Annotated in this window: 37 protein-coding genes and 1 tRNA gene; 19 read left to right on the plus strand and 19 right to left on the minus strand. The window is 38.0% G+C overall.

Annotation, left to right across the window (positions count from 1 at the left end; translation table 11 throughout):
* The first annotated feature begins 129 nt into the window (after positions 1-129).
* Both B045_RS15660 and B045_RS14425 read left to right on the plus strand, forming a co-directional pair.
* Positions 130-237, plus strand: coding sequence for a DUF6486 family protein (locus B045_RS15660; RefSeq protein WP_238312045.1), 108 nt, complete (start codon positions 130-132; stop codon positions 235-237).
* A gap of 868 nt (positions 238-1,105) precedes the next feature.
* On the plus strand, positions 1,106-1,984 hold the full coding sequence (locus B045_RS14425) for a tyrosine-type recombinase/integrase (RefSeq protein WP_018463632.1): 879 nt from the start codon (positions 1,106-1,108) through the stop codon (positions 1,982-1,984).
* Positions 1,985-2,822: 838 nt separating this feature from the next.
* Here the strand turns inward: B045_RS14425 and B045_RS0107360 are convergent.
* Positions 2,823-3,671: a lipocalin-like domain-containing protein gene (locus B045_RS0107360; protein WP_018463633.1), complete on the minus strand. Its 849-nt coding sequence runs from the start codon at positions 3,669-3,671 to the stop codon at positions 2,823-2,825.
* Positions 3,672-3,849: 178 nt separating this feature from the next.
* On the opposite strand from B045_RS0107360, the gene B045_RS0107365 reads away from it, so the two are divergent.
* The 6 genes from B045_RS0107365 to trxB all read left to right on the plus strand — a co-directional run bounded on the left by B045_RS0107365 (position 3,850) and on the right by trxB (position 11,201).
* Complete coding sequence (locus tag B045_RS0107365) at positions 3,850-5,625, plus strand: biotin/lipoyl-binding protein (RefSeq protein WP_018463634.1); 1,776 nt, start codon at positions 3,850-3,852, stop codon at positions 5,623-5,625.
* 69 nt (positions 5,626-5,694) lie between these two features.
* Positions 5,695-6,231, plus strand: coding sequence for an HDIG domain-containing metalloprotein (locus B045_RS0107370; RefSeq protein ID WP_018463635.1), 537 nt, complete (start codon positions 5,695-5,697; stop codon positions 6,229-6,231).
* A gap of 70 nt (positions 6,232-6,301) precedes the next feature.
* Entirely contained in the window at positions 6,302-9,136 is a 2,835-nt protein-coding gene (locus tag B045_RS0107375; RefSeq protein WP_018463636.1) for a putative LPS assembly protein LptD, read from the plus strand.
* A gap of 16 nt (positions 9,137-9,152) precedes the next feature.
* Complete coding sequence (locus B045_RS0107380) at positions 9,153-9,398, plus strand: hypothetical protein (protein WP_018463637.1); 246 nt, start codon at positions 9,153-9,155, stop codon at positions 9,396-9,398.
* A 303-nt stretch (positions 9,399-9,701) separates the two neighbouring features.
* Positions 9,702-10,256, plus strand: coding sequence for a glutathione peroxidase (locus tag B045_RS0107385; protein ID WP_018463638.1), 555 nt, complete (start codon positions 9,702-9,704; stop codon positions 10,254-10,256).
* A gap of 3 nt (positions 10,257-10,259) precedes the next feature.
* Entirely contained in the window at positions 10,260-11,201 is a 942-nt protein-coding gene (gene trxB / locus B045_RS0107390) for a thioredoxin-disulfide reductase (RefSeq protein ID WP_018463639.1), read from the plus strand.
* Here trxB and B045_RS0107395 read toward each other — a convergent pair.
* On the minus strand, positions 11,182-12,597 hold the full coding sequence (locus B045_RS0107395; RefSeq protein WP_018463640.1) for a sodium:solute symporter: 1,416 nt from the start codon (positions 12,595-12,597) through the stop codon (positions 11,182-11,184). The genes trxB and B045_RS0107395 overlap by 20 nt on opposite strands.
* Before the next feature lie 110 nt (positions 12,598-12,707).
* Between B045_RS0107395 and B045_RS0107400 the strand changes: the two genes are divergently transcribed.
* Positions 12,708-14,087, plus strand: coding sequence for a TrpB-like pyridoxal phosphate-dependent enzyme (locus B045_RS0107400; protein ID WP_018463641.1), 1,380 nt, complete (start codon positions 12,708-12,710; stop codon positions 14,085-14,087).
* An 807-nt stretch (positions 14,088-14,894) separates the two neighbouring features.
* Here B045_RS0107400 and mfd read toward each other — a convergent pair.
* The 9 genes from mfd to B045_RS0107445 form a co-directional block, all read right to left on the minus strand.
* Complete coding sequence (gene mfd, locus B045_RS0107405; RefSeq protein ID WP_404827972.1) at positions 14,895-18,278, minus strand: transcription-repair coupling factor; 3,384 nt, start codon at positions 18,276-18,278, stop codon at positions 14,895-14,897.
* Between the two features lie 59 nt (positions 18,279-18,337).
* Positions 18,338-19,087, minus strand: a complete 750-nt coding sequence (locus tag B045_RS0107410) for a polyprenol monophosphomannose synthase (RefSeq protein ID WP_018463643.1) — start codon at positions 19,085-19,087, stop codon at positions 18,338-18,340.
* 77 nt (positions 19,088-19,164) lie between these two features.
* Positions 19,165-19,923 (minus strand): lysophospholipid acyltransferase family protein, encoded by a 759-nt coding sequence (locus tag B045_RS0107415; protein WP_025884120.1) that lies wholly within the window; start codon positions 19,921-19,923, stop codon positions 19,165-19,167.
* A 15-nt stretch (positions 19,924-19,938) separates the two neighbouring features.
* Entirely contained in the window at positions 19,939-21,057 is a 1,119-nt protein-coding gene (locus tag B045_RS0107420) for a metallophosphoesterase (RefSeq protein WP_240470559.1), read from the minus strand.
* A 91-nt stretch (positions 21,058-21,148) separates the two neighbouring features.
* On the minus strand, positions 21,149-21,949 hold the full coding sequence (locus B045_RS0107425) for a vitamin B12 dependent-methionine synthase activation domain-containing protein (protein ID WP_018463646.1): 801 nt from the start codon (positions 21,947-21,949) through the stop codon (positions 21,149-21,151).
* 18 nt (positions 21,950-21,967) lie between these two features.
* Positions 21,968-23,299 carry a dihydroorotase gene (locus B045_RS0107430; RefSeq protein ID WP_018463647.1) on the minus strand — a complete coding sequence of 444 codons (1,332 nt, stop codon included), beginning with the start codon at positions 23,297-23,299 and terminating at the stop codon, positions 21,968-21,970.
* 27 nt (positions 23,300-23,326) lie between these two features.
* Positions 23,327-24,133 carry a DUF4369 domain-containing protein gene (locus tag B045_RS0107435; RefSeq protein ID WP_018463648.1) on the minus strand — a complete coding sequence of 269 codons (807 nt, stop codon included), beginning with the start codon at positions 24,131-24,133 and terminating at the stop codon, positions 23,327-23,329.
* 136 nt (positions 24,134-24,269) lie between these two features.
* Complete coding sequence (locus B045_RS0107440; RefSeq protein WP_025884119.1) at positions 24,270-24,695, minus strand: hypothetical protein; 426 nt, start codon at positions 24,693-24,695, stop codon at positions 24,270-24,272.
* Positions 24,679-25,017 carry an FtsB family cell division protein gene (locus B045_RS0107445; RefSeq protein WP_018463650.1) on the minus strand — a complete coding sequence of 113 codons (339 nt, stop codon included), beginning with the start codon at positions 25,015-25,017 and terminating at the stop codon, positions 24,679-24,681. Before B045_RS0107445 ends, B045_RS0107440 begins: the two co-directional genes overlap by 17 nt.
* Before the next feature lie 66 nt (positions 25,018-25,083).
* Between B045_RS0107445 and B045_RS0107450 the strand changes: the two genes are divergently transcribed.
* Positions 25,084-26,895, plus strand: a complete 1,812-nt coding sequence (locus tag B045_RS0107450) for a DNA polymerase III subunit gamma/tau (RefSeq protein ID WP_018463651.1) — start codon at positions 25,084-25,086, stop codon at positions 26,893-26,895.
* A gap of 222 nt (positions 26,896-27,117) precedes the next feature.
* On the opposite strand, the gene asnA is transcribed toward B045_RS0107450, so the two are convergent.
* The 3 genes from asnA to B045_RS0107465 all read right to left on the minus strand — a co-directional run bounded on the left by asnA (position 27,118) and on the right by B045_RS0107465 (position 30,087).
* Positions 27,118-28,155 carry an aspartate--ammonia ligase gene (asnA, locus tag B045_RS0107455; RefSeq protein ID WP_018463652.1) on the minus strand — a complete coding sequence of 346 codons (1,038 nt, stop codon included), beginning with the start codon at positions 28,153-28,155 and terminating at the stop codon, positions 27,118-27,120.
* A gap of 102 nt (positions 28,156-28,257) precedes the next feature.
* On the minus strand, positions 28,258-28,776 hold the full coding sequence (locus tag B045_RS0107460) for a low molecular weight protein-tyrosine-phosphatase (protein ID WP_018463653.1): 519 nt from the start codon (positions 28,774-28,776) through the stop codon (positions 28,258-28,260).
* Positions 28,777-29,142: 366 nt separating this feature from the next.
* Positions 29,143-30,087 carry a helix-turn-helix domain-containing protein gene (locus B045_RS0107465; RefSeq protein WP_162163163.1) on the minus strand — a complete coding sequence of 315 codons (945 nt, stop codon included), beginning with the start codon at positions 30,085-30,087 and terminating at the stop codon, positions 29,143-29,145.
* Between the two features lie 487 nt (positions 30,088-30,574).
* Between B045_RS0107465 and B045_RS0107470 the strand changes: the two genes are divergently transcribed.
* The 5 genes from B045_RS0107470 to B045_RS0107490 all read left to right on the plus strand — a co-directional run bounded on the left by B045_RS0107470 (position 30,575) and on the right by B045_RS0107490 (position 35,719).
* Positions 30,575-30,648: transfer RNA gene (locus B045_RS0107470), tRNA-Arg, on the plus strand.
* 165 nt (positions 30,649-30,813) lie between these two features.
* Positions 30,814-32,037 (plus strand): peptidase T, encoded by a 1,224-nt coding sequence (gene pepT, locus B045_RS0107475; protein WP_018463655.1) that lies wholly within the window; start codon positions 30,814-30,816, stop codon positions 32,035-32,037.
* Between the two features lie 110 nt (positions 32,038-32,147).
* Positions 32,148-34,400 (plus strand): cation:proton antiporter, encoded by a 2,253-nt coding sequence (locus B045_RS0107480; protein WP_018463656.1) that lies wholly within the window; start codon positions 32,148-32,150, stop codon positions 34,398-34,400.
* Positions 34,401-34,552: 152 nt separating this feature from the next.
* A complete protein-coding gene (locus B045_RS0107485; protein WP_025884114.1) occupies positions 34,553-35,071 on the plus strand; it encodes a hypothetical protein in 519 nt (172 codons plus the stop codon).
* A 42-nt stretch (positions 35,072-35,113) separates the two neighbouring features.
* On the plus strand, positions 35,114-35,719 hold the full coding sequence (locus tag B045_RS0107490; protein WP_018463658.1) for a hypothetical protein: 606 nt from the start codon (positions 35,114-35,116) through the stop codon (positions 35,717-35,719).
* A gap of 74 nt (positions 35,720-35,793) precedes the next feature.
* Here B045_RS0107490 and B045_RS0107495 read toward each other — a convergent pair whose 3' ends face one another.
* The 5 genes from B045_RS0107495 to B045_RS0107515 form a co-directional block, all read right to left on the minus strand.
* Positions 35,794-36,729: a DNA/RNA non-specific endonuclease gene (locus tag B045_RS0107495; RefSeq protein WP_018463659.1), complete on the minus strand. Its 936-nt coding sequence runs from the start codon at positions 36,727-36,729 to the stop codon at positions 35,794-35,796.
* 90 nt (positions 36,730-36,819) lie between these two features.
* The gene (locus tag B045_RS0107500; RefSeq protein ID WP_018463660.1) at positions 36,820-37,071 is read right to left on the minus strand and encodes a type B 50S ribosomal protein L31; all 252 of its coding nucleotides are present in this window, start codon (positions 37,069-37,071) and stop codon (positions 36,820-36,822) included.
* Between the two features lie 167 nt (positions 37,072-37,238).
* Positions 37,239-38,528, minus strand: a complete 1,290-nt coding sequence (locus tag B045_RS0107505; protein WP_018463661.1) for a single stranded DNA-binding domain-containing protein — start codon at positions 38,526-38,528, stop codon at positions 37,239-37,241.
* Positions 38,529-38,564: 36 nt separating this feature from the next.
* Positions 38,565-39,401 (minus strand): DUF5689 domain-containing protein, encoded by an 837-nt coding sequence (locus tag B045_RS0107510; protein ID WP_025884110.1) that lies wholly within the window; start codon positions 39,399-39,401, stop codon positions 38,565-38,567.
* Between the two features lie 17 nt (positions 39,402-39,418).
* A complete protein-coding gene (locus B045_RS0107515) occupies positions 39,419-41,953 on the minus strand; it encodes a TonB-dependent receptor (protein WP_018463663.1) in 2,535 nt (844 codons plus the stop codon).
* A gap of 194 nt (positions 41,954-42,147) precedes the next feature.
* On the opposite strand from B045_RS0107515, the gene B045_RS0107520 reads away from it, so the two are divergent.
* From B045_RS0107520 to B045_RS15525, 4 genes are all read left to right on the plus strand, one after another.
* On the plus strand, positions 42,148-43,191 hold the full coding sequence (locus B045_RS0107520) for an endonuclease/exonuclease/phosphatase family protein (RefSeq protein ID WP_018463664.1): 1,044 nt from the start codon (positions 42,148-42,150) through the stop codon (positions 43,189-43,191).
* 50 nt (positions 43,192-43,241) lie between these two features.
* Entirely contained in the window at positions 43,242-43,757 is a 516-nt protein-coding gene (locus B045_RS0107525; protein ID WP_238312186.1) for a uracil-DNA glycosylase family protein, read from the plus strand.
* Between the two features lie 33 nt (positions 43,758-43,790).
* Positions 43,791-44,417, plus strand: a complete 627-nt coding sequence (udk, locus tag B045_RS0107530) for a uridine kinase (RefSeq protein WP_018463666.1) — start codon at positions 43,791-43,793, stop codon at positions 44,415-44,417.
* 1,031 nt (positions 44,418-45,448) lie between these two features.
* Positions 45,449-45,699: hypothetical protein (locus B045_RS15525; RefSeq protein ID WP_026234366.1), on the plus strand; the 251-nt coding region annotated here is incomplete at its 3' end.

Below are 45,699 nucleotides of genomic sequence, written 5' to 3' on the forward strand. Positions count from 1 at the left end.
ACTGCATCAGCTGCAGGTGATCCAAACGGCGGAGTAGTAAAGCCTTAAACATCGTTCCCCTCTGATGCGCACAGGGGGGACTTTGTTTTAACAACACACACAAAAACAACGAATTAAAAACAGAACAAAATGGATAAGAACAAAGTAAACATTTCATGGATCATCAAGATAGTAATCGCTATCGCTTCAAGTCTTCTAGGGTTGCTCGGAACGCAACAGAGTGAAACACAGGAATAGCCGAATGAGCTATCACGATTTCAACGACTTAATTAAAATCATAACCAACTTAATATGGTTAATCGCAGCGCTCACAGCGCTACTTAGCTGCACGGTATGGATTGCAGGATAACGAGAGAGGGATGCGCTAACGCGCATCCCTCTTAATCGTTTATGGTTCTCGCAAATAACGCGTTGTTAGTTTTCTCGCTGATAGTTTAAGTCCTCTTGCGTGTTATTCTCTCGCAGATCACGCAGATCACGCAGAGAGGAATGCAGCAGGCTGCATTATTTCGCAGAGAAAGACAGTTTGTAGTTTGTGTTGTTTTGGGTTTTGTCTGCGTAAATCTGCGAGATCTGCGGGAGACATTGGGTTTCTTCTGTGTATATTGTTTGAGTACTCTTACGTGAATATTCTCCCGCAGATCCCGCAGATGACGCAGACGAATGCAGCAAGGCTGCATTATATCGCAGAGAAAGACAGGTCGGGATGTTGTTGTGGTTTTGGGTTTTGTCTGCGTAAATCTGCGAGATCTGCGAGAGACATTGGGTTTTCAGTTGCGCAATAACTTGAGTACTCTTGCGTGTTATTCTCTCGCAGATAACGCAGAGGTCGCAGAGAAAGCCTGTTGCGGTAAGTGCAGGAAACGATGCTGCTATTTTATAAATAATATTGGCTGCACTCAACATAGCTCAAGCTAGCTATGCTCTAACTTGCAATCCTGTATTTTGTCTACAATAATGCATCGGCTATTGACAGGAGACTGTTTTAGACTGATTTATAGCACACCTTTGTCTATGCACCTTTCATCTTTTTTAATAATCCCACCTTTGTTAATCGCCTTTAGTGTTGTAACTTTGTGTTTTATTTTTAAAATCATTATCTAATATGTCATTATCATTTTCACAGTTTGCAGTGAGATGTTCGGCTCAGCTAGAGGCTGATGGACGTTTCGCCACTGCCCGTCTTTACCGTAACGCACTGAAGTCTTTTACTAATTACATTCGCCGCAGCGAAGTTCAGTTTACTGATATAAACCGTAAGCGCCTTGTAGCCTATGAGCGTGAGCTTCGCTATCGTAACTGCTGCCCCAACACGATTTCCACCTACATGCGTATGCTCCGTGCTATTTATAACAAGGGTGTAGATGCCGGATATGCTCACTTTGTTTACCGCCTGTTCCATGATGTCTATACAGGTATTGATATTAGCCGCAGGCGTGCTCTCGATGTTAAGGATATTAAAACTCTCCTCTGTAGCAAGATAGAGAAACCAGCACTTAAGCGTACCCAAAAGATTGCGGCATCCCTATACAGTCTGTGCGGCATGCCATTCGTAGACTTTATGAATATCAATTTCGGCAGCGTCAAGAGTGGAGTCCTCACCTACAACCGCTATAAGACGGGTACGAGCATAAGCATCTCTGTGATGAAACGAACCATGAAAATAGTCAATGATTTGAAGATGCCTAGGAGTGACATGCGTACCGCAGAAGGCTATCGCCGCTACCAGTCACGTCTCCGTCACTTCAACTCATGTATATCGCGGCTTGCTGCCACTCTTGGCATCACCTGTCGTGTTTCCTCGTACACGCTTCGACATTCATGGGCAACAGCAGCCCTCCGCAACCATGTTCCTGTGGAACTTATCAGCGCAGCTCTGGGGCACCGAAGCATCAGAACCACACAGATATATTTAGGTGGTTTCAGTGCTGCTGAAATTGGTGCTGTAAACAGCAAAATATGCCGATATATAGGGGCTGTATAGTATAAAAAAGATAGGCAAAAAAATAGCCGTTACTTCACAAGTAACAGCGTTTACTATTTGACTACAAATGTATATAATTATTCACAAATACGCATATGATTTCACATAAATTAACTATAAAATAACATGGTATGTAAATAAAAAGGCACAATTTATCTTAATGCATCTTTTTTAAACACATTTTAAATCTTCACATAATTATCATTTTTTATTGCGTACTAACCGTATAAGGTGCGCAAAGGGGGGCGTTTATCCTGTTTTTCGTCTATTTTTATGCCATTGACTCAGAATTCTTTCTGTTACTTGTGAAGTAACAGAATTCTATAAAATAGAAATATTAAATGCACCCTCTGAATTAATCACTATACGATTTGGGTGAGAAAGTGATAAATACTAAATTGGCTATGTCGTCTCTGATATATAGAACAAACGACAGTTATCATAAAACACGTATGCCGTCGAATTTTCTAGATGAATATAAACACAGATGCTTAATCGCATCAAATAAAAATAACTTAAATTGAAGGCCTGTCATGATGCTGCAGCAGCGGTATCATGTCTAAATCAGATTCGTGAGAACCGCGGCCTGATCTAAATATTACTTGAATTAATAGAACATAGATTCTATCGTTCCCTGTTTATTATGAGTCGTTTAACAGGGGTATTCACACAAGAGTGTGTGTTTAGAATGCCTTTCCCTGTGAGGGGAGAGGCATTTTTAATTAGCCAATATGATATTCATTATAGAATGCTACAAAAGTGCTGATTTACTTGTTTGTGACAATGAAAAATATTCATTGAACACACACAAAACGCATATTAAAAAAGGAATAGGAAACTATTCCTGATCTTTTGCTCTTTGTAGAGCCTCTATTTTAAGTTGCGCTGCAATTTTCTTAGCCTTCACGTTTACATCTTTGATATCCTTCTTTCTGTAATAGCTTCTTGCTCCGTCACGGTCACTAAGAACGAGTGAGTCATCGCCAAGATAATCAATATTACAGGTGTTGTTTTTAGGATTTATGGTGGTAATGGTGTTATTCTTGTTGAATATAGGAGTTGCACTCACAACAACAAGTTTGCCATTCCAAATATGCCAACTGGTGAAATATCCTAACTGAGGATATACAACAGGACTCTCATCTTCAAGTGAACTCTGCGAACTAACATATCCAACGCTTTGTGCAGTCCATTGTCTTCTAAGCCAGAATCCATATTCGCGAGGCACAAGATAAGTCTGTTTCACAGAGTCTGGCATATCTTTCATTATACGCTTCTGTAATTTTTTGCTCATGTTCTCGTAGTTGCGCATCTTCGGCATGACTACGTAGCACCATATACCTTTTAATTCGTCTAGATTTACAACTTCGTCGGCAACATGCTTATCAGATTTATTCAATACAACACCAATCCAGTCTCCCACATGTATGTTTCCAAGCACACGCTTTTTGTTGTGAGCATCAATGATATCATATTTTATTGGGTCACTTCCATCGTTAGGAAGTAGTAGGATTGTAGAGTCATTGCAGCCTTCGCAAGCTAGTCCGTAGACAGTCTTGTCGCCTGTCATTTTCATTTCATCATTAGTATGTCCCGACATAGGGTCAGACTTCTTGTTATCCTTGTTGCTGCATGCTGTGACAGACAGTAAAATGGCTGATATAATGGCGAATAGTTTAAATCTCATAACATTACAAATTTTGTGCAAATATAAGGGAATAATTGTAAAAAATGGATGTAATGGTGGTGTTTTTGGAATTTTTTATCTAAATTTGCACGCTGATTAGCACCAGGGTTCTGTTTATATATGGAACAATGGCGATATATTATCTGTTTTTTTATAAAAATCAAATACAAAATATAATATGGGAAAGAAAATTCAGTTCAGTCTCGTTTATCGAGATATGTGGCAGAGTTCAGGCAAGTTCCAGCCTCGCAAGGATCAGCTTGAGCGCATAGCTCCTGTTTTTATTGAAATGGGTTGTTTCGCTCGTGTTGAGACTAATGGTGGTGCTTTCGAGCAGGTAAACCTTCTTGCTGGTGAAAACCCTAATGAAGCTGTACGTGCTTTTTGTAAACCTCTTAACGAGGCAGGCATAAAGACTCACATGCTTGACCGTGGTCTTAATGGACTCCGTATGTATCCAGTTCCAGATGATGTTCGTGCACTTATGTATAAGGTAAAGCATGCTCAGGGAACAGATATCACTCGTATATTTGACGGTTTGAATGATGTGCGCAACATTATTCCTTCAATAAAGTGGGCTAAGGAAGCAGGCATGACTGCACAGGGTACTCTGTGTATCACAACTTCTCCTGTTCACACATTGGAATACTATTCAAAAATAGCTGATCAGCTTATTGAAGCCGGTGCTGAAGAAATCTGTCTTAAGGATATGGCAGGTGTTGGTCAGCCAGCACTTCTTGGTAAACTGACAAAGGCTATCAAGGACAAGTATCCTGAGATTATCATAGAATATCATGGACATTCAGGTCCTGGTTTGTCTATGGCTTCAATTCTTGAGGTTTGTAATAATGGTTGTGATATCATTGATACAGCTATTGAGCCATTGGCATGGGGTAAAGTTCACCCAGATGTAATATCAGTAATCAGCATGTTGAAGAACGAAGGTTTTGATGTACCTGAGATCAACATGAACGCATATATGAAGGCTCGTGCCCTTACTCAGGAATTCATTGATGAATGGCTTGGATATTTCATCAACCCAGCAAACAAGATAATGTCTTCTTTGCTTCTTGGTTGTGGACTTCCTGGTGGTATGATGGGTTCTATGATGGCAGACCTTGGCGGTATTCGTCAGACTATCAACAATCTTCGTAAGAAGAAGGGGGAAGAGGAAATTTCTCTTGACGACATGCTTGTAAAGCTCTTCAATGAAGTAGAATATGTATGGCCACGTGTTGGTTATCCTCCATTGGTAACTCCTTTCAGTCAGTATACAAAGAACATCGCATTGATGAATCTTCTCACAATGGAGCAGGGTAAAGGTCGCTTCGTGATGATGGATGAGTCTATGTGGGGTATGATTCTTGGTAAGAGTGGAAAGATTCCTGGAACAATTTCTCCAGAGTTGATAGAATTGGCAAAGAAGCAGGGACGTGAGTTCACTGATGCTGATCCTCATACATTGTTGACAAATGCTCTTGACGACTTCAAGAAAGAAATGGACGAGAATGGATGGGAATATGGTAAGGACAACGAGGAACTCTTTGAACTTGCTATGCATCCAGAGCAGTATCGCAACTACAAGAGCGGTCAGGCTAAGAAAAACTTCCTTGCTGACTTGCAGAAGGCTAAGGACGCTAAACTTGGTGCAAAGACAAGCCCTGAAGAGGCTGCTGCATTCAAGCACGCTAAGGCTGATGCTATTGTTGCTCCTGTAAAGGGACAGATATTCTGGGAATTCCAGGGTGAAGGTGAAGCTGCTCCTGCAATAGAGCCATATATCGGTAAAGAATATAAAGAAGGTGATGCTTTCTGCTATATTTGTACTTCATGGGGTGAATTTGAGACAATCAATGCAGCTCTTGGTGGCAAACTAGTAGAAATCAACGCAAAGCAGGGAACAAAGGTTAATAAGGGTGATGTCATCGCTTATATCCAGCGTCCTGAAGCATAATAGAAAATATTTTCAATGTTAATACAGAGGGGATTGGGCTATGCCCTTTCCCCTTTTTATCATCTGGCTATGAACTATCAGAATATTATAGATAAATATTATACCGAGGACAACCAACTGCGCTATATATTTATGACTCACAGCAGTCTTGTAACAAAGCGTGCGCTGAAGATTTGTGACTTGCATCCAGAACTGAATCTCGACCGTAGATTTGTTGAGGAGGCTGCCATGCTTCATGATATCGGTATCATAAAATGTCATGCTCCTGGGATATATTGTTTTGGAAGTGAACCTTATCTGATACATGGAAGAATAGGTGCCGAGATGATGCGTGCTGAGGGATATCCAGCTCATGCCCGTGTTTGCGAGCGACATACCGGAGCCGGAATAGGAAAGGAAGAAATAAAAAGACTTGAGCTTCCACTTCCGTATGAGGACTTTTTGCCAGAAACGATGGAAGAGAAAGTGATATGTTATGCTGATAAATTCTTTTCAAAAACTCATCCTGAAGTAGAGAAATCTATAAACGAAGCAGAGAAAAGTCTCGCTAAATTCGGAGAAGATGGCTTAAAGCGCTTTAAGGAATGGGAAATGATGTTTGAATAAGGTTTAAAAAACAAAAAACTAAAGGCTAAGAACATAAAACTAAAAACTTATTATTATCTTTGCAGACTGAATGAGGAAAATTTCGTTTATAGCAATTCTGTTGCTCGCTGTCATGTTTGTTATGGCGGGTTCTAACTTCCAGTTATTTAAGAGGCACAAGAAATTGGCCTCTGTAGACTCAATGGCAGTAAACGATTCTGTTATAAGGGATTCACTCGGTCGTGCTATTATTGATACAACCAAGATGGACTCTCTGCAGTTGGCTATTTATCATCACAATAAATTGGTTGATGACTCTATCCATCTTGATTCGGTAAATAAGAAGAAAAAAAACGGTATTGATGCCCCTGTAAACTTCTCGGCAAACGACTCTATGGTGTATGACGCACAGAAAAAAGTGGCGCATCTCTATGGATCTTCTAATGTGAAATACGAGACGATGGACCTGAAGAGTGAGAAGATTGCTCTGAATATGGATAGTAGCATTGTGCATGCAACTGGAGTCATTAAGGATTCTACGAAAAAACTTACTGGAACTCCTACATTTGCTATGGGATCGGATAATTACGAAAGTGATACCATGGCATTCAACTTCAAAACCAAAAAGGGACTTATTCGCAGTGTATACACCCAGCAGCAGGAAGGCTTTCTGACAAGTGAACTTTCTAAGCGCAACAATAACGGTGAGATATTTATGAAGCATGGTCGCTACACGACATGTGACGAGAAGCATCCTGACTTTTATATAGCACTCTCGCGTGCAAAGGTGCGTCCTGGCAAGGATGTGGTTTTCGGACCTGCATATCTTGTCGTGGCGGATGTTCCGTTGCCATTAGCTATTCCTTATGGATTTTTTCCTTTCTCGAAGAGTTACTCTAGTGGTTTCATAATGCCTACGTATGGTGATGAAAGTACTCGAGGTTTCTATCTTCGTGACGGTGGATATTATTTTGCCATGAACGATAAGTGGGACTTAAAGTTGCTGGGCGAAGTTTATACGAAAGGTTCATGGGGTATAAGTGCTGCAAGCAATTATAGACAGCGATATAAATATAACGGCAGCTTTTATTTTAGTTATCAGGACACTCAGACTGGTGACAAGGGCATGCCAGACTATACACGTCAGGAAAGTTTCAAAATTCAATGGAGCCACAGGCAGGATGCAAAGGCTAATCCCTTTAACAGCTTGTCGGCAAGCGTGAACTTTGCAACTTCCAGTTATGAACACAACAACATGGGAAGTTTGTATAACCCGCAGACGATGACACAGTCTACACGTACATCTTCTGTAAGTTGGAGCACAATATTCTCTAATATAGGTCTGTCTTTGAGTAGCACTGCTAACTTGAGCCAGAATATGCGTGACTCAAGTATCGCAATGACACTACCTGACCTGAATATCAGTCTTAGTCGTTTCTACCCATTTAAGCGTGCTCACGCAGTAGGTAAGGAACGTTGGTATGAAAAGATTTCAATGAGTTATACCGGTCAGGTTAGTAACTCTATTACGACAAAAGAAAACAAACTGTTGAACTCTAGTCTTATCAAGGACTGGAAAAACGGTATGCAGCATCAGATTCCTGTAAGTGGTAATTTTACGTTGTTCAACTACGTTAATATTAATCCGTCTTTCAATTTCACCGACCGTATGTATACAAATAAGGTTACGCGGTCGTGGGATGCGAAGGCACAAAAGGAAGTTGCTGATACAACGTATGGATTCCATAATGTATATAACTGGAACCTTAGTGTAAGTGCCAGTACAAAACTGTATGGTTTCTGGACACCAAACCGAAAGATATTCGGTGATAAGATACAAACGATACGCCACGTACTCACACCAACAGTAAGTTTTAGTTATGCTCCTGACTTCGGTGCTTCTAGATATGGATATTATGATACCTATCAACGTACGAATTCAGATGGTTCTGTAGATTTAGTACAGTATTCTCTATATCAGAATGGATTGTATGGTACTCCTGGACAGGGAAAGACAGGTAACATTAGTTTTGGTCTTGACAATAATATTGAGATGAAAGTCAAGTCTGACAAGGATTCTACTGGGTACAGAAAGTTGAGCATCATTGATAACCTTGGTTTTAATATGTCATATAACATGGCTGCTAAGGAGAAACCTTGGAGCGACTTGTCTATGAATATAAGGTTGAAATGGTGGAAGAATTATACATTCAATATGAATGCTGTGTTTGCCTCTTATGCTTACGAGCTTGATGCAAGCGGAAAACCTTATGTTGGAAATCATACTTATTGGGGAATGGGCAAGTTTGGACGTTTCCAGGGTATGTCACAGAACCTTTCATACACATTGAATCCTGAAAAGATAAAGAAATTGTTTGGCGGTGGCGACGATACCAAAAAGGACAATGACAAAAAGAAAAAGGATAAAGACGAGGAAGGCTTAGATACAGATATAGAGTCAAATGTTGACGATACAATGATAGACGGTCAGCGCAAGGCAAAGAAGAAGAAAGATACCAGTAAGGCTGCAACAGATGATGACGGATATATGACGTTTTCTATGCCATGGTCGCTTACATTCGGATATGGTATAACAATGCGCGAGAATACTTCTGGTACATTCAATACAAGTAGTATGCGTTATCCTTATAAGTTTACGCAGACTCTTAACTTCAGTGGAAACCTTCGTATCAGTGAAGGCTGGAACATCAGCTTCTCGTCTGGTTACGACTTCGAAAATCATGGTATCAGTATGACAACAGCAAGTTTGCAGCGCGATCTTCACTGTTTCAATATGAGTTGCTCTATAGTTCTAGCTCCTTATACAAGCTATAATTTCACATTCCGTTGTAATGCAAGCACCCTTACGGATGCACTGAAATATGATAAGCGAAGTGGATATAGCAATGCTGTACAATGGTATTAACATATAATATGTCTAGATGATAACAAAAGACAGTATAGAGTCAGCCTATTGCTTTTTTCATCAGAAGTGGAATATCTATTCAAAGTCTGTAAATGAAAGTCAGAAAGACGACATTGAATATGCTATAGGTAATTATGCCAATGAAATGAATCGCGAATTATATTCAGAAATGTCTAAAGGAAAGAATGGCTTTCTGTTGGAACATTCAACATTCGCCGAGGATATTACTGATGCTATTGCCTATTTAGAACCATTGCTTTAGAATAAATGTGATGGAGTAAAGACTTGAGGAGAATACTTCCTTGTTCTTTGTTATATATACTTCTCTATGGCTTTATTCACTTGTAGACATTTCTTTATTTAGTCTTAAATAAAGAAAGATATTTTTACCTTTTTTCCTGCGTCAAACAGTAACTGAAGGTGCTGTTTTGGACGGTATTACTTTGTTCTTAGATTGGAAATCTAAATCTGTGTTAATGTAGCATGATGCATTGCGCAAATAAAATAAAATTATTATCTTTGCAAAAGAAGATAAAATAAATTATAATATAACTATAACCAGAAAATGAGAACTGTTTACGAATTCTCTGTCAAAGACAGAAAAGGTAAAGATGTATCACTAAAAGAGTATGCCAACGAAGTGCTGCTCATTGTTAATACTGCGACTAAGTGTGGATTCACTCCACAATATGAAGAGCTTGAAAAGCTTTTTGAAACATATCATGCTCAAGGATTTGAAATATTAGATTTCCCTTGCAATCAGTTCGGTCAACAAGCACCAGGAACAGACGAGAGCATTCATAATTTCTGCAAGTTAAATTACGGAACAGAATTCCCACGTTTCAAGAAATTGAAAGTGAATGGTGAAGACGCTGATCCTTTATATAAATTCATGAAGGAACAATTTGGATTTGCTGGTTGGGACGAAACTCACCCTATCTATCCTGTACTTGACAAGATGCTTTCGGAGCAAGATCCTAACTACAAGGAAAATCCAGACATCAAATGGAATTTCACAAAATTCCTTGTAAACAAGAAAGGACAGATAGTAGAAAGATTTGAACCAACAGAGAAAATAAGCAATATAGCAAAGAAAATAGAAGAACTATTAAAAGCTTAGTTTATGGAATATACAAAATGCCTTATCATCGGTAGTGGCCCTGCAGGATACACTGCGGCTATATATGCTGGACGTGCAAACTTGCAGCCAATAGAATATTGCGGAATGCAAATGGGCGGTCAGCTGACACAGACGACTATCGTTGAGAATTTCCCGGGATACCCACAAGGTGTTGACGGTAACCAAATGATGATGGACCTACGCGAACAGGCTCAGAGATTTGAAGTTGACTTGCGGGACGGTGAAATCGTAAAGGCTGACCTAAGCAAGAAACCTTATATCCTGACAGATGATCGTGGGGTGGAAATTGAAGCAGAAAGCGTAATTATCGCTACTGGTGCCATCGCAAAATATCTGGGACTTGATGACGAGCAGAAATATATGGGACAGGGCGTAAGCGCATGTGCCACATGTGATGGTTTCTTCTATCGCAAGAAAGTTGTTGCCGTTGTTGGCGGTGGCGATACTGCTTGTGAGGAGGCTACATATCTTGCTGGACTATGCTCAAAGGTTTACATGATTGTACGTAAGCCTTTTCTGCGTGCTTCTGACGTTATGAAGAAACGTGTAGCAGAAAACGAAAAAATAGAAATACTCTACGAGACTAACACTCTCGGATTGTTTGGCGAAAATGGTGTGGAAGGCGCTCACATCGTGTTCAGAGAAGGCTTGGCTGATGAAAAAAAACACGATATAGCTATAGACGGATTCTTCCTAGCAATAGGTCACAAGCCACAGACTGATCTTGTAAAGGACTATATAAACCTTGATGAACAGGGATTTATTAAGCTTGATGGCAGCAGAAACCAGAGGACAAACAAGGAAGGCGTATTTGCTGCAGGTGACGTATGCGATCCACATTATCAGCAAGCGATAACCGCTGCAGGAACAGGTGCTAGCGCAGCCCTTGACGCACAGGAATATCTTAACGAGATCGGAAAATAAACATTCCTGCAAATGTCAATGCACCATTGACCATTAGCAACTCGTAACCAAACTTATACCCGGTTGTATGTTGTGTTATCGTATCGATAGCAAAACATATAATCGGGCTTATTATTGCTATATATGGTACCATGTGGTCGTTGGTCTTGCGCTTAGTAAGCAAGCCAAACGCAAACAGTCCTAATAGGGGTCCATAGGTGTATGAACATAGTATGTAAATGGCATCAATCACACTGGTAGAATTGATTACCTTGAAAGCCAAGATAAAGAGGACAAACAACAATGCGACCCCAAAGTGAGTGATTTTGCGCAGGCGCTCGTCTTTATCACGTTCCATAATATCTACACACCAACTTGTAGTTAGCGCAGTCATGGCACTGTCTGCACTTGAAAAACTAGCGGCAACAATTCCTATCGTAAACAAGATTAGGACTACCGTTCCCAGATTTCCTGAAGCGGCAAACATTGGTAACAGATTATCACTCATTGCTGGTAGGGGAATACCTTGCTTACTTGCAAGCATCATCAATAGTATACCAAGTGAAAGAAATAAAAGGTTTGCTGGCAGAAAGGCAAAACCGTAACTGCACATGTCTTTCTGAGCATCACGCAGAGACTTGCACGTAAGGTTTTTCTGCATCATGTCTTGATCAAGACCAGTCATAACGATAACAACAAAGATACCACTGAAAAATTGTTTCCAGAAATTCTGACGTGATATGAAATCGTCGAATACAAACACTCGGCTATGAACATTCGACGCAATAGCGCTGATAGCTTCGCCAACATTCATATTCAGCGATGTTATGACATTATATATAATGAGGATTAAAGCCACAAACATGCACAATGTCTGAAAAGAGTCTGTCCATACCAATGTTTTTATACCGCCTTTGCGAGTATAAAGCCATATCAAACCAACCATAACCAAAACAGTTATAGGAAAAGGTATGCCCATAGAATCGAATACAAACTTCTGTAGAATTATGCACACGACATAAAATCTGACAGCAGCACCAATGAGTTTTGAAAGTAAAAAGAATGATGCTCCTGTCTTATATGAACGTTGTCCAAGACGAGTCTTAAGATAACTATATATCGTGGTAAGATTGAGTCGATAGTAGACTGGCAGAAGGATGAAAGCGACGGCAAAGTAACCGAATATAAATCCGATACACATCTGCAAATAAGTCATATCGTTGGTTACAGCCATACCAGGAACACTAACAAACGTGATTCCAGATATAGAGGCTCCAATCATGCCGAAAGCAACCATATACCAAGGTGAACGTCTGTTGGCACGATAGAAAGTCTCATTATTCGCCTTTCTGCTCGTTATTCTACTAAATAAAAGTAATATGCAAAAATATGCAAGTATGGTGAATATAATTATCATAATGGTTGCAAAATTACTAAAAAAGCATGTAAACATACAAAATAGCAATTTCTTTTTTGTATCTTTGTAAATAGAATAGAGACAAAAATAGTAACAACAAATACTTTATCATGAGACAAAAAAGATTCATCCTTCAAGAGAATGAAATTCCAACACATTGGTATAACATTCAGGCAGATATGCCTAACAAGCCTCTGCCACCACTTAATCCGGCAACACATAAACCTTTGGATGCCGATGACCTGAGCCATATCTTTAATAAGGAGTGTTCAAAACAAGAACTGGATATTGAACACGCATGGATAGAAATTCCAGAGGAAGTGCGCGAGAAGTATACTTATTACAGATCTACTCCTTTAGTAAGAGCTTATGCGCTTGAAGAGGCTCTTGGAACTCCCGCACATATTTATTTTAAGAATGAAAGTACAAACCCACTTGGTTCACATAAGATAAACTCTGCGATTCCGCAATGCTATTACTGCAAGCAGGAAGGTGATACAAATGTAACAACTGAAACTGGAGCAGGGCAGTGGGGAGCAGCGTTAAGCTACGCTGCAAAACTATACGGACTTGAAGCTGCTGTATATCAAGTAAAGATAAGTATGCAGCAGAAGCCTTACCGTTCTGCAATTATGCGTACGTTTGGTGCTACGGTAGAAGGTTCGCCATCTATGAGTACACGTGCAGGAAAAGATATCATAACTCGTGACCCTAATCATCCTGGTTCTTTAGGAACAGCAATAAGCGAGGCTATAGAACTTGCTACCACTACACCTAATTGCAAATACACTCTTGGTTCTGTACTGAATCATGTAGCATTGCATCAGACTGTTATAGGTCTTGAGGCTGAGAAACAAATGGAAATGGCGGGTGAATATCCAGATACTGTGATAGCATGTTTTGGTGGAGGAAGCAATTTTGGCGGTATCGCATTTCCTTTCATGCGACACAATATTAAAGACGGCAAGAAAACAGAGTTTATTGCTGCTGAACCAGAAAGTTGTCCAAAGCTTACACGTGGAAAGTTTGAATATGATTTCGGTGACGAGGCAGGTTATACGCCATTGTTGCCTATGTTCACTCTAGGACATGATTTTAAGCCTGCTAACATACATGCTGGTGGTTTGAGGTATCATGGAGCTGGCATGATAATTAGTCAGCTTATACGCGATAATTATATGTATGGTGTAGATATTCCTCAATTGGAGAGTTTCGAGGCAAGTATGATCTTTGCACGTGCCGAAGGTATAATTCCTGCACCAGAAAGCGGCCACGCTATTGCTGCGGCAATAAGAGAGGCGAAGAAAGCTACGGAGAAAGGTGAGGAGAAGGTTATTCTTTTCTGTCTTTCAGGTCATGGATTAATAGATATGACCGCGTATGAAAGCTATATTAATGGTGATCTTCAGAACTATAGTATTACCGACAGTGAGATTGCAAAGAATCTTGAAGATGTTCCGCAATTTGATATCAATGAAATTAAGAAATAATAGAAAGTAACATATACGAGACAAGCCCAGTCATATAATTTGGCTGGGCTTGTCAGTTCTAAGTTAATAATTAAAATCTAATTAGTCGTATGAGTCACTTTCTTTTATTTGTCGTTTGAGTCACATTATATTAGTCGAAAAAATTGATACTAAACAAGACTTAATGCCATGTTCTGGCAAATAACTTGCTCTTGTAAATAGCATTTATTTACTTGAGATCTAATTAAATAGGGGGAGTAAATAGATAGCTTTTAAAATGACATGGGCAAAAAATAAAGCGTTCACACGTTCTACATGTTTGCCCTTAATATGTCATTTTACCTGTCTTCGATTGACAGGATTTAAAATCAAACAATGACTTTTAAGAAATTGTATGATTTTAAACGAGTTAATCTATTCGCATTAAACATTTCTCTTCTTATGTTATATTTCCTGATGTGATTTCGATATTTAAAAAACATCTTTATCATACATTTTTTAGCTTGATTAATTGAGTTGCAAATGATACAATATATCATTATTAATTATAATGTTGCAAAGGTAAAATATTAAGATTAAAGGTCCTAATCAAAATGTTAATAATTTATGTATCGTTTGTTGTTAGTTTATCCTTATGTTCGATTTTCCTGATTTTATCGTTGATATTCCATATTAAATTTATAAAATAAACGTATACGTTTAAGTATTAACATATTGAAATAAGAAATGTCAAACGATGGTGGACAGATTGGTGGACAAAAAATAGAGCATTTTTGTCCACCAAAATATACTATCCGCCATTTTATTATGTATATAACAAATGTTCAATTACATGTTTTCCAACATATTCCTTAGTATAACAACCGCATCTCCAACGGTAAGTATACTATTTACGCTTAGCAGACGTCTAGTTGTAACTTGTCTAAAATCACATCTACGTGGATTTCTTCCTACATAGTTAATAATAGCAGCGAAAGTGTTACTTTGGTAATAAGCACTTTCTAGATTGCTCACAAATTGCATATTCATCTTTCCTTGCCTTAGCATAATCTTCTCACAGCCTAGACGTTTACCAAGTCGACGAAGAGTAACAACCTGCATGAGTTCCTCTCCCTCCTTTGGAGTTTCACCAAATCTATCAATAAGTCGTTTCCTATATAATGCCAGTTCATCATCGTCATTGATACTATCAAGTTCGCGATAAAGTAGCATTCGTTCGCTGCTTCCAGGAACATAGTTGTCGGGGAAATACATCTCTAAATCGCTTTCAATGGCGCAATCTTCAACAAACTCATCACCAGTGATATTTTTGCCTTCAGCCATTTGTTGGGCGTAGACATCCTGAAACTCATCGTTCTTTAGCTCTGTTACGGCCTGATTGAGAATCTTCTGATATGTTTCATATCCTAAATCTTCCATGAATCCGCTTTGTTCTCCTCCAAGAAGATTACCGGCTCCACGAATGTCAAGATCCTGCATAGCAAGATTAAAGCCACTTCCCAAATCAGAGAATGTCTCAAGAGCTTCCAATCGACGGCGTGCCTCAGATGTAAGTACACTCTTTGGTGGTGCAAGAAGATAGCAGAAAGCCTTTCGGTTGCTGCGTCCTACTCTGCCGCGCATCTGATGAAGGTCGGAAAGTCCGAACCTATGTGCATCATTTATTATGATTGTATTGGCATTACTTATATCTATACCGTTCTCAATAATAGTTGTTGACAGCAGCACATCATAGTCGTAGTTCATAAAGCCGACAAGGATTTTTTCAAGTTCCTCTGGCTTTATTTGTCCATGACCTATGGCAATACGGCAATCTGGTACATATTTATGTATAAGGTTAGCTATCTCCTGTAAGTTGCTAATACGGTCGTTTACAAAGTAAACTTGTCCGTTGCGGCTCATCTCAAAGTTGATAGCATCTGCTATAACTTCGTGACTGTATGTTGCCAATTCTGTATTTATAGGGTATCTGTTTGGTGGCGGAGTGCGTATAATACTCATATCACGTGCCCCCATTAACGAGAACTGCAATGTGCGCGGTATAGGTGTAGCAGACATGGTGAGCGTATCAACATTAGTCTTGAACTTGCGGAGTTTCTCTTTTGTAGACACACCGAACTTTTGTTCTTCGTCAATGATGAGGAGACCTAAATCATGCCACTTAACAGAGTCGCCAATAAGTTTGTGGGTTCCAATTAATATATCTATCTTTCCTGATTCTAGATCTTCGAGTACCTGTTTCGTATGTTTTGTGGAACGTGCTCTTGATAGATATTCAATTCTGACAGGCATGCCTTTAAGACGACTGAGGAATGTTTGATAATGTTGATAAGCTAATACAGTTGTAGGTACGAGTATTGCAACCTGCTTACTGTCACATGCGGCTTTGAAAGCTGCGCGGACAGCAACTTCTGTCTTTCCAAAACCTACATCACCACAAATAAGTCGGTCCATAGGACGTGCACTCTCCATATCATTCTTGACATCTTGTGTTGCCTTGCTTTGATCTGGAGTGTCCTCGTATAGGAAACTAGCCTCGAGTTCATGCTGCATATAACTGTCACTACTATATGCAAATCCCTTTTCATGTCGGCGTTGAGCATATAGTTTGATAAGATCACGTGCAATATCTTTGATTCGCTTCTTGGTTTTCTCCTTAAGTTTGTCCCAAGCTCCGCTTCCAAGAGTGCTAAGACGCGGAGGTTCCCCTGTATCACTGCGTCTATATTTGCTTATTTTATATAATGAGTGGATGCTGACATCTACCTTGTCATTATGTTGGTAGATGATGCGTATAACCTCTTGATAGCTGTTACCGGCTGGTACACGTACAAGACCGCCAAACTTACCAATACCGAAATCTACATGAACAATAAAGTCTCCAGGTTCCATTTCCTGAAGCTCTTTCATCGTGAGGGCGATCTTTCCTGTTCTAGCACTATCACTCTTCAGATTGTATTTATGGAAACGGTCAAAGATCTGATGATCAGTGAAGAGGCATATTTTTAAATTGGAATCGGAAAAGCCCTCATGAATAGTTTTATTTACAGGTTCAAAGACTATTGAATTTGCTTGTGGCGAATCCATATCAGCAAATATGTCTTTTAATCTTTGTGTCTGCTTTTCACTATCTGCAAGTATATAAAGTTTGTAACCTTTAAGAATATAATCCTCAAAAGCCTGTGTTAGTAAATCAAAGTTTTTATGGAAAAGTGGTTGTGGAGTGATGGCAAACGTTATGGATGCATCGCGAACAGCTGTGTTTTGCGAAGAATGCTTCACTGCAGACTTAACGTTTGGTCCAAATTCAATACGACGGAACGCTGCTGCATCTTCAGTGAATTGATATGGGCTGACAAGTGACTTATCACGGTTCAGTTCATCCACAATCTGCTTTTGTTCAACCTCTGTAGCACCTTCAAGTCTATCAGTAAGAGCCTGTGAAGAGAAACCGTCCTTGTATATCCGTTCGATAACATCGTGGATATATGTGAAGTCCTTCATGACAAGGAACGTGTCGTCGGGTAGAAATTTTAGAAAAGAGATCTTTTCTGAGGTCGTATTCATTAGTTGAGGAACCACCTCAATGCTGTCACGTTTATCTTTTGATAACTGGTCCTGTACTTGAAAAGTACGGATAGTATCTATTTCATCGCCAAAGAAATCTATACGGAAAGGATATTCACAACTAAAAGAGTATACATCCAATATGCTACCACGAACAGCAAACTGCCCCGGTTCGTAAACATAATCAGTTTCAGTGAATCCATATTCACGCAATATATGTTCTGCATCAGTTATGTCGATATTCTGTCCTTTCTTCAAGGATAATCGTCTTTCGTCAAGTCGCTTTTTTGATACAACTAACTCTGCTAGAGCATCAGGATATGACACGATGAACAATGCTTTGTTTGCATTATTACGTGAAGCAACTTTGGCTAGAACTTCAGTACGTAGTATTTCATTCGCACTATCGCGCTGTCCATGCTTGGCAGCACGTTTATATCCAGAAGGGAAAAACAGTACATTGTCTGACTCCATAATCTGCATGAGGTCATGATACAAATATCCAGCCTCGTCAGCATCTTGAAGTATGAATAAAAACGTGTTGTCGAGTTTGTCAGAAAATGCAGAGAATACTACCGGAGTGGCAGAACATGACAATCCCTTCAAAAAGATATTACCGACGGTATTATCTTTAAGTAACTTCATCAAAGCTCCAATTTGAGGAGCTTTACCATAAATATTTCTTATTTCTTTAATGTCCAATTCTAGTCTTTTATCTTGGGATATTTACGAAGCCAACCGTCAAGTCTGAGACGCATAACTCCGAAAAAAGCTTCGCCAAAAATACCACCGTTCATCTTACTCACTCCTTCACGACGATTAACGAATATTACAGGAACTTCCTTAATCTTAAATCCTATCTTATAAGAAGTGTACTTCATTTCTATCTGGAAAGCATATCCTTTGAAACGTATATCATTTAAAGATATTGTTTCGAGTACACGCCGCTTGTAGCATACAAATCCAGCAGTAGTATCGTGAACTTTGAAACCAGTAACAATGCGCACGTATTGGGATGCGAAATAGCTCATCAGTACTCTGCCGATAGGCCAATTAACAACATTCACTCCGCTGACATAGCGTGATCCAACAGCAACATCGTTGCCTTCATCATGAGTAGCTGCATATAGACGTGGTAAATCTTTGGGATCGTGGCTGAAATCAGCATCCATTTCAAAAATATAGCCATACTCGCGATTCAATGCCCATTTGAAACCTGCAATATAAGCTGTGCCAAGTCCTTGTTTTCCCTTGCGTTCAATGATAAATAAACGGTCAGAGAATTCAGTATCAATCAAACGATGCACAATAGCGGCAGTTCCGTCAGGACTTCCGTCATCAATTATAAGAATATGAAAACATTTTTCAAGACTAAATACAGTACGTATAATATTTTCAATATTCTCTTTTTCGTTGTATGTGGGAATAATTACGATAGAATCACTTTCATGCATAGCTATTCAATATTTTAATATTTTGCAAAGATAGTGCAAGTTGTGAGAAGAACAAAATAAATAACAAAGTTTTTATTTTATTGGTCTGGGTTTTCAACAAAGCCTTGGTATTCAGGAGAAATGGCACTCATTACGGCTGCATAGCTTTTTTCCATTTGGTTCTTAACATTCTCTGGTCCTTTGCCGATTGGTGCAATTGGCTTATGGATAGTGAGCTTAAGTGGATGCCAGAATATCCAATACTTATCTTTCATACGTGGTTTAACATCAAAGCTTCCGTTTATTGTCAATGGTACAACAGGTAACTGAAGATCGTCGGCAAGCATAAAAGCACCACGACGAAATACTCCCATATGTCCTGTAAATGTACGTGCACCTTCAGCGAAAACTACCAAAGACATACCTTCTTTCAATATAGAGCGTGCCTGATCATAGGTTGCCCTTATCTTTGATGGTCCACTCTTGTCGACAAAAATATGATGTGCATATTTACAAGCGGTGCCAATCAAAGGTATTTTACCAATACCTTTTTTCATCATCCACTTGAAATTTCTTCCAAGAAAACCGTATATCAAGAAAATGTCAAAAGCTCCTTGATGATTTGCTACAAAAACATACGACTGTTTTGGATCAAGATTCTCACGTCCTTCAACCTTAACAGGAAGAAGAAGTAGTCTTATCCACAACCAAGACCACCATTTACCTGGATAGTATCCCCAGAAATGTCCGTTACCAAGCATGCAGCCTATAACTGTTGCTAATGATGTGAAAATGCTGTCGACAATTAATATCGGCAGACAGATAAACAATTGGTAAAGTCGATAAAGATATTTCATATTGTCTTATTGTTTTTATTTCTTTATTTTCAATGTTATGATGGTGATCTCTGGAGGTACACCGAGTCTGAAAGGAAGCAATGCACCTATTCCGCTAGTTACATATAGATAACGGCCTTGTTTTTCATAAAGTCCGCGATCATTTGGATATACTAAAGCAGAAGGACGCAATCCAAATATGCTGATTTGACCTCCATGTGTGTGACCGCTAAGTGTTAATGCAGCATTGCTCTTTGGTAGTATTCTAGATTGCCATGTCATTGGATCATGTTGCATAAGTATCACGCAATCGTTTTTCTTTACTCCTCTCATAGTCTTTTTCATATCAGACCAGTCTGGAAAACGTCCTGTTCCACAGTTGCCTTCGCCTGCTATGATAATAGAATCTTTGTGATTTGCAGAATAATATGCTTTATGTTCATTGTTTAGAAGCTGCCAACCTATTGATTTTTCGTATTCACGCAATTTACGTTCGTTTGATGCTTTTTCCTGTGGTGTCCCAGTTTGGTACATGCTATAATCATGATTTCCAAGTATACTATAAACAGGTACATTCGTGTTTTTTGCTATTCGTGATAGAAGGTTCTTGTAACGATATAGCTCTGAAGGCTTGATGTTTTGTAAATCCCCGGCAAAGCAAATGATGTCAGGTTTGAGAGTTGATATCGTGTCAATGTCACGTACAAGGCAGTCTTCCATGATGTTATGGAAAGAGTTAATGTGAGCGTCTGAGAATAAAACGATTCTCAGTCCATTAAAGCTTTGTGGAAGTCCCTTTATCGGTATCTCAACATTTACGACTTTCAGTTTTCGTGGTCCGATAGTGAATCCGTATACAATCATAATGACAGAAACTACAGAAAGAAGTATTCCTATTATGCTTCCCCAATTATGAGGTGTTTTATGATATACGCAGTGTCTCCAGCCAAGAAATGAGCATACTGAAAATATTATTTTTGGAACTGCGAATATACCCAATATCATTACGTATCCCACAAGAATACGCATGTCGTCAGGCGCGAACTCTTTGCTAAATGCGAAATGCAGGCTAATTATCATTATTATCGTGGCTGGTGTCCACCACACGAGTCGTTTCCATAGGTTGTAATTTGCCCTATGTCTTAGATAATGCATGTCTATATATAAGTCGGGGAGCACTATCGCCAGTATAATCAAAATTATTATCTTTGCTACCATTAATCAATAAAATATAAATGCTAAAGCATTATACAACTTTCAAAAACTTTTTCACTAATTCTACAGGTATACCTCTTCTGTTTGCATAATCAACAATCTGGTCGTTGCCAATTCTTCCCAAATCAAAATATTTGCTTTGTGGATGCGAGAACATGAAACCACTTACACTAGCATGGGGAGTCATCATTCCATTCTCGGTAAGTCTTATTCCTATTCCTTTCATGTCGATGATGTCGCTGATTATGAAGTTGAGACTTGTGTCTGGTAATGAAGGATAACCAACAGCTGGTCTTATCCCCTGATATTCTTCATTATGAGTCTGCTTCATTGTAAGTTTCTCATTTGGAGCATATCCCCAATATTTGCGTCTTACTTCCTCGTGCATTCTTTCTGCAGTCCCTTCAGCTAATCTATCTGCAAGCACTTGAGCCATCATCCGCTTATATTCATCATTGATGTATTTTTTCTGCAACTCAGCGTCTACTGTTGTTGCAAATAAGCCAACTTTATCTTTTATGCCAGTTGAAGCTGGACGTACAAAATCTGTCAGACATAAATTTGGTAATCCATCAGCGATAAGTTTCTGCTGTCTGAGCATTGGAATTCTAATGCCGTTTAATATCAAATCATCGCCATCACTATTGGCGTCAAGAATGTCAAATACAGCATGAGTATGATATTTGCCATACCATTCATGCAACATCTGCTCGGCATCACCACGAAGCTTCATTTTTTCAGCTTCTGGTTTGCCGTTCATGTTCCATGCATGATAGAAATAAATCCAGTTAATGTATGGTTCTATATCCTGTATGTTATAATGAATGGTCATCTTTTTAAAATCAAGCGGCTAAACATTGAACGCAAGAGCTTCGCCTCTGCTGGCATCTATTATGTTATCGTTATCATAAACAATGTTACCGTTGCATATAGTTGTTTTAACCTTATTATTATAAATATGTCCCTCCATAGGACTCCATTTACATTTGCTTTTTATTATTTCTTTAGTAACTTCCCATTTACACGATGGTTGTATCACAACAATATCTGCCTTATATCCTGTACGCAGGAATCCGCGCTTGTTTACATGAAAAAGAGTTGCTGGATTATGGCACATTAATTCAATAAGACGCTCAATAGAAAGTATGCCTTCGTCGACAAGTTCAAGCATTGTGACAAGTGAGAACTGAATCATTGGCATACCAGAAGCAGCTTTACTGCATCCTCCTTGTTTATTTTTGAGCTCATGCGGTGCATGGTCTGTGCCTATAGTCGTAATCCTACCGTCATTTAAAGCTTTTCTTATCTCATCTCTGTCATGTTTTGTTTTTATGGCAGGGTTACATTTTATCAATGCGCCTAAAGACTTATAAGCTTCATCGTAGAAATAAATATGTGCTATTACAGCTTCTGCTGTTATTTTATCATCGTCACCGAAAAGTTCAAGTTCACTTGCTGTTGTAACGTGTGCAACGTGTAGTCTGGTGTTATACTTTTTTGCGAGGTTTACAGCTGCTGATGTACTTTTATAACATGCAAGTTCACTTCTTATCAATGGATGCATTGTTATATCAGGATCGTCATTTTCCTGTTTTGCCACATTCATATTGGCATTTATGATATCGGTATCCTCGCAATGGGTCATCAATATGATGTCGTTGTCAGCGCAAGTTTTAAATATATTATTCAATGACTCAGCTTTGTCAACAAGCATATTACCAGTACTTGCGCCCATAAAAAGTTTTATACCAGGAATAGTATGGCGGTCGAGCGAGTTGAAAGTTTCGGCATTTGATGTTGTTGCTCCATAGAAAAATCCGTAATTTACAAGACTATTCTTTTGGGCAATATCTAATTTGTTATTAAAAGCTTCTATTGATGTGGTTTGGGGAGAAGTGTTAGGCATATCCATATAGGATGTAACACCACCGCAAGCTGCAGCTCTGCTTTCGCTTTTTATGTCAGCTTTATCAGTCAACCCTGGTTCGCGGAAATGCACGTGGTCGTCAATGACTCCTGGAATAACAAAACACCCCGAGGCGTCTACAATCTTGTCGTAGGCTCCGCGGGGAGTTTCACCTTCAGCATAGACTCCGGATATAATATCATCAGTGATTACAATGTTGCCCAATACAGAGCAACCTTCATTAACTATTGTTCCACTTTTTATTAATATTCTCATCTTAAAGGTTTTATGAATTCTGTAACCTTATCTCGTCATAGGCGCCGAAGATGGGGTTGCCATCTGGTTTGGTGTAGGGGCGGCGTTAGGTTGTGCTGGAGCTTGCGCTGGTTGCGAGTTCGCTGGAGCACCACGCATGCCGTTCATTATCTGTTGGTTTTCAAGGGCTTTTTTGTAATAGTCCTTAACATATTGGTCGTTTTTGAAATTATCTGTAGCCCTGCTCATAATGTCTTCTATCCATGGTGTTAGTTCTGGATATTTGTAACCAATAGTTACCATGAAGAAAACACCTGGACCAAGAATGTTATCAAAGTTTTCGGTAACAAAACTCGTAATCAAATTGTCTTCCTGTTGAGATAAATGTGCAGCTTCCTTGTTAAGGTTGGCATTTACAATATTCATGTTTCTACCGTTCATGATAGCTTGGTCATGCTTGTGAACAAGTTCGTTTTCAAGACTCTTCATTTGATTGTATTTATTGAAGAATTTGAATAGCTTATCATTAAGCGGAGTTCCGCTTACTGTCTGCTGTGTGTTGTCTATCTTAATGTTGATGTCGCCATCTTCAATAACTAGAGGTAATACGCTTTCGTCATCCATAAAGATGTTTGCCATTCGTACAGAGTCGAAGGCTCCTTGGAAGTGAAATTGCCCATGAACAACATCACATGAGTCTATAGTCTTGAATTCATTGTTTTTTAAAACTTTCAGATATAGCATTCTTCCATCAAGGTTAGAAACATTTGATGTGCCGATTACATTATATGATTTACCACATGACGTTAGCGTTAAAGCTAGTAGTGATATAATTGGATACAAAAATTTTATCATAAACAGTTTTCATTTTTCTTTAAAAGCAAAGATAACATGTATAAATGAGGTTCGAAAAAAAATTCATGCTATTTAAATTATATAACACAACTTTTATATTATTTTCGTAATTCAGATACCTGTTTTCCTTTGGATACTATATATTAGAGTTATTTTTCTTTTCTTTCTTTATTTCCCATTCAATTCTGTGCATGGTGTATATTTCCAATATTGCAGCAATTAGCAGAAGTACCACCCACTTATTATATATATAAGAAAGATAGTCTATTGAATTGCTGAATGCTGGACGTATGAAACCATAAACATTGTCTACCATAAGAATCCCTGAGAATATGAATACCATATCAGCTAAATTCATTATGTTCTTCAACCTGCGAACAGTTATGCTATTTCCTTCGTACTCCTGCATCATCTGCATCGTAGCAAATAATATTGTACCAACAAGGAACAGCCAACTAACTATTTGCTGCTTAAACATAAAAACGAAGCAGCCAACACCGATAACCATCAATATGCCGCCAAGCAAAAATAAAATGCTTTGTAACTTATTTTGTTGTTTCATCATTAGTATTTATAGGCTTCTCGTCATCACTAAGTACATAGATGTCTTCGTCATCAGCTTTCATGAAATAACGTTCACGTGCAATCTTTTCGATAGTCTTCGGATTTTGTCTTATCTCTCTCAGCTGTTTGGAGTCATCTTCATACTGTTTGTTGTATTTCTCGATATTGCTCTGCAAATCACTTATCTGCAGTTCAAGTTGGATACGTCTCATAAAGCTGTTCTCGTCGATAAATCCAACGATGAGAACACCGAGCAGCGTCACTACAAGATACTTATAGTGAGCGATAAACCCCCATACAACACCTAAACGACTTGCCATAATTATATTATTTGTTTGCAAAGATAATAATTTTTACTATCTTTGCATCATCAATTCTAAAAAATAATGGAAGAATATATTGTTTCTGCCAGAAAATACCGTCCAATGACATTCGACTCGGTTGTCGGGCAAAGCGCACTTACAACGACATTGAAAAATGCTGTTAAAGGTGGACGACTTGCTCATGCATACCTTTTCTGTGGCCCAAGAGGTGTCGGAAAGACTACTTGTGCACGTATTTTCGCAAAGGCTATCAACTGTGAGCACCCACGCGAGGATGGTGAAGCTTGTAATGAATGCGAGAGTTGCAAATCTTTTAATGAGCAACGTTCTTATAATATCTTCGAACTTGATGCAGCAAGCAACAACTCTGTTGAGAATATCAAGGCTCTGATGGAACAGACTCGCATTCCGCCGCAGATAGGACGTTATAAGGTCTTCATTATTGATGAGGTTCACATGTTGTCTACAGCTGCGTTTAATGCATTCCTTAAAACTCTTGAGGAACCGCCTGCTCATGTAATCTTCATCCTTGCGACAACAGAAAAACATAAAATTCTGCCGACAATCCTTTCACGTTGTCAGATATATGACTTTGAACGTATGACTGTTTCCAATACGATTAACCATCTTAAGAGCGTTGCTGAAAAAGAGGGAATTAAGTATGAGGAAGAGGCTTTGAGCGTAATTGCAGAAAAGGCTGATGGTGGTATGCGCGATGCTTTGTCTATATTTGATCAGGCAGCAAGTTTCTGCATGGGAAATATTACTTACCAGAAAGTCATAGAAGACTTAAATGTTCTTGATTCCGAAAACTATTTCAAAATCGTGGAATACTCTCTGACAAATAAGGTGAGTGAGATTATGCTTTTGTTGAATAACATCCTTGGTAAGGGATTTGATGGTGGAAATCTTATAAATGGTTTGGCTAGTCATATACGTAATGTACTTATGGCTAAAGACCAACAGACTTTACCGTTGCTAGAGACAAGTGAGCAACAACGTCAGAAGTTTTATGAGCAGGCTCAGAAATGTCCTGTGGATTTTTTATATAAGGCATTGAAAGTTCTTAATCAATGTGATATAAACTATAAGCAAAGTAGCAACAAGCGACTGCTAGTTGAAATTACGCTTATTCAGGTGGCGCAGATAACACAGTCGGATGATGATTCGGCAAGTGCGGGGCGCCGCCCTAAAAGATTAAAATCCCTGTTTAAGAACCTGATTTTATCTCAGCAAAAGGCAGCATCGCAGGTAGCTGCCGCTAAGAGTCATGTCTTGTCTCCAAGAGACAGGAGTAAAGAGGTTACTCAGGAACCTCAAGAGGAAAACGTATCTATAGTAACAGCTTCGGTACCCGATAAGGGTTCCGATTCGCAACAAAGAGCATTTGGAACGGCAAAACATAAGATAAAGTTGAATAATATCGGCTTTACATTTAAGTCTGCTAGAACAAAAAACGAAGGACTGGCTGTAGATTCTGACGAAAAATATAAAACCAATAAGGAAGAAGTTGGTCACTTCTCACAAGAGGATTTGGAAAGATGTTGGTTGGGCATGTGTACTAGAATGCCACAAACATTGAAAGGTATAGCTTCGCGTATGAAGAATATAACTCCTAAAATTTCTGATTATCCTGTGATAGAAGCTGTTATAGATAACCAGATCTTATTAAATCAGATTGATGAGATTAAGCCGAGAATCAGAAAAACACTTGCCAGTGATCTTCACAATGGTAATATAAAGATAAATCTAAGACTGGCTGAAGCCGCTGAGGTAAAACAAATAATGTCTAAACGTGATGTTTTTGAGTCTCTAAAGAAAGATAATGAATCGTTTAGCAAACTATGTAAGAATCTAGAACTTGATCTTACATAATGTTGTGGTTTCTGTTTTACAGAAATTATATATATATAGTTGTTTTTAATTATAGACTCCACTCTATCTGAAAAAGTTTTTTATGGGGATATCACCCGCTAAATTGCCCAAGAATTAAAAAGGTTTCGCTTTTTTTATAATAGTCGATGTTACTATAATTAAAAAGCAATCGGGATAATCTAAATATTTAGATTATCCCGATATTCATTATATCAATAATTATCAAATAAGTGGCATTCCTAAACTTTCGCATTCGCTACGCATATCCTTTGGCCAAATGCTAGCCTGTATTTCTCCGATATGTGCTTTATGAAGCATTATCATGCAAAGACGGCTTTGACCTATACCTCCACCAATGCTTAGAGGAAGTTTGTCTTCAAGTAATTGCTTGTGGAAATATAGTTTTTCGCGATCTTCCTTACCTTCAAGTTTCAATTGGCGTAATAAGGCTTCTTTATCTACTCTTATACCCATAGAACTCAATTCAAATGAGCGTTGAAGAACAGGATACCAGATAAGAATATCACCATTAAGACCGGCTTTTCCATTTTCAGCGATTGTACTCCAATCATCATAGTCAGGAGCACGACCATCATGTTTCTTGCCATCACTCAGTTTTCCTCCAATTCCTTCAACAAATACGGCACCGTATTTCATGCATATAGCATCCTCGCGTTCTTTAGGAGACAAGTCTGGATACATATCAATAAGATCCTGACTGTGAACGAAATGAATCTCACGAGGAAGGAATGGTTTTATTTCAGGGTAAGTCTCACATGTTAGGTATTCTGTTCGTAATATTGCGGCATATATGCGTCTTACTACGTCTTCTAGGAATGAAATTGTGCGCTGCTCTTTTGTTACAACAGCTTCCCAATCCCATTGGTCTACATATAGTGAATGAAGGTTATCTAATTCTTCATCAGCACGAATCGCGTTCATATCAGTATATACACCATATCCTGGCTCAATATTGTATTCCGCAAGTGTAAGTCTTTTCCATTTTGCTAGAGAATGAACAACTTCTGCCTTTGCGTCGCCTAAATCCTTTATTGGAAATGTAACAGGTCGCTCAACGCCATTAAGGTCATCATTAATTCCAAGACCTTTCAAAACAAACAGAGGTGCCGTAACACGACGAAGTCTTAATTCAGTAGACAGGTTCTGTTGAAAAAAATCTTTTATAAGTTTTATACCTTGTTCTGTTTGCTTCATGTCTAGAAGCGCCATATAACCATCAGGTTTTATCAATTTGCTCATCTCAATAAGTTTTATTATTCTTATATGCTTGCAAAGATAAGAAATATTAATTATATTGCAAGCTTTTTGCTTATTAATTTTGCAAAAAGAAAGTTCTTTTTGTTATTTGGTTTCTATTTGGATATTGTTAGCATCTTTAGGAAAAAAACTTTTAAGTAATCCGTCACATCCGTCTTCAATTAAGTCAAGAGCAAGTTTAAAATCAGCAGATCCGCCATAATATGGATCTGGAACAGAGTTGTTTGAATGCTGACTAAAGTAATTAGACATACGTATTACCTTTGCAAGGTCTGATTTAGATTTAGCCATACTTGTTATTATGCGATAGTTTTCTTCGTCCATCACAACAATATAATCAAACTTGTTAAAATCATCAAGTTTAAATTGTCGTGCATGATGATTTATGTCATATCCACGTTTACTGCCATGTGTTCTCATTCTGCTGTCTGGTAATTCTCCTATATGCCAGTCTCCTATACCTGCAGAGTCCACAACAAAGTTGTTTTCAAGTCCACGCATTGCTATCATTTTACAGAAGACGGCATGAGCAGCTGGTGAACGGCATATATTTCCTAGACATATAAAAAGTAAACTTACTGTGGGGGCTTGTTTTGTATTCATAATAATATATATTCAATTAAGTTGCAAAAATACAAAAAATATATCTCAGATAAACACAAAATCTTAATAAAAAATAGATGTACAAAAAATCCACATTCATTAGAATCGCTATTCAATGAACATGGATCACATTTTCTCGACTAATAAATTTTAACTTGTTTACAAATGCCGATTTTCACAAACCAAAGCAGATGAATTTACTTCTAATTAAATTTAAAATTGAATTTTCGATTGCAATTTTAGCGTTTTTATTCTATAACGGACTTACCAATACCACAAAAAGACTTACCACCACACGTTATTTTAACGTAAGGTAACAGTAAAAGTAAAAAATAAACTTTTTTTTGCACAAAGATATTCGTAAAATTAGCCTTTGTTCTTAGCTCTGAATTCTGACGGAGTTACACCAAAGCGTTGCTTAAAAGCGCGATTCAAAGCTGGCGGATTTGAATATCCGCATGATAATGCAAGTTCACTAACCATACGATTTGTCTTTAAAAGCTGTTGTGAAATGTATAATATTCGTTTCTCACTTGTCCATGCCGATAATGTTGTTCCGAGTTCAGAATAAATATAATCTCTTAATTCGTTTTTGTCAACCCCCAAAGCTTCAGACACAACTTCCAATGTGGGATTGCTTGTGTAGAAAGGGTTGTTAATATGCTGTCCCATGAGTTTTTTTAATTTTCCATGAATAACAATATTCATTTTGGATAGTTCCAAAGAGTAATGAATAAAGTTTCTATATATATAGTATGTGCGCGCAATCATTATCGTCATGAATATATTTGTGAGTATTCTTGGGAGTAACGATGGTAAAAAGTTATTGATCATCATCCATACGAATAATATTAAATATATTGCTATATCGATAATCTCATCACGGCGCATAGACAAAACGTTTTCTGTAGTTAATTGTGTGAGACTTTTACGAAAATGAAAATATGAGTCAATGATTATTCCTATCATTAGCATGTATCCAGATATAATTATTCCAATCCATACAAGCCTTGCTATGAACACTGCAGATAAAAGTCTGTCATTTTGAAATATGCTTGATAGAGTGTAAATTTTTGAATAGCAACCAGATATGAGAACAAAAGCATGTACTAGCAATAATACCACTGGATATTGAAGAAGAAATAGCCAAACAACCAAATTTTTATGATAATTACGTCCGAAATAAGCAGAAGAAAATAGGGTGAACATTATAAATGTTATATAAAGAAAACCTATGGGCTCTGTTGCAAAAACTTCGATACCTTTCTTTGAACATATGCTGAATGTGGATATAGTATATATTGCAAACATAATATAAACTGATATAAAGAAACGTCTACGAAACTGAAAGTGTGGAAAGTTCAATCGCTGCGCCTTACCATACATAAATATTATGATAAAAAATATAGCTATTAGTAAGATAATATTAGTAATGTAGAAAGTAGTAATCATTTTGTGTAATTTTAAATTTTACAAAGATACTGCAAGACAAACACAAAACAAAATAAAAAATGTATTTTTTATCGTTGAGGTTTAGTCTGTCTTCACTAAATGTAAATATACAATAACTTAGTTGAAAAGCAAAAAAGAATAAGTCTTATTTTGTTTCCTTGTTATATCTATATTATATAATACAGAAATATTGTGCAAATAGGGTCGAAGAGTTATGTCATAAAAATAAATCAAACGACAATTTATATTGATAACTTTGTATAACGGCACCTAAACTTATGAAACACACAAATGTATCTTATCTTTTGGAAATTAGGGATTTTATTTGTAATTTTGCAAAACTGTTGGTCTTGTAGCTTAGTTGAATAGAGCGTCAGATTCCGGTTCTGAAGGTCGCGGGTTTGAATCCCGCCAAGATCACTTTTCATTAGAGTGAGACTACTGATAATCATTATTTTATGGATGTTTTAATCTGGATTTATATAAATATCCGAAAAAATATGTATATTTGCATTTCAGAAGCTCACATTAAGCGAGACGTTAAAGATTAATACACAATTAAAGGCTTATATTCTATTCAATTATATGGAATTAACTGAAAGATTTATTAATTACACAAAGTTTGACACACAGTCTAGTGAGGACTCAGACAGTGTCCCTAGTACGGCGAAACAGATGGAGTTCGCCAAGTATTTAAAACAAGAGCTTGAGGACGAAGGACTCTGCGACGTAGAGATGGACGATATGGGTTACATCTATGCCACCCTAAAGGGTAATACCAAGAAGAAGACACCTACCATAGGCTTTATCTCTCATTATGATACAAGTCCTGATGCAAGCGGAAAAGATATCAAGGCTAGGATTATAAAGAACTACGATGGAAAGGACATTGAACTATCTCCAGGTATAGTTTCTTATACATCTAAGTTTCCTGAGCTAAAGGAGCATGTTGGTGAAGATATAATCGTCACAGACGGAACTACTCTTCTTGGTGCTGACGACAAGGCTGGTATTGCTGAGATCGTACAGGCTATGTGCATTTTGCGCGATAACGATGCGATTAAGCACGGCGACATACGTATTGCATTTAATCCTGATGAGGAAATAGGTCTGGGTGCGCATCATTTTGATGTTGAAAAGTTTGGTTGTGACTGGGCATACACTATGGATGGCGGTGACTTGGGCAACCTTGAATATGAGAATTTTAACGCTGCTGGTGCTAAGGTCCACATTAAAGGTGTAAGTGTTCACACTGGATATGCAAAGGGTAAAATGATTAATGCAAACAGACTCGCTTGTGAATTTAATAGTTTGATTCCTGAGACAGATATTCCTGAAGCAACAGAGGGATACCAAGGCTTTTATCATTTACTGAATATAGACAGTCGTACAGAGAGCGCCAAACTTAGCTATATTATTCGTGATCATGAGCGTGAGAAGTTTGAAGACCGTAAGGACTTTATGGAAGATTGTGTTAAAAAAATGAATGAAAAATATGGTGAAGGTACTGTAAGTATTGAAATTCATGACCAATATTATAACATGAAGGAGAAGATAGATCCTAATATGCATGTTATTGATATCGTGCTAAAGGCGATGCAGGAAAGTGGAGTTCCACCAAAAGTTGAGCCTATACGTGGCGGAACAGACGGAGCACAGCTTAGTTTCCGTGGACTACCATGTCCTAACATCTTCGCAGGTGGCGTGAATTTCCACGGACCTCATGAGTTTGTTTCTATTCAAGTCATGGAAAAAGCTGTTGAAGTAATTACCAAGATTTGTGAAATTACTGGTACTTACAACGATTAAATATTATTCCCGACTTTCTGGATAATTTATGAAAGTCGGGAATGTTAATTTTTACGCTACCAGTATTCTTTTTATAATTCCACGATAAAAACTGTAAAAACCGAGATAATATGGCTGAGATACCAAATTTAATAAATGATCTTGCGCTGATACTTATTGTAGCAGGAATAGTTACTTTGGTATTCAAGCGACTAAAACAACCTATTGTATTGGGGTATATTGTGGCAGGATTTCTTGTTTCTCCACACATGCCATATACAGTTTCTGTAATCGATAAGATAAATATACAGACTTGGGCAGATATCGGTGTGATGTTTCTCTTGTTTTCTCTTGGACTTGATTTCTCATTCAAGAAGATTCTCAAAATGGGCATGGCGCCTATAATAGCGTCTGCAACCATAATCTTTTCAATGGCAACATTGGGAATGCTTGCAGGTTATTTCTTCAATTGGAGCAAGATGGACTGTATGTTCCTCGGCGGTATGCTTGCTATGTCGTCAACAACAATAATATATAAGGCTTTTGACGATTTAGGATTGCGTCAACAACGTTTTGCTTCACTTGTCATGAGTGTGCTTATATTGGAAGATATACTTGCTATTGTGATGATGGTTATGCTTAGTGCACTTGCAAGCGGTAGCAATCCTGATGGCGGAGTGATGATCGGCTCTATAGTTAAAATAGCATTCTTCTTAGTCTTGTGGTTTGTCGTCGGAATATTTCTAATCCCTTTATTTTTCCGCCACACAAGAAAGCTTATGACTAATGAGACAATGGTGATAGTGGCTCTGGGACTGTGCTGCTTTATGGCTGTGTTGTCAACAAAAGTTGGATTCAGTAGTGCTTTCGGAGCATTTGTAATGGGAAGTATCATTGCGGAGACCGTTGAAGCTGATAAAATTATAAAACTAGTAGAACCGGTAAAGAATCTTTTCGGAGCTGTTTTCTTTGTATCAGTAGGTATGTTGGTGGATCCAAAGGTGCTGGTTGAATATTCCGTGCCAATATTTGTATTGGTGATGACAATATTGTTTGGACAGGTTATATTTGGAACTGCTGGCTTTATGTTGGGTGGTCAGCCACTGAAGACAGCAATGAAGTGTGGCTTCTCTATGGCACAGATTGGAGAGTTTGCATTTATCATAGCTTCATTGGGATTATCGCTTGGTGTTATTGGCCGTTTTCTTTATCCTGTTGTCGTGGCTGTGTCCGTGATAACAACGTTCCTAACTCCTTACATGATTAGGGCCTCTGAACCATGTTACTTATATCTAGAAAATCATTTGCCCAAAAAATGGGTTCGAAGAATGAATCATTTGGGGAATGCTCATGTTAATTCATACGAGGAAGTAAACGATTGGAGAAAATTGTTGCGCAAGATGCTTTCAAATACACTTATCTATGGTATATTGTCTGCAGCTGTTATAATACTGATGTTTACGTTTGTACTCCCTTTGAGTCGCCATTTGTTTGGTCATTGGATAGGTAATGCTGTTTGTGGAACATTGACCGTAGTAATTATATCGCCATTTTTGCGCTCTATGATGATGAAGAATCTGCATAGTGATGAGTTTAATCGCCTATGGACAGAAAGTAGATTGAATCGTCTGCCTTTGATTTTCACTATTATGGTAAAAGTAATTGTGGCATTGGCATTCATATTTTATATATGTAATTATCTCACGCGCTTTACGGATGCTCTTGTGGTTTGTATCGCCTTGTTTGTGCTATCGCTAATGGTGCTTTCAAGAAGTCTAAAACATGAAAGTATAAAACTTGAGCGACTGTTTATAAATAATTTGCGTTCAAGAGAGATTGCTGCACTAGTCAATGGCAAGCGACGTCCGCTTTTTGAAGGACATCTTCTTGAAAGAGATATTCATATAAGTGAATTTGAGGTTCCTGAAGATTCCACTTGGATAGGACGATCTCTCAGAGATCTGAAATTTAGAAATAGGTTTGGTGTCCATGTAAGTAGTATATTGCGTGGTTCTTTGCGTATTAACATACCTAACGGATCTTATATTATTTTCCCTGCAGATAAGTTATTTGTCATAGGTGATGATGAACAATTAAACAATTTCAGATTAGCGATAAAGCATGAACTTATACCTGAAGATCCTGATATAGAAAAGCGCGAAATGAAATTAAGAAAGGTTATTATTTCAGCTAAAAGTTCGTTTATAGGTATGACTTTGAAGGAGAGTGGCATCCGCGACCAGTTTAACTGTATGGTTGTAGGAGTTGACGAGGGGCAGAAGAACTTGACACTAATAGATCCTGCACGTAAGTTTGAAAAGGGAGATGTTATGTGGATTGTTGGAGAGGAGGACTCATTGAAGGAATTGCATAAACAGATGTAATTTGTTATATTAAATGCCGTTGGGGATTATCCATTTATTAAAGGGAAATCCCTATTCATTAATATGGAATTTATTTTTTAAGATATTTAAATTTGTGTTATATTTGCAATATAGAAATAAACCAAAATATAATAACTTAAAGAATATAGCTTATGAAACGCCTTACTACAATATTGACATTGATGATGACAGCTTTGTTGTCTTTCACTTTTACTTCTTGTGATCCTGATGCAGAAGTTGCATACTACATGGATGGTACTTGGAAAGGTAATATTTATGTTAGTTCAGAATATGATGGAATGGTTTATAAAGCCGCTTATTCAGAAATAGAGTTTGACAGTGGGTATAATTCTGGCGACGGCTACTGGGTAGACTATTATAGCAACTCTCCTTATGATTATGTCGCAAATCATATCACTTGGGTCGTTCGTGATCAGAATATATATATACACTTTAGAGAAGAAAACACGGATATCATAATCTATGATTATAAAATAAATGATTCTATGTTCTCTGGATATATTCAAACTAATGACGGAACAAGAGCTGCTTTTAGCCTGTATCATACATCTTCTCTAAACTGGAATAGTTACAGATATGGTTTTGACTCATACGCAAAAACTCGTTCAATAACTACTGTTGGTGCTCCAAAGAGAGTGTTTATAAAATAACGGTAAATATATTAATATAGAAAACTTTTAAAGACTTCAAATATGAAAAAGCTAATGAAAATAATAATGCTGCTTGTTATCGTTGCAACTACGATGATTTTTGCAAGCTGTGATTCTGGTGATGACAATTGGTATGATAATAATCAGAACACAAATAACTCTAGTAACGACAATACGCTGAATGTTCTTGCTAATACTCTTCGTGGACATTGGGAAGGGAAAATGTTATATGAATATACAGAGAACGGAATTCGCAAGCAGGCTACGTTTGATGGACAAATGGAATTTGACCAATATGATGCCACATCAATAAGTGGACGAGGTGTTGAAGTTGATGTATCAGGTACTCAAAGTCAGGAACTAAAGTTTTCGTGGTATATTGATAGTAAGACAGGTGATATTTATGTTACTTACGATGCAAGTAAGAACCAATATGTCATAACATTTGGGAATAGTAATATTCAGTCTTATCTTGATACAAAGAGCTTTCATGGTACTATGAAGGGTGTGAACAACGATGAATATATTGACTTTGACTTCAGTCGTTACACTTATGCAAAAGGTTATACACCAACATTCACTCGTGCGGCGATGACTCGTGCAATGGGAGTTGTAGTGGAAAATAAAATTGTTAAGGGTAGAAGATAAGCCCATATGAAAATAAAACAGGGATAAAGCTTTATGCCTTATCCCTGTTTTTTATATCTTGATGCATAGGATTGTTAAAATCCCCATGCAATTTTAACCTTGTCTACGCTTAAACCTTCTACTTGGTTTTCAACGTCATCAGGTAGATTACAGAAAAAGTCTATTCCTGTCTTTTGTTCCAAATCGTCAATATTTACAACGAAAGATGCAACACCCTTACTTCTTTGGTCTACATCAAGATGTTCAATCCAAAATCCCATAGCCTTATATCCCAAAGAATTTTTTGCTAATACAGCCATAAAGAAATAACGAGGAACAATAAAGCCACTCTTTGTTTGGTCAATAATCTTATCGTCACCATCAATTGTTCCACCTTTGCAAACGTATAAAGTATCAGCATTCGAAGCCCAGTCTCTTACTTTTGCCTCCATGTCACTCCATATCTTTTCATTCAGGTTTCCAACTTGTGGCTGCATGTTAGTCATGTAAAAAGTTTGCTCGTTAGCATCTTTTGAATATACTCTGTCTTCAGAAGCACAGATGTGTCCTCTTTCATAGAAACTACCAATTCCTTTATAATAGCTACCGCTAAATTCTCCTGTAACATTTGGCTGCTCTGATGAAGGGACTGATGGATCCTTTTGAAAAGGGTCTCCTCCCCATGAAGTCTGTTTCCAGCCACTACGGTTCCAGTTTTTTACATTATTGCTCTTATATATCTCAAAACAAGACCAGCGTTGTGATCTTAATGTGTGATCCCACTCTGATGCGTATGTCATTCCATAAGCAGATGTTGAGTGAATAATAACTTCGCTTGTTCCACCTTTAACCTTAGGAAATTCCAATCTAGCAATTTCTTTAGGTTGACTACTTGAAATTGTGTTCTTATTTACATTGGTAACGTCACTGGTACTTCCATTACCGTCGTCAGTAATACTCTCGTTACTACCACAAGAAACAAGGAACAGAGTTGTGGCAAACAAGCTGATAAAAAAATGAATTTTTCTCATACGTAATATTTTTAAGACAAAAATGCGTTCGAACGTATATGCAACTACGTTCGAACGCACTCTATAATATATACTTGTAAAAGGATATATTTACTTCTTCAACTTACCGTAACGGTTCATGAAGCGGTCAACACGACCTGCTGTATCAACAAGCTTGTTCTTACCTGTATAGAATGGGTGAGAAGTACTTGAGATTTCGACCTTTACAATTGGGTAAGTTTCGCCTTCAAATTCTACATTTTCGTTTGTCTTGCAAGTAGACTTTGTAAGGAACATATCGCCGTTGGACATATCCTTAAATACGACGGGACGATAGTTTTCTGGATGAATACCTTTTTTCATTTCGTTTAAATATTATTGTTTGTAATCTTGTTATCTACGTAACAGGTTGCAAAATTAATCAAAATTTTGCAGCCTGCCAAATATTTAGATAAGTTTTTCCTTTTTACTAAATTAAAAGAGGTCGGTATTTATTACCGACCTCTTTATAACTTTATTTTGATATGCTATTACTTTGCATATGTAATTGTTATCGTTTGTACTCTGAGCTGTACTCCACCACCAGTTGATCCAGTGAATACGTTTGTATATGTGGCATTATTTCCGCTAAACTTAACAGTAGCAGTAGTATTACCTACGTAATCTGTTCCGCTATATGAATCGCATGTAAATACTATTTTCGCTATAGCTTTTTTGCCATTTACCGTAATCGTATTATTTTTGTATACTCGTACACCCTTAGTTGAAACATTGAAAACTGGAGCATTTGTTTCACCATTCTTGTCAAATACAATAGTTGTGCCATCAGTCAAACTAACTGTACTAACAACAGCCTTGTCAGCATATCCCAATGTATTTAGGTCTACAGTTGCTGTTTCTGTGCTTTCAGTTGCTGCACTGTTAGCCATTGTAACTGTAGTATTATTTATAGAGACTGGTACTGCACTACCACCAGTCTCACCACCAGTAGATGTACCATCACCAGTTACAGAGATTAGAGTGCTACTCTTATCTATTTCTGGCTTGCCACTGTAATCTTTAATAACACCGTAAACTTCAACAGTCTGACCGAGTTTCAAGTCACTGGCAGAAGTAAATTTGGCACCACCGATACCAAGACCTGAATAAACCTGCATTTGGTTTGTTGTAGTACCATCATCAGAGATGTAGTATGTTAAGCTTCCGTATGATCCATTGAATGAAGGAGCAACAGAAATGATGCCCTTTACATATACAGGGGCTGTAGGTGCGCCTGCTGCAATAACTTGGATTGCTTTTGCTACGTTATATGGCTTATCTATAGCGTTGTCATCTGCAGTTGTTGGAGTATATGTCTTTCCATTAAGGGTATTGATATAGTTACCTTGCATGAACTCATAAGTACCTTTGAACGCACCAATCTTACCAACAAGAACAACATTGTCACCAACTTTGATTTCGTTAGCAGCTTTAAACTTTTGGTTTCCGAAAGCATAACCACGATAAACGATTAGTTGACCAGTAGACGTTCCGTCGTCAGAAATTTTGTAATAAGCATTACCATAATTTAGACTGACAGAGTCAACGGAAGAAATTTTACCCTTTACATAAACGATACTGTCTAAGTTTACGCCAGCTTTGATATAGTTGTTTGCGTCAGCCACTGTATAAGGATCATCAACAGTACCTTGACCGGTGTATGTTGTGGTTGTACCTCCACCGTTTGTTGGTTCACTGTAAGGCATTGGAACATCTTCACAACTAGTGAATGTCATGGCTGTAATAGCCAATGCTAATAATGAATAAATAAACTTTTTCATATATTTCTTTTTTTGTTTTTACTGTTTGATAGCAATTTAATTTGCGTTTTCTACATCGCTTGCTTTGCGGATGATAACTTGCCACTTATTATTATAGCGAGTGAAAATACCTGTTATGTTTACTTTACCAGTAGGAAGTGTCTCGGCAGCAAAGTCTGCATAAGTACTAGTTCTCACAACAAAGCTGTTTTTGTCCAATTCGTTTAGAACACGTTCGCAACAGTTGTTGTTTACTACATCTTCCTTATTGCTGTATACTTTCTGACCGCCGTCAGCAAATGTGACGCCCTTGATAGTCATCAGTTTTCCAGCATTGTCTGTCAAGTATTGAGCATTTTTCAAGCTAGCTTGGTTGAATTCTGTAGCTGATACAGATACAGTCTTTCCTGTATATTTGAATTGATGATCCCAGAGTAACTTGCTCATTCTTCCGACAGAAGTTTCACCTTTTGCGCTAAGATATTTATCTCCAATTTGAGGTTGCATACCATAGCATCCTATGTATAGTCCTTTAAGGTTTACGATAATTTCTGTACCTACAGGAAGATATCCATTGATACCACTTTCATTAATGCCAACAAGTATTGCACCTGTGCTGTCCTCAAGAGAAATTTGACTGAACAAATTGCCCTCAATATCGTTACCCGTAACATGAGCCTTTATCTGAATGTCGTCAGATACAGGAGCATAGCCGTATGTCTGAGATAAAGTAGACTGATATTTAGCTTTCACTTGGGCAATGGTCATGATATTGGTTTCCGGAACAGCAGTGTTTCCTCTTTGAAAACCTGTAGGCTCATCCCAATTGCCGTCCATACATCCTGTAAAGAGTGTGCAGACAAGAGCTAACATTATGTATTTAATATTCTTCATTTCTTCTGGGATTTAAATTAGAATCTATATGCTATTTGTAGCATTCCGTTAGTTCCGTAAATGTAATACTTCTTAGGGTTCATAGAGAATCTGTAGCAACGGTCGCTAGTACTACCATCATTCTTCAGTGAGTAATCGCTACGACTTTGTTCGTAACCACCTGTTACTATCTTCTGGTTGTTAAGAATATTAGTAACCATTAGGTTGATAGATAGACTACCTTTCTTGAGGCGGATGCTTTTACCAATTGTTCCGTCAAGCATAAATCCACCCTTTCCCTTATCCTGTGGAGAAACGATGTAGTTTCCTTCATTGTCAACACTCTTTTGATTTTTCAAAGGAGTTTGGTAACGATAGTAAGGAGAGTAGCTCAAGTAGATGCGGTCGTAATAGTTACCGTTAAGGTCAATATACCATCCACCCTGATGGAAACTCAAACCAAGGCTACCAGCTGTAAGTGGTGTTCCGCTTTCGCGCATGTTCTCAACAAGAGCGATGTCGTCTACGTATGTACCCTGTGTAGAGTTAAGGTAACGAACTTTTGCGTTGCTGATGTTCTTAGCTTCGCTGATAGTACCAAGAGCCTTAAAGTCTAGGAATGATGTGAGCTTGAATGTTAGTCCAAGTTCTGCACCGTAATATTCCTTGTTCAAACCTGTAAGTGAGTTGTAAGAGAATGAGTTGATATCATCAAAATAGAAACATGTCCATTCTGTTGCGTTATCAATACGGCTGTAATAACCGCTTAAATTGGCGTGAAGCCAAGAATTACTAAACTGATAAGCAAGTTCACTGCTGAATACGCGCTCATTCTTAAGATTTTGAACGAAGTCATTATTCATTTCTGGAGCCTGGAATGCAACATCGGCTGTTGGAGCTTTGTGCTCGTAACCAAGACCAAGAGATACTACGCTTCCGTGACCAAGATCCATAGAACCGCTGAATTTAGCACCACCTGAAAGGAAGTTTGCAGTCTTACTCTTGCCATAAGAATTATCAGCAAATAATCCGTTACGCATCTTGCCATCACGGTTCATTCCGTCGTAACCAATTTTTGCTGCAATGCTATAATGAAGAATTCCGAAAGTCTCAGTATAGTTACTCCAGATGTTGCCCTTCATTACGTTAAGGGTATAGTTGTAACCAAACTTGTCACCCTCTTGAACAAGTGCGTTAGGATGATTCAAATCATATTGAAGTTTATCCGAACCTATAGGATATGTTCCAATAGCATAAGTGTTTATGTTGTGGAATGAATTTGCACCGAGAAGGTCGTCCATTGTCTGATAATGAAAGCCTTTATTACCGATAGCTGCAAAACCTAGATTCCAAGTACTCTTGTCTGTTAAGTGCTTAGTAAGTGCAGAGGCAAGTGTCACATTTAGATTGTTGCTATGACGTTTCTGTACATAGTACATTGCGTCTACACCTTCCCCGTTTACAGTTTGATTGGCTGCATAAAGGCGATCCCAGTTAATCTGGCGGTTAGCTTTACTGTAATTCAACCAGTCGTAGGCACGTTGCCAATCAGCAAGAGCTTGTGGTGTCTGATATTGAGCATTGCTTCCCCATACATCATAGAAACTGCTAGGCAGACTCTTATAGTAATCAGGAGCAGGGTTATCAGAGTTGTTATAGTTCAACTTTGTACTTGAGTACATGCTGTACTTTCCAAGTATTGTTGTTGTGAGTTTTGTCTTGTTATTTATGTTCCAGTCCCAAGTGAAGAGAGCAGAAGGTGCAAAGTCATTAACTACACGAGAGTTACGCTTCTTGCCGTTCTGATAACCCCAATAAGGGTTATACTGATTATCATTTGCAAGCCAGTAGCTTTCGTCAGTAGCTGCACCTTGTGTTGCACGCTCTGTAGGATTGCCCCATGTGGCAAATGAGAAGCTATGTTTTCCAAGAAGTTTCTGTACGCCAAGGAAATAAGACAATGAATTATAGAATGTACCTTCTACATATCCACGATTTGCCCAACGATAAGTAAGACTTCCACTGAAAGCCCAGCCTTTAGCGTTGAATCCGCTACTGTATGAATACATACCGCGTAAAGTATAATTGCGGTTAGCTGCAGCTAAGCTGACACGGTGACCAGTAGCCATACTACCACTACGAAAATCATAGTTATTACTTCCTGCCATGTCTGTCATTCCGTAATTGTTGCTCTCAAAAGGAAGTGAGAAATCAACATTGCGTGTCATCTGGTTCAGACCACCAATTGATGAAAAACTGAATTGTCCACGCTCTACGTCGTTAACAGGCGCGCCGTTAATGTAAATATCGTTATACTTTTGGTCAAAAGCGCGATAACGAAAGCGGACCGGTGAAAAAAGATAACCAACCTCGCTGGCATACGCATTAGTGTTAGAGTTAAGGATGGTCACATTTTGACTCATGTTGTCATCCTCGCCCAACTGTGCTTCTGTAAAAGTGAACGCATTCTCGTCTAAAGCCTTTGCCTGTTGCTGAGAATTGTTGTTGTTCTGAGCGAGCGCAAGAGACGAATAGCAGAGCGCGAACAGTGCTAATTGGAGCTTCTTTTGCATAGTTTGATGTTTAATAAATATTAATAGTATGCTGCAAAGTAACAAAATAAAAATTAAATTAACGAGAATTTTAAGTTAATTTTTTTAGAATATACATATACATTAAATAAAAATGTGTATATTTGCAGCTTACGCGCCTTTGTTTATTGGCATTAGCTAAAGTTATTAAAATAATATTACATTTTTTATTATAGATGAAAAAACAGTTATTAATATTGGCAGTTCTGCTGATTAGCATTACAGCCACAGCGCAGAAGACGTTTTCTGTTTACGCAGTAGGTTTTTACAATCAAGAGAATTTGTTTGATACATGTCATGATGAAGGTAAGAATGATTACGAATTTCTCCCAAACGGTTCTTATCATTGGGATGGATTGAAGTATTCTCACAAGCTTCATAACATGGCGCAAGCACTTTCTGATATGGGAACAGACTTGCTACCTAATGTTGGATGTTCTGTTATCGGACTTAGTGAGATTGAAAATGCGAAAGTATTGACTGATCTTACAAGTCAGCCTGCACTAAAGGCACGCAATTACAAGTATTGTCATATTGAGGGACCTGATATGCGTGGTGTCGACTGTGCTTTGATTTATAATCCAAAAATGTTCAAGGTGGATAACATGAAACTTGTGCCTTATGTACAGAAAGAACTTAAAGACAGTAGTTTCAAAACTCGTGGTTTCTTAACCGTTAGTGGTAAGATGGCTGACGAACATGTTGTATTCATCGTATGTCATTTACCTAGTCGTTTCAATGGTTCTTCATATCGTGAGTGGGGCGCAACTCAGGTTAAGGCTGTAAAGGATTCCTTGATAAAGGAAGATCCTAATGTAAAGGTCTTTGTAATGGGTGATATGAACGATGACCCTACAGACAAGAGTATGCATGAGGCTCTTTCTGCAAAGGAAGAAATTAATATGGTTGGACCTGATGATATGTATAATCCTTGGTATAATGTCTTAAAGCAAGGTACCGGTACATTGATGTATCGTGGTGCATGGAATTTATTCGATCAGATTATCATGTCACCAAACCTACTTAATAAAGGTGATAATAAAGGATTTTCTACATTGAAATTCTGGAAGAATAAGATTCAGCGCATGCCTTATCTGTTCCAGACCGAAGGGCAGTATAAAGGTAGCCCAAAACGTACAAGCGCTGGCGGTGTTTGGCTTGATGGCTATTCAGACCACTTGCCTGTATGTGTATACCTTGTTAAAGAACAGGCAAATTGATAGAGACACATCCTTTTGAACCTTGGTTGCCGAGCAATGCGAAGTTGCTGATGCTCGGTACCTTTCCACCAGCAAGTAAGCGTTGGTGTTTTGAATGGTATTATCCAAACTTTCAAAATGATATGTGGCGCATATTCGGATATCTTTTCTTTGCCGATAAAATGCACTTTGTTGATACCGATAATAAAACTTTTCGTCTTGAGATGATAAAAACTTTTCTTGCCGAAAAGGGAATTGCAATATTTGATACAGCATTGCAAATACGTAGAACTAAGAATACGGCATCTGATAAAGATCTTGAGATTGTGCAGCCTAGTGATCTTGACGCTATGTTGAAAAGTTTGCCAGATTGCAAGGGTGTGCTTACTGCGGGACAATTAGCTACCGATATATTCATGCGCCATTACAGTATAAAAGAAATGCCGAAGATGGGACAGAGCGCAGAGTTCGTGTTCGATGGAAGGCCAATGAAATTATATAGAATGCCAAGCAGCAGTAGGGCTTATCCTATGCAGTTGGAAAAAAAGGCAGAGTTCTATCGTGTAATGTTTGATGAACTTATTTAGCTTCTGCCACAAAATTACAATAATAACATTATAATGGACGATAAAATTACTATCATCGGCATTGCTGGTGGGACAGGAAGTGGAAAAACCACTGTTGTAAGAAAGATTGTTGAGGCGTTGCCACCGCATTATGTGGCTGTTGTTCCACTTGACTCATATTACAATGACACTTCACACATGACTGAAGATGAACGTCACGCTATAAACTTTGATCACCCTGATGCATTTGACTGGAAGCTTTTGAATAAGCACATCAATGACTTGCGAAACGGAATGGCTATAGAACAGCCTACATATAGTTACTTGCTTTGTAACCGTTTGCCAGAAACAGTGCATGTAGAGCCAAAGCCTGTGATCATTATCGAGGGTATTATGACGTTGATAAACAAGAAGTTGCGTGATCTTATGGATCTCAGAATATTTGTGGACTGTGATCCCGACGAGCGACTTATAAGAAATATACAGCGGGATACTATTGATCGTGGACGTACGGTTTCAATGGTTGTTGAAAGATATCTGAAAGTATTGAAGCCTATGCATGAACAATTTATAGAGCCAACAAAACGTTATGCTGATCTTATCATTCCTCAAGGAGGAGAGAATATAAAAGGTATAGCAATATTATGCAAATATATAGAAGGACTTGTTCCTCAAGAATAATTTTTATAAAGCAGAAGACATTCATCAGTCCTCTGCTTTATTTTTTGTACGTATCGCATGGGGGTAATCTTATGTGTGCAAGCCTCAAGCGATTTCTAATCTTGGGGTAAAGTATTGATGTAATAGGTACTATTCTAAGTTTATCCTTACGAAGTAACCCTTCTCGTTGATTTCGTTTCAATTGGCATTATAAAACATGTACTTAAATACAGAATTCCCCTCTAAGGGTTTTTAAATAAATAGCTACGGAGCTACGTTTGTGCTTGAAAGTCCTTTGATTACTGGTATTGTTGAAAATAAAAACTAAAAAAATAGCTGCGGTAAGCTACGTACTAGCTACGTCATTATTAGTCGTTTTAACGATGAAACGAAAAATTGAGAATATTTCGAGGTGATTTTGTCTTGTCAAAAATGCAAGTCCGTTTTTTAAATAGAATGTTTTCCATATAGAAACGGAAACGTTTCATCGAAGGAATAAAAACTTTTTATCGTAGGATTGGAAACTTTATGTCGATATAATACAAACGTTTGATCGTAGAAATGGATTTTCAAGTTTTTGCGCGCACGATTTTTATTATAAAATGCTGCAGATAATATGCAGTTTACTGTAGCTGATTTTTCTAGAAAAAGCGGTGCATGTGTTATCCATCAATAGTTTAGAGTGAGTACATAGTTCATGCAACTCAATGTAAAAAATCACTTGAGCAAGCTTTGGTATTGTGTTTATTATTCAATCTAATAGTGATAAGGGCCATATCACTCCCTATTGCTTCGTAAACTGCAGAGTGATAAGGCCCATATCACTCTGCCTTATTTCGCGAATTAGAATTTTCGTGTATAGGTCCATCTAAATCATGAGAACACATAATCAGATTCATCGTCAATTTAGGGGAGTGATAAATCTATTCCGGCTAAAGACACGCTACCAGAAAAAGTTTTTTCAATGTCACTAATGTCACTTTGTCACAAACCCTTTGTTTATAAGGGATGAGTGTCTTATAGCAGAAAAGGTTTACACTAAAATGTAAACTATGGATAATATAATTAGAAAAAGGCGTCCTTATGAACGCTGTGAAGCAAGTGTTCGAGAAGCAATTCTGCATGAGATTTCGACAAGTAATTTGTCAATAAAAGCGATATCAGACAAGTACTTCATTAATCCGCGTAATGTGCGAACATGGCTTTATCGTATTCGCAAATCTCAAGAAAAGAGTGTATCTTTGTCTTCAGAAAGACATGAAATGGAAAATCAAGCCATTTCTGTTGTTGAATCAATGGCAAA

Source organism: Segatella paludivivens DSM 17968 = JCM 13650 (assembly GCF_000373185.1).
GTDB classification, from domain to species: Bacteria; Bacteroidota; Bacteroidia; order Bacteroidales; family Bacteroidaceae; genus Prevotella; species Prevotella paludivivens.

Bases quoted from the DNA above. Each gene is read 5' to 3' on its own strand.
- B045_RS15660 (WP_238312045.1), top strand. From the start codon at position 130: ATGGATAAGAACAAAGTAAACATTTCATGGATCATCAAGATAGTAATC.
- B045_RS14425 (WP_018463632.1), top strand. From the start codon at position 1,106: ATGTCATTATCATTTTCACAGTTTGCAGTGAGATGTTCGGCTCAGCTA.
- B045_RS0107360 (WP_018463633.1), bottom strand. From the start codon at position 3,671: ATGAGATTTAAACTATTCGCCATTATATCAGCCATTTTACTGTCTGTC.
- B045_RS0107365 (WP_018463634.1), top strand. From the start codon at position 3,850: ATGGGAAAGAAAATTCAGTTCAGTCTCGTTTATCGAGATATGTGGCAG.
- B045_RS0107370 (WP_018463635.1), top strand. From the start codon at position 5,695: ATGAACTATCAGAATATTATAGATAAATATTATACCGAGGACAACCAA.
- B045_RS0107375 (WP_018463636.1), top strand. From the start codon at position 6,302: ATGAGGAAAATTTCGTTTATAGCAATTCTGTTGCTCGCTGTCATGTTT.
- B045_RS0107380 (WP_018463637.1), top strand. From the start codon at position 9,153: ATGATAACAAAAGACAGTATAGAGTCAGCCTATTGCTTTTTTCATCAG.
- B045_RS0107385 (WP_018463638.1), top strand. From the start codon at position 9,702: ATGAGAACTGTTTACGAATTCTCTGTCAAAGACAGAAAAGGTAAAGAT.
- trxB (WP_018463639.1), top strand. From the start codon at position 10,260: ATGGAATATACAAAATGCCTTATCATCGGTAGTGGCCCTGCAGGATAC.
- B045_RS0107395 (WP_018463640.1), bottom strand. From the start codon at position 12,597: ATGATAATTATATTCACCATACTTGCATATTTTTGCATATTACTTTTA.
- B045_RS0107400 (WP_018463641.1), top strand. From the start codon at position 12,708: ATGAGACAAAAAAGATTCATCCTTCAAGAGAATGAAATTCCAACACAT.
- mfd (WP_404827972.1), bottom strand. From the start codon at position 18,278: ATGAAGTTACTTAAAGATAATACCGTCGGTAATATCTTTTTGAAGGGA.
- B045_RS0107410 (WP_018463643.1), bottom strand. From the start codon at position 19,087: ATGCATGAAAGTGATTCTATCGTAATTATTCCCACATACAACGAAAAA.
- B045_RS0107415 (WP_025884120.1), bottom strand. From the start codon at position 19,923: ATGAAATATCTTTATCGACTTTACCAATTGTTTATCTGTCTGCCGATA.
- B045_RS0107420 (WP_240470559.1), bottom strand. From the start codon at position 21,057: ATGCATTATCTAAGACATAGGGCAAATTACAACCTATGGAAACGACTC.
- B045_RS0107425 (WP_018463646.1), bottom strand. From the start codon at position 21,949: ATGACCATTCATTATAACATACAGGATATAGAACCATACATTAACTGG.
- B045_RS0107430 (WP_018463647.1), bottom strand. From the start codon at position 23,299: ATGAGAATATTAATAAAAAGTGGAACAATAGTTAATGAAGGTTGCTCT.
- B045_RS0107435 (WP_018463648.1), bottom strand. From the start codon at position 24,133: ATGATAAAATTTTTGTATCCAATTATATCACTACTAGCTTTAACGCTA.
- B045_RS0107440 (WP_025884119.1), bottom strand. From the start codon at position 24,695: ATGAAACAACAAAATAAGTTACAAAGCATTTTATTTTTGCTTGGCGGC.
- B045_RS0107445 (WP_018463650.1), bottom strand. From the start codon at position 25,017: ATGGCAAGTCGTTTAGGTGTTGTATGGGGGTTTATCGCTCACTATAAG.
- B045_RS0107450 (WP_018463651.1), top strand. From the start codon at position 25,084: ATGGAAGAATATATTGTTTCTGCCAGAAAATACCGTCCAATGACATTC.
- asnA (WP_018463652.1), bottom strand. From the start codon at position 28,155: ATGAGCAAATTGATAAAACCTGATGGTTATATGGCGCTTCTAGACATG.
- B045_RS0107460 (WP_018463653.1), bottom strand. From the start codon at position 28,776: ATGAATACAAAACAAGCCCCCACAGTAAGTTTACTTTTTATATGTCTA.
- B045_RS0107465 (WP_162163163.1), bottom strand. From the start codon at position 30,087: ATGTTTGCAATATATACTATATCCACATTCAGCATATGTTCAAAGAAA.
- pepT (WP_018463655.1), top strand. From the start codon at position 30,814: ATGGAATTAACTGAAAGATTTATTAATTACACAAAGTTTGACACACAG.
- B045_RS0107480 (WP_018463656.1), top strand. From the start codon at position 32,148: ATGGCTGAGATACCAAATTTAATAAATGATCTTGCGCTGATACTTATT.
- B045_RS0107485 (WP_025884114.1), top strand. From the start codon at position 34,553: ATGAAACGCCTTACTACAATATTGACATTGATGATGACAGCTTTGTTG.
- B045_RS0107490 (WP_018463658.1), top strand. From the start codon at position 35,114: ATGAAAAAGCTAATGAAAATAATAATGCTGCTTGTTATCGTTGCAACT.
- B045_RS0107495 (WP_018463659.1), bottom strand. From the start codon at position 36,729: ATGAGAAAAATTCATTTTTTTATCAGCTTGTTTGCCACAACTCTGTTC.
- B045_RS0107500 (WP_018463660.1), bottom strand. From the start codon at position 37,071: ATGAAAAAAGGTATTCATCCAGAAAACTATCGTCCCGTCGTATTTAAG.
- B045_RS0107505 (WP_018463661.1), bottom strand. From the start codon at position 38,528: ATGAAAAAGTTTATTTATTCATTATTAGCATTGGCTATTACAGCCATG.
- B045_RS0107510 (WP_025884110.1), bottom strand. From the start codon at position 39,401: ATGAAGAATATTAAATACATAATGTTAGCTCTTGTCTGCACACTCTTT.
- B045_RS0107515 (WP_018463663.1), bottom strand. From the start codon at position 41,953: ATGCAAAAGAAGCTCCAATTAGCACTGTTCGCGCTCTGCTATTCGTCT.
- B045_RS0107520 (WP_018463664.1), top strand. From the start codon at position 42,148: ATGAAAAAACAGTTATTAATATTGGCAGTTCTGCTGATTAGCATTACA.
- B045_RS0107525 (WP_238312186.1), top strand. From the start codon at position 43,242: ATGCTCGGTACCTTTCCACCAGCAAGTAAGCGTTGGTGTTTTGAATGG.
- udk (WP_018463666.1), top strand. From the start codon at position 43,791: ATGGACGATAAAATTACTATCATCGGCATTGCTGGTGGGACAGGAAGT.